General features: G+C 70.1%; 55 protein-coding genes and 1 pseudogene (1 of these 56 running past the window's edge). 32 read left to right on the top strand and 24 right to left on the bottom strand.

The genetic code is table 11. From position 1 onward, the window contains the following. The 10 genes in view from nuoF to DFR69_RS24125 are tightly spaced (at most 12 nt apart) and all read left to right on the top strand, a layout consistent with a single transcriptional unit that may run on beyond the window. Positions 1-970, top strand: the 3' portion of a protein-coding gene (gene nuoF, locus DFR69_RS24170; RefSeq protein ID WP_110039919.1) for an NADH-quinone oxidoreductase subunit NuoF. It extends 356 nt beyond the left edge of the window; 970 of the gene's 1,326 nt are visible here — the last part of the coding sequence; its start codon lies off the left edge, out of view; its stop codon occupies positions 968-970. Further along, complete coding sequence (locus tag DFR69_RS24165) at positions 967-3,426, top strand: NADH-quinone oxidoreductase subunit G (protein WP_110039918.1); 2,460 nt, start codon at positions 967-969, stop codon at positions 3,424-3,426. The genes nuoF and DFR69_RS24165 overlap by 4 nt, the downstream gene beginning before the upstream one ends. Next, positions 3,419-5,170 (top strand): NADH-quinone oxidoreductase subunit NuoH, encoded by a 1,752-nt coding sequence (nuoH, locus tag DFR69_RS24160; protein ID WP_110039917.1) that lies wholly within the window; start codon positions 3,419-3,421, stop codon positions 5,168-5,170. The genes DFR69_RS24165 and nuoH overlap by 8 nt, the downstream gene beginning before the upstream one ends. Continuing rightward, complete coding sequence (locus tag DFR69_RS24155) at positions 5,167-5,982, top strand: NADH-quinone oxidoreductase subunit J (protein ID WP_110039916.1); 816 nt, start codon at positions 5,167-5,169, stop codon at positions 5,980-5,982. Before nuoH ends, DFR69_RS24155 begins: the two co-directional genes overlap by 4 nt. Beyond that, entirely contained in the window at positions 5,979-6,278 is a 300-nt protein-coding gene (gene nuoK, locus DFR69_RS24150) for an NADH-quinone oxidoreductase subunit NuoK (RefSeq protein ID WP_110039915.1), read from the top strand. The genes DFR69_RS24155 and nuoK overlap by 4 nt, the downstream gene beginning before the upstream one ends. Before the next feature lies 1 nt (position 6,279). Continuing rightward, a complete protein-coding gene (gene nuoL, locus DFR69_RS24145) occupies positions 6,280-8,166 on the top strand; it encodes an NADH-quinone oxidoreductase subunit L (protein WP_110039914.1) in 1,887 nt (628 codons plus the stop codon). Beyond that, positions 8,163-9,785 carry an NADH-quinone oxidoreductase subunit M gene (locus DFR69_RS24140; protein ID WP_110039913.1) on the top strand — a complete coding sequence of 541 codons (1,623 nt, stop codon included), beginning with the start codon at positions 8,163-8,165 and terminating at the stop codon, positions 9,783-9,785. The genes nuoL and DFR69_RS24140 overlap by 4 nt, the downstream gene beginning before the upstream one ends. An 11-nt stretch (positions 9,786-9,796) precedes the next feature. Then, positions 9,797-11,404 (top strand): NADH-quinone oxidoreductase subunit NuoN, encoded by a 1,608-nt coding sequence (gene nuoN / locus DFR69_RS24135; protein WP_261774360.1) that lies wholly within the window; start codon positions 9,797-9,799, stop codon positions 11,402-11,404. Between the two features lies 1 nt (position 11,405). Beyond that, positions 11,406-12,050: a class I SAM-dependent methyltransferase gene (locus tag DFR69_RS24130; RefSeq protein WP_110039911.1), complete on the top strand. Its 645-nt coding sequence runs from the start codon at positions 11,406-11,408 to the stop codon at positions 12,048-12,050. Positions 12,051-12,062: 12 nt separating this feature from the next. Beyond that, positions 12,063-12,806: a VWA domain-containing protein gene (locus tag DFR69_RS24125; protein WP_146229413.1), complete on the top strand. Its 744-nt coding sequence runs from the start codon at positions 12,063-12,065 to the stop codon at positions 12,804-12,806. A 41-nt stretch (positions 12,807-12,847) separates the two neighbouring features. On the opposite strand, the gene DFR69_RS24120 is transcribed toward DFR69_RS24125, so the two are convergent. After that, entirely contained in the window at positions 12,848-13,426 is a 579-nt protein-coding gene (locus DFR69_RS24120) for a TetR/AcrR family transcriptional regulator (RefSeq protein ID WP_110039909.1), read from the bottom strand. A gap of 51 nt (positions 13,427-13,477) precedes the next feature. On the opposite strand from DFR69_RS24120, the gene DFR69_RS24115 reads away from it, so the two are divergent. Continuing rightward, positions 13,478-14,332 (top strand): phytanoyl-CoA dioxygenase family protein, encoded by an 855-nt coding sequence (locus DFR69_RS24115; protein ID WP_110040087.1) that lies wholly within the window; start codon positions 13,478-13,480, stop codon positions 14,330-14,332. Positions 14,333-14,341: 9 nt separating this feature from the next. On the opposite strand, the gene DFR69_RS24110 is transcribed toward DFR69_RS24115, so the two are convergent. Both DFR69_RS24110 and DFR69_RS24105 read right to left on the bottom strand, forming a co-directional pair. Further along, entirely contained in the window at positions 14,342-14,998 is a 657-nt protein-coding gene (locus DFR69_RS24110) for a molybdopterin-dependent oxidoreductase (protein ID WP_110039908.1), read from the bottom strand. Beyond that, a complete protein-coding gene (locus DFR69_RS24105) occupies positions 14,995-15,423 on the bottom strand; it encodes a PaaI family thioesterase (protein WP_110040086.1) in 429 nt (142 codons plus the stop codon). Before DFR69_RS24105 ends, DFR69_RS24110 begins: the two co-directional genes overlap by 4 nt. A 60-nt stretch (positions 15,424-15,483) precedes the next feature. Here DFR69_RS24105 and DFR69_RS24100 point away from each other — a divergent pair, with 60 nt between their 5' ends. After that, entirely contained in the window at positions 15,484-16,113 is a 630-nt protein-coding gene (locus DFR69_RS24100; protein ID WP_110039907.1) for a TetR/AcrR family transcriptional regulator, read from the top strand. Positions 16,114-16,149: 36 nt separating this feature from the next. On the opposite strand, the gene DFR69_RS24095 is transcribed toward DFR69_RS24100, so the two are convergent. From DFR69_RS24095 to DFR69_RS24085, 3 genes are all read right to left on the bottom strand, one after another. Next, the gene (locus tag DFR69_RS24095; RefSeq protein WP_146229412.1) at positions 16,150-16,473 is read right to left on the bottom strand and encodes a hypothetical protein; all 324 of its coding nucleotides are present in this window, start codon (positions 16,471-16,473) and stop codon (positions 16,150-16,152) included. Between the two features lie 127 nt (positions 16,474-16,600). Continuing rightward, the gene (locus DFR69_RS24090; protein ID WP_110039905.1) at positions 16,601-17,470 is read right to left on the bottom strand and encodes an alpha/beta fold hydrolase; all 870 of its coding nucleotides are present in this window, start codon (positions 17,468-17,470) and stop codon (positions 16,601-16,603) included. Continuing rightward, positions 17,467-18,126, bottom strand: a complete 660-nt coding sequence (locus tag DFR69_RS24085; protein WP_110040085.1) for a TetR/AcrR family transcriptional regulator — start codon at positions 18,124-18,126, stop codon at positions 17,467-17,469. Before DFR69_RS24085 ends, DFR69_RS24090 begins: the two co-directional genes overlap by 4 nt. An 81-nt stretch (positions 18,127-18,207) precedes the next feature. On the opposite strand from DFR69_RS24085, the gene DFR69_RS24080 reads away from it, so the two are divergent. Further along, positions 18,208-19,197 (top strand): SDR family oxidoreductase, encoded by a 990-nt coding sequence (locus DFR69_RS24080; protein ID WP_110039904.1) that lies wholly within the window; start codon positions 18,208-18,210, stop codon positions 19,195-19,197. 16 nt (positions 19,198-19,213) lie between these two features. Here DFR69_RS24080 and DFR69_RS24075 read toward each other — a convergent pair whose 3' ends face one another. From DFR69_RS24075 to DFR69_RS24055, 5 genes are all read right to left on the bottom strand, one after another. Beyond that, a complete protein-coding gene (locus tag DFR69_RS24075; protein WP_110039903.1) occupies positions 19,214-20,041 on the bottom strand; it encodes an alpha/beta fold hydrolase in 828 nt (275 codons plus the stop codon). Positions 20,042-20,173: 132 nt separating this feature from the next. Next, positions 20,174-21,601, bottom strand: a complete 1,428-nt coding sequence (locus DFR69_RS24070; RefSeq protein ID WP_244198432.1) for a three-helix bundle dimerization domain-containing protein — start codon at positions 21,599-21,601, stop codon at positions 20,174-20,176. A 219-nt stretch (positions 21,602-21,820) separates the two neighbouring features. Further along, positions 21,821-22,426 carry an HdeD family acid-resistance protein gene (locus DFR69_RS24065; RefSeq protein WP_110039901.1) on the bottom strand — a complete coding sequence of 202 codons (606 nt, stop codon included), beginning with the start codon at positions 22,424-22,426 and terminating at the stop codon, positions 21,821-21,823. A 61-nt stretch (positions 22,427-22,487) separates the two neighbouring features. Further along, positions 22,488-24,887 carry an ATP-binding cassette domain-containing protein gene (locus DFR69_RS24060; protein ID WP_244198431.1) on the bottom strand — a complete coding sequence of 800 codons (2,400 nt, stop codon included), beginning with the start codon at positions 24,885-24,887 and terminating at the stop codon, positions 22,488-22,490. A gap of 57 nt (positions 24,888-24,944) precedes the next feature. Next, positions 24,945-26,147 carry a GNAT family N-acetyltransferase gene (locus DFR69_RS24055; RefSeq protein WP_110039900.1) on the bottom strand — a complete coding sequence of 401 codons (1,203 nt, stop codon included), beginning with the start codon at positions 26,145-26,147 and terminating at the stop codon, positions 24,945-24,947. Between the two features lie 152 nt (positions 26,148-26,299). Here DFR69_RS24055 and DFR69_RS24050 point away from each other — a divergent pair, with 152 nt between their 5' ends. Both DFR69_RS24050 and DFR69_RS24045 read left to right on the top strand, forming a co-directional pair. Next, complete coding sequence (locus DFR69_RS24050; RefSeq protein ID WP_110039899.1) at positions 26,300-27,175, top strand: SDR family NAD(P)-dependent oxidoreductase; 876 nt, start codon at positions 26,300-26,302, stop codon at positions 27,173-27,175. A 40-nt stretch (positions 27,176-27,215) separates the two neighbouring features. After that, complete coding sequence (locus DFR69_RS24045; protein ID WP_110040083.1) at positions 27,216-28,067, top strand: LLM class F420-dependent oxidoreductase; 852 nt, start codon at positions 27,216-27,218, stop codon at positions 28,065-28,067. Between the two features lie 7 nt (positions 28,068-28,074). On the opposite strand, the gene DFR69_RS24040 is transcribed toward DFR69_RS24045, so the two are convergent. The 3 genes from DFR69_RS24040 to DFR69_RS24030 form a co-directional block, all read right to left on the bottom strand. Continuing rightward, positions 28,075-29,523: a S8 family peptidase gene (locus DFR69_RS24040; protein ID WP_110039898.1), complete on the bottom strand. Its 1,449-nt coding sequence runs from the start codon at positions 29,521-29,523 to the stop codon at positions 28,075-28,077. Between the two features lie 71 nt (positions 29,524-29,594). Beyond that, on the bottom strand, positions 29,595-30,395 hold the full coding sequence (locus DFR69_RS24035; protein ID WP_110039897.1) for an alpha/beta fold hydrolase: 801 nt from the start codon (positions 30,393-30,395) through the stop codon (positions 29,595-29,597). 102 nt (positions 30,396-30,497) lie between these two features. Beyond that, the gene (locus DFR69_RS24030) at positions 30,498-31,454 is read right to left on the bottom strand and encodes a hypothetical protein (RefSeq protein ID WP_110039896.1); all 957 of its coding nucleotides are present in this window, start codon (positions 31,452-31,454) and stop codon (positions 30,498-30,500) included. A gap of 567 nt (positions 31,455-32,021) precedes the next feature. Here DFR69_RS24030 and DFR69_RS24025 point away from each other — a divergent pair. Further along, on the top strand, positions 32,022-32,291 hold the full coding sequence (locus tag DFR69_RS24025) for a hypothetical protein (protein WP_110039895.1): 270 nt from the start codon (positions 32,022-32,024) through the stop codon (positions 32,289-32,291). Between the two features lie 20 nt (positions 32,292-32,311). On the opposite strand, the gene DFR69_RS24020 is transcribed toward DFR69_RS24025, so the two are convergent. Next, positions 32,312-32,887 carry a CGNR zinc finger domain-containing protein gene (locus DFR69_RS24020; RefSeq protein ID WP_110039894.1) on the bottom strand — a complete coding sequence of 192 codons (576 nt, stop codon included), beginning with the start codon at positions 32,885-32,887 and terminating at the stop codon, positions 32,312-32,314. Positions 32,888-32,969: 82 nt separating this feature from the next. Between DFR69_RS24020 and DFR69_RS24015 the strand changes: the two genes are divergently transcribed. Together DFR69_RS24015 and DFR69_RS24010 are read left to right on the top strand one after the other, a co-directional pair. Continuing rightward, positions 32,970-34,130, top strand: coding sequence for an epoxide hydrolase family protein (locus DFR69_RS24015; protein ID WP_110039893.1), 1,161 nt, complete (start codon positions 32,970-32,972; stop codon positions 34,128-34,130). 23 nt (positions 34,131-34,153) lie between these two features. After that, the gene (locus DFR69_RS24010; RefSeq protein WP_208644045.1) at positions 34,154-34,930 is read left to right on the top strand and encodes a phosphotransferase family protein; all 777 of its coding nucleotides are present in this window, start codon (positions 34,154-34,156) and stop codon (positions 34,928-34,930) included. A gap of 35 nt (positions 34,931-34,965) precedes the next feature. On the opposite strand, the gene DFR69_RS24005 is transcribed toward DFR69_RS24010, so the two are convergent. Next, a complete protein-coding gene (locus DFR69_RS24005; protein ID WP_110039892.1) occupies positions 34,966-36,393 on the bottom strand; it encodes an FAD-dependent monooxygenase in 1,428 nt (475 codons plus the stop codon). Positions 36,394-36,603: 210 nt separating this feature from the next. On the opposite strand from DFR69_RS24005, the gene DFR69_RS24000 reads away from it, so the two are divergent. From DFR69_RS24000 to DFR69_RS23975, 6 genes and pseudogenes are all read left to right on the top strand, one after another. Beyond that, on the top strand, positions 36,604-38,100 hold the full coding sequence (locus DFR69_RS24000) for a SulP family inorganic anion transporter (RefSeq protein ID WP_110039891.1): 1,497 nt from the start codon (positions 36,604-36,606) through the stop codon (positions 38,098-38,100). 1 nt (position 38,101) lies between these two features. After that, entirely contained in the window at positions 38,102-38,491 is a 390-nt protein-coding gene (locus tag DFR69_RS23995; protein WP_110039890.1) for a MerR family transcriptional regulator, read from the top strand. A gap of 65 nt (positions 38,492-38,556) precedes the next feature. Further along, positions 38,557-39,159: pseudogene (locus DFR69_RS35800) on the top strand (DUF6183 family protein); the annotation flags it as partial. Positions 39,160-39,224: 65 nt separating this feature from the next. After that, positions 39,225-39,518, top strand: a complete 294-nt coding sequence (locus tag DFR69_RS23985) for a DUF6183 family protein (protein WP_110039888.1) — start codon at positions 39,225-39,227, stop codon at positions 39,516-39,518. A 64-nt stretch (positions 39,519-39,582) separates the two neighbouring features. Beyond that, positions 39,583-40,338: a phytanoyl-CoA dioxygenase family protein gene (locus DFR69_RS23980; protein ID WP_110039887.1), complete on the top strand. Its 756-nt coding sequence runs from the start codon at positions 39,583-39,585 to the stop codon at positions 40,336-40,338. Between the two features lie 29 nt (positions 40,339-40,367). Beyond that, entirely contained in the window at positions 40,368-41,309 is a 942-nt protein-coding gene (locus tag DFR69_RS23975) for a phosphotransferase family protein (RefSeq protein ID WP_110039886.1), read from the top strand. Here DFR69_RS23975 and DFR69_RS23970 read toward each other — a convergent pair whose 3' ends face one another. Beyond that, entirely contained in the window at positions 41,310-42,440 is a 1,131-nt protein-coding gene (locus DFR69_RS23970) for an acyl-CoA dehydrogenase family protein (RefSeq protein ID WP_110039885.1), read from the bottom strand. Between the two features lie 90 nt (positions 42,441-42,530). On the opposite strand from DFR69_RS23970, the gene DFR69_RS23965 reads away from it, so the two are divergent. The 4 genes from DFR69_RS23965 (at position 42,531) to DFR69_RS23950 (ending at position 45,604) form a co-directional block, all read left to right on the top strand. After that, positions 42,531-43,229: a winged helix-turn-helix transcriptional regulator gene (locus DFR69_RS23965; RefSeq protein ID WP_110040081.1), complete on the top strand. Its 699-nt coding sequence runs from the start codon at positions 42,531-42,533 to the stop codon at positions 43,227-43,229. Positions 43,230-43,349: 120 nt separating this feature from the next. Continuing rightward, complete coding sequence (locus tag DFR69_RS23960; protein ID WP_110039884.1) at positions 43,350-43,553, top strand: hypothetical protein; 204 nt, start codon at positions 43,350-43,352, stop codon at positions 43,551-43,553. A gap of 73 nt (positions 43,554-43,626) precedes the next feature. After that, entirely contained in the window at positions 43,627-44,829 is a 1,203-nt protein-coding gene (locus DFR69_RS23955) for a site-specific integrase (protein ID WP_110039883.1), read from the top strand. Positions 44,830-44,854: 25 nt separating this feature from the next. Next, entirely contained in the window at positions 44,855-45,604 is a 750-nt protein-coding gene (locus tag DFR69_RS23950; protein ID WP_110039882.1) for a GNAT family N-acetyltransferase, read from the top strand. Between the two features lie 14 nt (positions 45,605-45,618). On the opposite strand, the gene DFR69_RS23945 is transcribed toward DFR69_RS23950, so the two are convergent. After that, the gene (locus tag DFR69_RS23945) at positions 45,619-46,104 is read right to left on the bottom strand and encodes a nitroreductase family deazaflavin-dependent oxidoreductase (RefSeq protein WP_167456386.1); all 486 of its coding nucleotides are present in this window, start codon (positions 46,102-46,104) and stop codon (positions 45,619-45,621) included. 322 nt (positions 46,105-46,426) lie between these two features. On the opposite strand from DFR69_RS23945, the gene DFR69_RS23940 reads away from it, so the two are divergent. Beyond that, positions 46,427-47,749, top strand: coding sequence for a family 1 glycosylhydrolase (locus tag DFR69_RS23940; protein WP_244198430.1), 1,323 nt, complete (start codon positions 46,427-46,429; stop codon positions 47,747-47,749). Between the two features lie 38 nt (positions 47,750-47,787). Next, positions 47,788-48,504 (top strand): TetR/AcrR family transcriptional regulator, encoded by a 717-nt coding sequence (locus DFR69_RS23935; RefSeq protein WP_244198429.1) that lies wholly within the window; start codon positions 47,788-47,790, stop codon positions 48,502-48,504. A 2-nt stretch (positions 48,505-48,506) separates the two neighbouring features. Here DFR69_RS23935 and DFR69_RS23930 read toward each other — a convergent pair whose 3' ends face one another. From DFR69_RS23930 to DFR69_RS23915, 4 genes are all read right to left on the bottom strand, one after another. After that, positions 48,507-49,505, bottom strand: a complete 999-nt coding sequence (locus tag DFR69_RS23930; protein WP_110040080.1) for an AurF N-oxygenase family protein — start codon at positions 49,503-49,505, stop codon at positions 48,507-48,509. 139 nt (positions 49,506-49,644) lie between these two features. Continuing rightward, positions 49,645-50,238, bottom strand: a complete 594-nt coding sequence (locus tag DFR69_RS23925) for a hypothetical protein (RefSeq protein WP_110039878.1) — start codon at positions 50,236-50,238, stop codon at positions 49,645-49,647. A gap of 150 nt (positions 50,239-50,388) precedes the next feature. Then, entirely contained in the window at positions 50,389-51,096 is a 708-nt protein-coding gene (locus tag DFR69_RS23920; RefSeq protein ID WP_110039877.1) for a TetR/AcrR family transcriptional regulator, read from the bottom strand. Between the two features lie 7 nt (positions 51,097-51,103). After that, positions 51,104-51,823, bottom strand: coding sequence for a MerR family transcriptional regulator (locus DFR69_RS23915; RefSeq protein ID WP_110039876.1), 720 nt, complete (start codon positions 51,821-51,823; stop codon positions 51,104-51,106). Positions 51,824-51,922: 99 nt separating this feature from the next. Between DFR69_RS23915 and DFR69_RS23910 the strand changes: the two genes are divergently transcribed. Both DFR69_RS23910 and DFR69_RS23905 read left to right on the top strand, forming a co-directional pair. Next, the gene (locus DFR69_RS23910) at positions 51,923-53,647 is read left to right on the top strand and encodes a GMC oxidoreductase (RefSeq protein WP_110039875.1); all 1,725 of its coding nucleotides are present in this window, start codon (positions 51,923-51,925) and stop codon (positions 53,645-53,647) included. Positions 53,648-53,795: 148 nt separating this feature from the next. Continuing rightward, positions 53,796-54,644: an NAD(P)H-binding protein gene (locus tag DFR69_RS23905; protein WP_110039874.1), complete on the top strand. Its 849-nt coding sequence runs from the start codon at positions 53,796-53,798 to the stop codon at positions 54,642-54,644. 32 nt (positions 54,645-54,676) lie between these two features. Here DFR69_RS23905 and ligA read toward each other — a convergent pair whose 3' ends face one another. Together ligA and DFR69_RS23895 are read right to left on the bottom strand one after the other, a co-directional pair. Continuing rightward, positions 54,677-56,668 (bottom strand): NAD-dependent DNA ligase LigA, encoded by a 1,992-nt coding sequence (gene ligA / locus DFR69_RS23900; protein ID WP_110039873.1) that lies wholly within the window; start codon positions 56,666-56,668, stop codon positions 54,677-54,679. A gap of 100 nt (positions 56,669-56,768) precedes the next feature. Next, positions 56,769-56,903, bottom strand: a 135-nt coding sequence (locus DFR69_RS23895) for an enoyl-CoA hydratase-related protein (RefSeq protein WP_244198446.1), incomplete at its 5' end; no start/stop codon positions are given.

Here is a 56,903-nt window from a genome sequence, read left to right as displayed (position 1 = left end):
GATCCGGGCGGCCACGGCGTTCATCTATGTCCGCGGCGAGGTCGTGCCCGTGCTGCGCCGCCTGCAGGCCGCCGTCGCCGAGGCGTACGCGGCCGGCTATCTCGGCACGAACATCCTCGGCTCCGGATTCGACCTGGAACTCATCGTGCACGCGGGCGCGGGCGCCTACATCTGCGGCGAGGAGACCGCGCTGCTCGACTCGCTCGAGGGCAGGCGCGGACAGCCACGCCTGCGGCCGCCGTTCCCGGCCGTGGCCGGTCTGTACGCGTGCCCGACCGTGGTCAACAATGTCGAATCCATCGCCAGCGTGCCGTCGATCCTGCGCCGCGGCACCGAATGGTTCCGCTCGATGGGCAGTGAGAAGTCACCCGGCTTCACCCTGTACTCGCTGTCGGGGCACGTCGCCCGGCCCGGCCAGTACGAGGCGCCCCTTGGCATCACCCTGCGCGAACTGCTCGGCTACGCCGGCGGAATCCGGGCAGGCCACACCCTCAAGTTCTGGACGCCCGGTGGTTCGTCCACGCCGATCTTCACCGACGAACACCTCGACACCGCCCTCGACTACGAAGGTGTCGCCGCCGCCGGATCCATGCTCGGCACCAAGGCACTGCAGATCTTCGACGACACCACCTGCGTCGTGCGGGCCGTGCTGCGCTGGACCGAGTTCTACGCCCACGAATCCTGCGGCAAGTGCACACCCTGCCGCGAAGGCACCTACTGGCTGGTGCAGCTGCTGCGCCGGCTCGAAGCGGGTCAGGGCACCGAGGCCGACCTCGACAAGGTCGCCGACATCGCCGACAACATCAACGGCAAATCCTTCTGCGCGCTCGGTGACGGCGCGGCGAGCCCGATCTTCTCCTCGCTGAAGTACTTCCGTGAGGAATACCTCGAGCATCAGCGTCGCGGCGGCTGCCCGTTCGATCCGAGCCGCGCCACGGTATGGGCCGACGCAGGGAAAGAGGACCGATGACCGCGATAGCGCCTGGCAACAGCAGCGGAGTCGTGCCCGCGGATCTGGTGAGCGTCACCATCGACGACACCACGGTCCAGGTTCCCGCGGGCACCCTGCTCATCCGTGCCGCCGAACTGATCGGCGTGCAGATCCCGCGCTTCTGCGACCACCCCCTGCTCGATCCGGTGGGCGCCTGCCGCCAATGTCTGGTCGAGGTGGAAGGGCAGCGAAAGCCCGTCGCCTCCTGCACGATTCCGGTCACCGACGGCATGGTCGTGCGCACCCAGCTCAGTTCCCCGGTCGCCGAGAAGGCCCAGCGCGGGGTCATGGAACTACTGCTCATCAACCACCCCCTGGACTGCCCGGTCTGTGACAAGGGCGGCGAATGCCCCCTGCAGAACCAGGCGATGTCCACCGGCAGCGCCGAATCCCGCTTCGACGGCGAGAAGCGCACCTACCCGAAGCCGATCCCGCTGTCCTCGGCCGTGCTGCTCGACCGGGAACGCTGCGTGCTGTGCGCGCGGTGCACCCGCTTCTCGCAGCAGGTCGCCGGCGATCCGTTCATCGAACTGATGGATCGTGGTGCGCTGCAACAGGTCGGCACCGCCCAGGCCGAGCCGCTGGACTCCTATTTCTCCGGCAACACCGTGCAGATCTGTCCCGTGGGCGCCCTCACCGGCACCTCCTACCGGTTCCGTGCCCGCCCCTTCGACCTGGTGTCCACGCCGAGCGTGTGCGAGCACTGCGCCTCCGGTTGCGCCCAGCGCACCGACCACCGGCGCGGCAAGGTGCTGCGCCGCTTGGCCGGTGACGACCCGCAGGTCAACGAGGAATGGAATTGCGACAAGGGCCGCTGGGCCTTCGCCTACGCCACCGAACGCGACCGCCTCACCACTCCGCTGGTGCGCGGCTGGGACGGCGTGCTCGCCCCCGCCTCCTGGAACGAAGCTCTCGCCGCCGCAGCGACCGGCCTGCGGGCCGCCATCGGCAACGCGGGCGTGCTCGTCGGCGGCCGCGTCACCGAGGAAGAGGCCTACGCCTACGGCAAGTTCGCGCGCATGGTGCTCGCCACCAACGACATCGACTTCCGCAGCCGCCTCCACTCCGAAGAGGAGGAACGCTTCCTCGCCGCCCGCGTCGCAGGCCACGGCATGCGGGTCGACTATGCCGCGCTCACCGCCGCACCGGTCGTGCTGCTCGTCGGTTTCGAGCCGGAAGAGGAATCGCCGATCGTCTACCTGCGCCTGCGCAAGGCCGTGCGCACCCGTGGCCTGCGAGTCGTCGCGCTGGCACCGTTCGCCTCCCGCGGACTCGAACGCCTCTCGGGCGCGCTCATCCAGACCCCGCCCTGCGGGGAAGCCGATGTCCTCGACGCCATCGCGGCCGAGAACTCCACCGAGGCCACCGAACTCAGGGCGCTGCTGCGCACCCCCGGCGCGGTCGTCCTGGCGGGTGAACGGCTCGCGGGCAGCCCCGGCGCGCTGTCGGCCGTGGCCCGCCTCGCCGACCGCACGGGCGCCGAACTGGCCTGGATCCCGCGGCGCGCGGGCGAACGCGGCGCACTCGAAGCGGGCGCCCTGCCCAGCCTGCTGCCCGGCGGCCGTCCCGTCATCGATCCCGCGGCGCGCCAACAGGTTCGCCACCGCTGGCAATCGGACGAACTGCCCGTCACCCTGGGCCGAGACACCGCGGGCATCCTCGGCAGCGCCGCGCAACTGGGCGCACTCGTGATCGGCGGCGTCGACCCGGACGACCTGCCCGATCCGGCGGCGGCCGTCGCCGCCATCGACGCCGCCCGTTTCGTGGTGAGTCTCGAACTGCGCCACAGCGCCGTCACCGAACGCGCCGACGTCGTGTTCCCGGTCGCGCCGGTCACAGAGAAATCCGGCACCTTCCGCACCTGGGAGGGCAGGCCCCGCCCGTTCGCCGCCGCACCGCTGGACACCACCCGCCGCGTCGCCGCACCCCTGTCGGACCTGCGCGTCCTGCACGCGCTCGCCGCCGAGATGGGCGAACCGATCAACCTGCCCGACGCCGCGGCCGCCCGCGCCGAACTCGACACCCTCGGCGCGTGGACCGGCGAACCGATCTCCACACCCGAACACACCAGCCAGACACGGCCCGTCCCCGGACCTGGCACCGCGGTCCTGGCCGGCTGGCGCATGCTACTCGACGCGGGCCGTATGCAGGACGGCGAACCCCACCTCGCCGGAATCGCGCGCCCGCCGGTGGCCCGGCTCTCGGCCGCGACCGCCGCCGAGATCGAGGCGGGCGAAGCCGACCGCATCGTCGTCTCCACCGACCGCGGCGAGATCACGGTGCCGCTGATGATCACCGACCTGCCCGACCGGGTCGTGTGGCTGCCGCTGTACTCGACCGGCTGCACGGTCGCCGCCACCCTCGGCGTGACGCCCGGCGCCGTGGTGCGCCTGCGCCGGGCCGACGACAGGATGAAGGAACACCGCCATGAGTGAATCCGTATTCGGCACCGATCCGCTCTGGCTGGTGGTGCTCAAGGCGCTCGGTGTGTTCGTGTACCTGATGCTGGTACCGCTCATCGCGGTCTATGCCGAGCGCAAGGTCGTCGCCTGGATGCAGATGCGCGTCGGCCCCAACCGCATCGGCCCCGGCGGCATGTTCCAGTCCATCGCCGACGGCGTGAAGATGGCGCTCAAGGAAGACATCATCCCGGCGATCGTGGACAAGCCGATCTTCGTGCTGGCCCCGATCATCTCGGTGATCCCGGCGTTCATGGCGTTCGCGGTGATCCCGTTCGGTCCCGAGGTGTCGATCCTCGGCCACACCACCGCGCTGCAGCTCACCGACATGCCGGTCGCGGTGCTCTACATCCTCGCCATCACCTCCATCGGCGTCTACGGCATCGTGCTCGCCGGTTGGTCGTCGGGCTCGACCTACCCGCTGCTGGGTGGGCTGCGCTCGACGGCGCAGGTGATCTCGTACGAGATCGCGATGGCCCTGACCTTCGCGACGGTGTTCCTGCTCTCGGGCACCATGGCGACCTCCGGGATCGTCACCGCGCAGGAGGGCACCTGGTACGTCTTCCTGCTGCTGCCCTCGTTCCTCATCTACTGCGTCGCCATGGTGGGCGAGACCAACCGGGCGCCGTTCGACCTGCCCGAAGCCGAAGGCGAACTGGTCGGCGGCTTCCACACCGAGTACTCCTCGCTCAAGTTCGCCATGTTCATGCTCGCCGAATACGTCAACATGGCGACGGTCTCGGCGCTGGCCACGACGCTGTTCCTCGGCGGCTGGCGCGCGCCGTTCCCGATCAGCCTCTGGGCGGGCGCCAATTCCGGCTGGTGGCCCCTGCTGTGGTTCACCCTCAAGGTCTGGACGTTCCTGTTCGTCTTCGTCTGGCTGCGCGGCACCCTGCCGCGACTGCGCTACGACCAGTTCATGAACCTGGGCTGGAAACTGCTGATCCCCACCTCGCTGGTGTGGGTGATGATCGTGGCCACCGCCCGCGTGCTCGACATCGAGGGCATCCCGGGCAAGAACGCGATCCTGGTGGGCGTCGGCCTGGCCATCACCGTGGCGATGATCGCGATGTTCCTGCGCGCCGGCCGGGCGAAGGGCCTGCCGCCGTTGCCGGAGGAACCCACGAAATCGCCGGTGTTCCTGGGCTTCCCGGTGCCGCCGATGCCTGCGCGGACCGACGCCGAACCCGAACCGGGCCTGTTCGACCCGCTCGCCGGATTCGCGGTCACCGCGGCGACCATGTTCAAGAAGCCCAACACCGAGTTCTATCCCGAACAGAAGGTGCCGACCGCGCCCCGCTACCACGGCCGCCACCAACTCAACCGGTACGCCGACGGGCTCGAGAAGTGCATCGGCTGCGAACTGTGCGCCTGGGCCTGCCCCGCCGACGCGATCTTCGTCGAAGGCGCCGACAACACCGAGGACGAACGCTTCTCCCCCGGTGAACGCTACGGCCGCGTCTACCAGATCAACTACCTGCGCTGCATCGGCTGCGGCCTGTGCATCGAGGCGTGCCCGACCCGCGCGCTGACCATGACCAACGACTACGAGCTCACCGACGACAACCGCGCCGACCTCATCTACGAGAAGGACCGCCTGCTCGCCCCGCTCGCCGAGGGCATGACGCCCCCGCCGCACGCCATGGCGCCCGGCACCGACGAGGCCGACTACTACCTGGGCCGCGTCCAGCCCACCACGTCGGAGGAGGTGCTGCGATGACCACCCTGCTCGCCGCCGACATCCCCAGCACCGCCACCGGCGAGGCCGTGCTGTTCTGGGTCCTGGCACCCATCGCGGTCCTCGGCGCCCTCGGGATGGTGACCGCCGCCAAGGCCGTGCACTCGGCACTGTGCCTGGCCGCCACCATGATCGCGCTCGCCGTGTTCTACATCGCCCAGGGCGCGCTGTTCCTCGGTGTCGTCCAGATCGTCGTCTACACCGGCGCGGTCATGATGCTGTTCCTGTTCGTGCTGATGCTCGTCGGCGTCGACTCCGCCGAATCGCTGCGGGAGACGTTGCGCGGCCAGCGCATCGCTGCCGCCGTCGTCGGTGTCGGGTTCGGGCTGCTGCTCATCGGCGGGATCGGCGCGGCCCTGCGCGACAGTGCGACCGCCTACCCCGCCACCGGTTTCGGTGGTCGTGATGTCATCGCCGAACTGGCCGAGCTCATCTTCCTGCGCTACGTCTGGGCCTTCGAGCTGACCGGCGCGCTGCTCATCACCGCCACCATCGGCGCCATGGTGCTGGCCCACCGCGAGCAGTTCACGCCGCGGCGCGGTCAGCGCGAGATGTCGCGCGACCGCTTCCGCACCGCGGGCGAACGCGCCACCCCGCTCCCCACTCCCGGCGTGTACGCCAGGCACAACGCCGTGGACAGCCCCGCCCAACTCCCCGACGGCAGCTTCGCCGAACTGTCGGTGAGCACGATCCTGCGTCACCGCCGCACCCGCGCGCACACCGAAGCCGCCGCGCTCTCGGTCGGCGCGGGCAGCGACGTCACCCCGACGGCCGACGAGGAAGGCACCCGGTGAACCCCGAGAACTATCTGTTCCTGTCCGCGCTGTTGTTCACCATCGGCGCCGCGGGAGTGCTGTTGCGCCGCAACGCCATCGTGGTGTTCATGTGCATCGAGCTGATGCTCAACGCGGTGAACCTGGCCTTCGTCACCTTCGCCCGCCTGCACAGCAACCTCGACGGTCAGGTGATCGCGTTCTTCACCATGGTCGTCGCGGCCGCCGAGGTCGTCGTCGGCCTGGCCATCATCATGACGATCTTCCGTGCCCGCCGCTCGACCTCGGTCGACGACGCCAACCTGCTGAAGTTCTGACATGGGTACCGCGACACTGTGGCTGCTGCCCGCCCTCCCCTTGGCGGGCGCGATCGTGCTGCTCCTGCTCGGGCATCGCGCCGACCGCTGGGGCGCCTACCTCGGCACCGCCGCCGCGCTGGCGTCGTTCGTCGTCGCCGCGATCGCCTTCGCCGGCATGCTCGGCCGCGCCGACGCCGACCGCGCGATCCATCACGAGCTGTTCCGCTGGGTGCCCACCGGTGACCTGCAGGTCGGGTTCGGCCTGCAGCTCGACCAACTCTCGATCTGTTTCGCCCTGCTGATCACCGGCGTCGGCTCGCTGATCCACCTCTATTCGATCGGCTACATGAGCCACGACCCGGGCAGGCGCCGCTTCTTCGGCTACCTCAACCTGTTCCTGGCCGCCATGCTCGTGCTCGTCCTGGCCGACAACTTCCTGGTGCTCTACCTCGGCTGGGAAGGGGTCGGTCTGGCGTCCTACCTGCTGATCGGTTTCTGGTACGAGAAGCCGTCCGCGGCGACGGCTGCCAAGAAGGCGTTCATCGTCAACCGGGTCGGTGACATGGGCTTGGCGATCGCCATGATGACGATGTTCGCCGCCTTCGGCTCCTTCGACTTCCGCACCGTGTTCGCGGCGACGCCGGGCGCGAGCGAGGGCACGCTCACCGCCATCGGCTTGCTGCTGCTGCTCGCGGCCTGCGGTAAGTCCGCGCAGGTGCCGCTGCAGTCCTGGCTCGGCGACGCGATGGAAGGCCCCACCCCGGTCTCGGCGCTCATCCACGCCGCCACCATGGTCACCGCGGGCGTGTACCTGATCGCGCGCGCCAACCCGATCTACGACCTCGCCCCGAACGCGCAGGCCGCGGTGATGGCCGTCGGCGCGGTGACCCTGCTGTTCGGCGCGATCGTCGGCTGCGCCAAGGACGACATCAAGAAGGCCCTCGCCGCCTCGACCATGAGCCAGATCGGCTACATGATCCTGGCCGTCGGCCTCGGCCCCGCCGGCTACGCCTTCGCGATCATGCATCTGCTCACCCACGGCTTCTTCAAGGCCGGCCTGTTCCTGGGCGCGGGGTCGGTGATGCACGCGATGAACGACGAGACCGACATGCGCCGCTACGGCGGTCTGCGCAAGCTGTTGCCGATCACGTTCGTCACCTTCGGTCTCGGTTACCTGGCGATCATCGGCGTTCCGCCCTTCTCCGGCTTCTTCTCCAAGGACAAGATCATCGAGGTCGCCTTCGATCACGGCGGCACGGTCGGCATCCTGCTGGGCGCGGTCACGCTCGTCGGCGCCGCGCTCACCGCCTTCTACATGACCCGCGTCATGCTGATGACGTTCTTCGGCGAGCGACGCTGGCAGCCCGACACCCACCCGCACGAGGCGCCCGCGGTGATGACCGGGCCGATGATCCTGCTCGCGTTCGGTTCGGTGTTCGCCGGTGGCCTGTTCGTCTGGGGCTCGGCGCTGCAGAACTGGCTCGAACCCGTGGTCGGCTCCCATCACGCCGAACCCGTCGTGCCCGCCGGAGTGGTGACCGGGCTGGCGCTGACCGCCGTCGCGATCGGCGTGGCGGTGGCCTACCGCAAGTACGCGGAGAGTCCGGTCCCCGAGTCCGCGCCCGAGCCGGTCACGGTGTTCACCACGGCGGCCCGCAAGGACCTCTACGGCGACGCGATCAACGAGGCCGTGTTCGAACGACCGGGCCGGCACCTCACCCGGGCGCTGGTGTTCCTCGACGCCCGCGGTGTCGACGGCATCGTCAACGGCACGGCCGCCGGGATCGGCGGACTCTCGGCGCGGATCCGGCGGGTACAGACCGGGTTCGTGCGCTCCTATGCCCTGTCCATGTTCACCGGCGCGGCCCTGGTGGCCGCTGCCCTGCTGGCGGTGAGGTTCTGGTGAACTCGTTTCCCTGGCTGACGACGCTCTGGCTCGCCCCCGCGATCGGCGCGGTCGCGGTACTCGCCGTGCCGGCCGCGCGGCGGAATGTGGCGCGCGCGTTGGCGTTCGCGGTGTCGATCGGCGTGCTCGCGCTCGCCGTCACCCTGGCGGTGCGGTTCCAGCCGGGCGGCGCGCAATACCAATTCGTCGAGGAACACGAGTGGATCCCGGCGTTCGGCGTCGGCTACACCCTGGGTCTGGACGGCATCGCCACCGCGCTGGTCCTGTTGACGGCCGTGCTGCTGCCGTTGCTGATCCTGGCGGGCTGGAACGACGACCGCGCCGCGGGCGAGGGCCGCAAGACCGCGCACATCTACCTGGCGCTGATGCTGCTGGTCGAGTCGATGGTGCTGATCTCGTTCCTGGCACTCGACATCCTGCTGTTCTACGTGTTCTTCGAAGCGATGCTCATCCCGATGTACTTCCTCATCGGCGGCTTCGGGCCACGCACCAGCGACGCCGCCGTGCGCGCGCAACGTTCCCGCGCCGCGGTGAAGTTCCTGCTGTACAACCTGTTCGGCGGGCTCATCATGCTGGCCGCGGTGATCGGCCTCTACGTGCTCACCGCGCAGGCCGGGCTCGGCGAGGGCTCGGCGGGCACCTTCGACCTGCGGACCGTGGTCACCGCCGCCAACAACGGGCAACTCGGCGGCAGCACCGCCGTGATCAACGCGCTGTTCCTCGGCTTCCTGTTCGCCTTCGCCGTGAAGGCGCCGCTGTGGCCGCTGCACACCTGGCTGCCCGACGCCGCGGTCTCGGCGACACCGTCGGGCGCGGTGCTGATGATGGCGGTGGTCGACAAGGTCGGCACCTTCGGCATGCTCCGCTACTGTCTGCTGCTGTTCCCGCTCGCCTCGGACACGTTCGCGCCGTTGGTGATCACCCTGGCCGTGATCGGCATCCTCTACGGCGCGCTGCTGGCGATCGGGCAGACCGACGTGATGCGCCTGATCGCCTACACCTCCATCTCGCACTTCGGGTTCATCATCCTGGGCATCTTCGCGATGACCACCCAGGCGCAGTCCGGGGCGACGCTCTACATGGTCAACCACGGCCTGTCCACGGCCGCGCTGTTCCTCATCGCCGGATTCCTCGTCTCGCGCCGCGGCACCAGGATGATCGCCGATTTCGGTGGGGTGCAGAAGGTGGCGCCGGTGCTGGCCGGAACGTTCTTCATCGCAGGCCTGGCGACCCTGTCCCTGCCCGGGCTCGCTCCGTTCGTCAGCGAATTCCTGGTCCTGGTCGGCACTTTCGGCAAGTACAAGGTCGCCGCCGTCCTCGCGACGGGCGCGCTGGTGCTGGCCGCGATCTACGTGCTGTGGATGTACCAGCGGATGATGACCGGCCCACTGAAGCAGGGCAACGAGAACCTGCGCGATCTGGTCCCGCGCGAACTCGCCGTCGTGGTGCCGCTGCTGGTCGCCCTGCTGGTTCTCGGCTTCTACCCGAAACCGGTGCTGGACATGGTCGATCCCGCGGTGGGACACACCCTGTCCACGATCGGTAAGCACGATCCCGCTCCGACGGTCCCCGCTCCCGAAGCGGGCGCGGCCACCCCGCCCGTGGGCGGACACAAATGAGGACGGACACCGTGATCATCAACGAGCTCGCGGCCACCCTGCCCGCGCCGAGCATCGAATACCACCTGCTCGCCCCGATGTTGATCGTGTTCGCGGTCGGCGTCGTCGGCGTGCTGGTCGAGGCGTTCGTGCCGCGGTCCACGCGCTATCTCACGCAGCTGGTTCTCGGCCTGGCCGGGGTGCTCGCGGCGCTGGTGGCTGTGGTCCTGCTGGCGGGGACCGAGGGTACCGCCGTGGTCGGCGCCGTCGCGATCGACGGGGCGGCGCTGTTCCTGCAGGGCACGATCCTGATCGTCGCGCTGCTGGGTTTGCTGCTCATCGCCGAACGCGGTGCGGTTCCCCGCGCGCGCAGCGGCCCCGGCACCTGGAGTCGGGCGGCGGCCGTGCTCGACCGCGGTGTCGACGCGTTCACCCCGCAGGCCTCGGCCGTGCCGGGCAGCGCGCACGAACTGGCGGCGGTGCGCTCGGGGGTGTCGACCACCGAGGTGTTCCCGCTGACCATGCTCGCGCTCGGTGGGCTGCTGCTGTTCCCCGCCGCGAACGATCTGCTGACGCTGTTCGTCGCGCTCGAGGTGCTGTCGCTGCCGCTGTATCTGCTGTGTGGCCTGGCCCGCCGCCGGCGGCTGCTCTCGCAGGAGGCGGCGCTCAAGTACTTCCTGCTCGGCGCGTTCTCCTCGGCGTTCTTCCTCTACGGGGTGGCGCTGCTGTACGGGCAGACCGGCACCGTGTCGCTGCCGGGAATCGGTGCGGCACTGGACAAGCAGCCCGAGAACGCGACCCTCGCGCTGCTCGGCATCGCGATGCTCGCGGTCGGGTTGCTGTTCAAGATCGGCGCCGCGCCTTTCCAGGCGTGGGTGCCCGACGTGTACCAGGGTGCGCCGACCCCGATCACGGCGTTCATGTCGGCGGCCACCAAGATCGCCGCGGTCGGCGCGACCCTGCGTGTGCTCATGGTCGGGGTCGACGCGCTGCGCGACGACTGGCGGCCGGTGCTCGCCGCCGTCGCGGTCGCCACGATGGTGGTCGGCGCGGTCATGGCGATCACCCAGACCGATGTGAAGCGGATGCTGGCGTATTCCTCCATCGCCCATGCCGGGTTCCTGCTCGTCGGCCTGGTCGCCGCCGACGACGCCGGGGTCGCGGCGGTGCTGTTCTATCTGCTGGCCTACGGGCTCGGCACGGTCGGCGCGTTCGCGGTCGTCACCCTGGTGCGCGATTCCTCGGGCGACGAAGCGACCGCGCTGTCGCGATGGGCCGGGCTCGGGCGCCGATCCCCGTGGCTGGCCTCGGTGTTCGCGCTGCTGCTGCTCTCCTTCGCCGGTCTGCCGTTGACGAGTGGGTTCGTCAGCAAGTTCGCGGTGTTCGCCGCCGCGTCGGGCGCCGGATACACGCCGCTGGTCATCGTCGGCGTGGTGTGCAGCGCGATCGCCGCGTTCTTCTACGTGCGGGTGATCGTGCTGATGTTCTTCACCGATCCCCCGGCCGACGCCCCGACCGTGACCGCGCCGTTCGCGACGACCCTGGTGGTGGCGTTCACCGCGGGCGCCACCGTGCTGCTGGGTCTGTTCCCGCAGCCGGTCCTCGACCTGGCCGAGAACGCGGCCACCTTCCTGCACTGACATGCCCGCCGGCGAAGCACCCCGCGGGCGCCCACCGACGAGCCACGAACGGCAGTCCGGGCAGCCCTGGGATGCCTCCTACCGGGACGGGCCCGCGCCGTGGGACATCGACGAGCCCCAACCGGCCGTCGTGCGTTTGGCGGAGGCCGAGGCGTTCGCGGGCCCCGTCCTCGATGCCGGATGCGGGACCGGCGACAACGGGCTCTATCTCGCCGCGCGCGGATTGCCGGTGGTCGGGATCGACGTGGCCGAGACCGCGGTGGCCATCGCGAACCGCCGTGCCGCCGACCACGGCCTCGACGCCACCTTCACCGTCGGCGACGCGCTCGACCTCCGGCCACTGGGGCGGCAGTTCCGAACGGTGCTGGACTGCGGCCTGTTCCACACGTTCGACGCCACCGAACGCCGGGTGTACGTGGCGAGTCTGGCCGGAGTGGTCGAGCCAGGCGCGACGGTCCACATCCTGTGTTTCAGCGACGTCGGCCCCGCCCCGGGGCCGCATCCGGTGAGCCGCGCGGAGTTGGCGCAACCGTTCGCCTCCGACGCGCGCTGGCAGGTCGTGGCGATCGAACCCGAAACTCTGCGTACACGATTCAGCGACGCCTCCCCCGCGTGGTCGGCCACCGTCCGGCGTGCACGCGGCTGATAGCCTGACCGGGTGCCACGACGCCCCAGGACACGCGCCGCCGCCGCGGCGTTCCTGGCAGCCCTCGCACTCGTCGGGACAGGCTGTGCCCGAACGGTTTCCGGGTCGGCGCAACCGGCCACAGACTCCGCGCTGTGCGCCACCGCGGTGGTGTTCGTGCTCGACGTGTCGCTGTCGATGGAAGCCACCGATGTCGCGCCGAACCGGCTCCTCGTCGCGCAGCGGGCCGCGAAGGAATACGCCGTCGGGCTCGGTCCGGAGGTGCAGCTCGGGCTGATCACCTTCGCGGGAACCGCTCAGGTCCAGGTGCATCCGACCACCGATCGCGCGCCGTTCCTCGCCGCGGTGGACGCGGTCGAACTGGCAGAGCGCACCGCCACCGGCGAAGCTCTCTTCTCCGCGCTCGCGACCCTCGCCACGCTCGACACTCTCGCCGGTGTCGACGGCCGACGCCGGATCATCCTGATCTCTGACGGCAAGCAGACCGTGCCCGTCGAACTCGATGCCCCGCGCGGCGCCTACACCGCGGCCGATGCGGCGCGGAGCGCGAACGTCGCTGTCTCGACGATCTCGCTGGGTACCGCACTCGGCGTGGTCGACATCCCGAACGTCACCGGTCCCGCGCACCGGGTCCAGGTGCCCGCCGACCCCGACTCGCTCCGCGAGATCGCGCAGCGCTCCGGTGGCGACTTCTGGTCCGCGACAACGCAACCCGCGCTCTCGGCGGCCCTGTCGGCGATGACCTGCCACCGCTGATCCGAACGGTTGCCACCTACGCGACGATCTCGGGGCACAGTTCAGAGGAGTCCGAGCGCGCCGGCCGTCAGCTGCCACAGGCGTTCGCTGACCCGATCCACGTCGGGGCGCGGGGAGAGACGAAGCTGCTGCACGATGCCGTGGCGCAGGCCGCCGATGACGAAGGCTCCGGCGCTGTCGGCGTCGAGGTCGGCGGGGATCTCGCCCGTGCGCTGACCGGCCCGGATGTTCTCGGCGGCGTCATCGCTCATGGTCTGGATGTAGATGGTCTCCAGATCGGCGAGCTGAGGGTCCGCGGCGACCCGGTTGAGCAGGATCGGCGCCAGCGGATCGGTGAAATGGTAGGTGACGAACAGCTGGGTGCGCGCGCGCTCGCGCGTGGCCCAGTCGGCCCCCGCGGGCAACTCGGCGTCGGCGACCGCATGCCGCAGCGCCTGGTAGAAGCCGTCGTAGATCGCCGCCAGCAGGCCGTTCTTCGACCCGAAGTGATGGTAGAGCGCACCGGTGCTCAACCCCGCACGCCGGGTGAGAGCGGCGAGTTCGATGACGCCGTTGCCGCGGATCAGGTCCTCGCGGGCGGCGTCGAGAAGTTGTTGACGTCCGATCGGGGCGCGTGCCATAGTCGAACCATAACAGAACTCAGTTATGTTATGGATTCCTGGGAGTGCGGTATGAAGCCCGAAGCATCAACCCTGTCGGATCTGGCCGGTGACCTGGCGGGCACCTACCGCCGCACAGCCAGCGGTGGTGACACCGTCGACCCCGCGATCGCCGAGGCCGACCTGGCGGCCGTCGAACGCGACGGGTATGTGATCCTGCCGGATCTACTGACTCCCCAGGAGCTCGACCGCATCCGATCCGAAGTCTCGCCGCTGCTGGACCGGACCGGCCGCAACGGATTCGAAGGCCACACCACCCAGCGGGTGTACAGCGTGCTGAACAAGACCCGCAGCTGCGACCGGATCGCCGATCACCCGCGCGTGCTGGCGCTGCTGGACCGGATGTTCCTGCCGAACTACCTGCTGTCGATGCTGCAGGTGATCAACATCCTGCCCGGCGAGCAGCGTCAGATGCTGCACACCGACGACGGCTTCTACCCGTTGCCGCGGCCGCGAAAGGCGCTGGGCGCGGCCACGATCTGGGCAATCGACGACTTCACCGCCGAGAACGGCGCCACCGACATCATCCCCGGCAGCCACCGGCTGGGCCACGGAACGCCGGCCGAGTCCGAACGGGTGCCGGTGGTGATGTCCGCCGGCTCGTGCGTGTTCTTTCCCGGCACCCTGTGGCACGGCGGCGGCGCCAACCGCTCGACGGCTCCACGGCTGGCCGTGACCGCCCAGTACTGCGAGCCGTGGCTGCGGCCGCAGGAGGCGTTCACGCTGTCCACCACCCGCGACACCGTCCGCGCGGTCTCGGAGGACATCCGCCGCATGCTCGGCTACAGCATCCATCCGCCGTTCATCGGTCAGGTCGACGGCATGCACCCCAAGCGCCTGCTCGAACCCGGCGCGCCCCCGCTCTGATCGCCGCCGCTACCGGGCCTCCGCATATCGGCGCCGGACCAGCGGAACCGCCGCGCGCCAGACCGGCCGCCACACCCGGCCCGGCAGGAATCGGCTGCGCTCCTCGCACGCGACACGCCCTCTCGGGTGTGCCATCCAGCCCGCGGGCCCGGGGCGGTAGTCGGCGAGGTAGTCGATGGACGCGACGTGTTTGACGCTCTTGTAGCCATAGTGGGCGGGCGCGATCAGGCGCAACGGGGCTCCGTGGTCGGGGGTGAGCGGCTGCCCGTCGAGCCGATCGGCCAGCAGGACGTCCGCGGCCACCGCGTCGTCGATCCGCAAGCAGCAGTGGAAGCCGTCCAGCCCACGGAATCGCACCCATCGGGCCGAGAACGGTAGCTCGAAGCGGCCGAGGATCCACTCGTGGACGATCCGGAAGGCCACGCCACTCCAGCGCAGATCGACGGCGCTCCAGGTGGTCACGCAATGCAGATCGCTGACCTGCGTTGCGCGATGGTTCGTCAGCAACTCCGCGACGGGCACCTCGTCCGGCCCGTGCTCGCCGACGAGGACCAGGCGCGGCTCGGCCGGAAGCATCGGCCGACGCGGCGCGAACGCCGGCAAACCGAAGCGCCGCAGCTCGTCTGCCGACTGCCCCGGCGGTAGCCGGTGTTCGCGCACGGTCATGCCGGAGTCTTCGGTTCGGCCAGCCGGGCGGTGCCGGTGGCCAGCGCGCACAGTGTCGCGGTTCCGTCCGCGCCGACGACCTCGATGCGGGCGCTGCACAACGCCTGACGGCGGTCCCCGTGGTCGACGACCGCGGTGGTGCGCAGCGTGCCATGTCGCGCGGCGTGCAGGTATTTGACCGTCACCTCCGTGGTCAGGATGCTCGCGCCGAGCACGGTGCCCGCCGCGAAGGTGAGCGCGTTGTCGGCGCAGTAGGCCAGCACGCCGCCGTGGACCAGTCCGAACTGTTGCCGGTGCCGATCGGCGATGTCGAGTTCGAGCACGGCTTCGCCGTCGCCGAACGCGACGAGTCGCGCGCCCACCATGTCGTTGAACGGCTGAGCCGCCAGCACGCGCTGCGCGGTGTCCAGTTCGATCACCGTCATCGATTCCACCTTTCTAGAGACTTCTCCCTAAAACGAAAGTAGAGCATAATCTCCAGAACTATGGGAAGAACTGCCACGCATTCCGTCGAAGCGCTCCTGGCCGCCGCGGCCGGCCTGTTCGCCTCCGGCGGGGCGCGGGCGCTCACCATGAGCGCGGTGGCTCGCACCGCCGGAGCGCCGAGCGGGTCTGTCTACCACCGGTTTCCCGATCGTCCGGCGCTGCTGGCGGCCGTCTGGGTGCACACGGTGCGGAAATTCCAGGACGAGTACCTGCGGGAGCTCGGTGCGCGACCCACCGCGGACGATGCCGTCCGCGCCGCGGAGTGGATCGTGGATTGGTGCCGCGCGAATCCGGCGTCGGCGGCCGTGCTCCAGGCGGGCGTGCACGCCTTCGAACCCGAGTCCTGGTCGGCGGCGTCGACGAGCACGTTCGAAGCTGTGCGGGAACAGCAGGCGCGCGAAATCAAGGCCCTGGTCGAGACGATCGCCACGCAGACCGGCCTGCCCGCGAATCAGGCGCAGTTCGCCCTGTTCGACCTGCCGCTCGCGGTGGTGCGGCCCTATCTGATCGCCGGGCGGATGCCGCCACCGAAGGCGCGCACCCTCGTGCGAGAGCTCGCCGCCAGGATCCTGGGCGTCACGGAGCCCGGCCGCTCATCGACCGCCGCGGACACCGGCCGCGCCCACTGAAAGCGAGCCACGGCGGCGGGTAGGACCCTGGTCGGGTCAGGGGCGTTCGGTGGGGATCTCGCCGTACAGTTGCCGCGCGCGGGTGGTCAGCAGGGGCAGCAGGATGGTGCGCCAGGTCGCCGGGTGTACCCGGCGACCCTCGATGTCGACCACGCTCGGTGCCGCGGGATCCTCGGCGTCCACGCCGGTCAGTCGGGTGAACTCCTGCCGCAGAACCCGCGCGAACTCGGTGGCGTCCTCGGGGACCGGCAGCGCGCACACCCTGTCCCGCAACGCATCCCACGCGTGGGGGTCGCCGTCCGCGCCCCACTGTTTGGGTCGCCGATCGAACAGTCGCGCTATCTCGGATCTCGCTGGCATTCGCCGGATCCTACCGAGCGCCCACCGGGGCCGCCCCGCCGTACAGCCTGCTCTGTCTGCGCCCAGGGGTGATGCCGGCGCCGACCCCACACGGCACCGGCATCACTCGTGGCGGCTCGACACGGGATCAGGCGTTGCCGTCGAGGACACCGTGCAGGACGCGGGCGAAGGCCTCGGGCTCACCCGGGTAGCCGGATTCGGGTCCGGTGAAGCCGCCGTGGTGGCTGGGAAACAGGACCGGCTCGTGTCCGAGCTGGGCGGCGATCGCCGTGGAGGTGCGTTCGGTGACCGTCCCTCTCGACTCCTCCCCGAATCCCAGGACGATCCGGGTCGGCGCGCCGGTGAGCGCGGCGATGTCGGCACGGTAGGCCAGGACGGGGCGCGACCGCTCCGACAGCAGCGGGTCGTCGCGGGAACCGTCGTCTTCCACGGGCAGACCGAACATCGCGGGGTCCGCGGGGGGCGCGGCGAAGTAGTCGTCGGTGAATACGCCCTCCCAGGAGGTCATCGCGATGAACGCCGCCATGCCTGCGCCGAAACCCTTCGCCGCGTAGGCGGCACGGTAGCCGTCGGCCGCGCGGGCGGCAGCGTCGGCGTCGGGCAGGGCGGTGAGCAGTGGCGGTTCGTGCGCGACCAGGGTCGTCGCGTCCGCGGGATGGGCGGTGACGAGCGCGAGCGCGACGATCGCGCCGCCGCTGCTGGCGAAGAGCTCGACCGGGCCGGCGCCGAGCGCCTCGATGACGGCGTGCACGTCGGCGGCGTGCACGCCGGGGACGTTGTCGACCTCGCCGTCGGTGCGCACGCTGCGGCCCAGACCACGCGGGTCGTAGGTGACCACGGTGCGTTCGGGGAAGTGGGCGGCGAGTGCGGTGAACCCGTCGGCGGCCATCGGGAGACCGGTCATCAGCAGCGGTGGCCGCCCGTCAGCGGTCGGCAGCGGCCCGTGCACGTCGTAGGTGAGCGTCGCGCCGGGGACTTCGAGTTTGTGTGTCGTCATGTCGATTCTGACGTGTCCGGGGCCGAGAACTCATCGGTGCGAGGCCGATCCCGCGCCACGGGTTCAGTGCTGCTCCCCGTCCGCGGTCGCGCCGCCGCGATGATCAGGTCGGTCAGGGCGCCGGTCGCGTCGGCGGCGGTGGTGCCCCGGTTCAGTTCCGCGCCGAGGGTTTCGGCCGCACCGAGCACGGCCACGCAGCGCAACCGCAGGGCGGCGGCGGTGAGACGCGAATGCGGCAGCAAAGTCGTGGCCATCCAGTCGCGGTAGCTGTCGAGCATGTCGCGCTGGATCGCCTGCACGTCGGGGTTGCCCTTCAGGGCAGCCGAAATCGCGTCGAATTCGGGCATGTCGGTGGCGCAGGCGAAGTAGGCGGCGCTCATCACCCGGGCGATCTCGTCGACGGTCGGTTCGGCTTCGCGCACCGCCTGTTCCGCGGCGTGGCGGTGCCGTGCGTCGAGCCCGCGGTAGAGCGCCAGCAGCAGGTCGGGCCGGGTGCCGAAGTGGTCGTAGACGATCGGCCTGCTCACACCCGCGGCTTCGGCGAGGGTCACCAGGGTCAGGCCGTCGGTACCGTGCTCGCGCACCATCGCCAGCGCGGTGTCGAGCAACTGTTCGCGGCGAGCGGCCTTGGACAGCCGGGGTGTTCGCGTGGTCATCATCCTCCCTTGCGTCGGGACTCCAGCTTAGCTACAAAGAGTAGGTTACAAACTGTAGCTTATTCCGGGGAGAGGAAACCCATGGACAACGTCTTGATCCTCGGCGGTACGGGCCAGGCCGGTTCCGACACCGCGGCCCTGCTGCGCCGCTGGCATCCGGCGCTACCGCTGACCATCGCGGGCCGCGACCGGGCCCGCGCACAACGGGTCGCGGACGGACTGGGGAACGCGACCGCCGTGACCATCGATCTGGGCCGCCGCGACCTGGGTCTTCCCTCGGGCGGCGCGTATTCGGCCGTCGTGGCGGCACTCTGGGACGACCGGCTGCACGGTCTCGGCTTCGCCCGCGACCACGGCGTCGCCTACCTGAGCATCTCGAGCGGCCTGCTCGACATCGGTCCCGAGGTCGTGGCGGGCGCCCAATCCGCCCACGCCGCACCGATTCTGGTGGCCAGTCACTTCCTGGCCGGTGTCGCGGTGCTCGCCGCACTGTACGAGGCGCGCGCGTTCGCGCGGGTCGACAGCGTCCGGCTGGGTTTCGTTCTCGACGAAACCGACACCGGTGGGCCGGCCGGTATCGCCGATCTCGAGCGATGGACCGAGGTCACCTCGGCGGGTCTGATCCGCGCCGACGGTGTGTTCCGGTGGCTCGCGGCAGAGGACGCGCGGGCCGTGGTCCCCGCCTCGGACGGCACCGGCCTCGACGGCCAGAGCATCCCGGTCCTGGATGTGCCGAGCCTGGCCATGGCGACCGGCGCGGCCGACGTGCGCGCCGATCTGGCCGTCGGCGTCTCACCGGGACGCCGACGAGGCGGACCCGCGTCGATCGAGATCCGGATCGACCTGCGCGGGATCGACGCCACCGGCGCGCCCCTTGGCACGCACCGCTACCTGCTGCACCCGAAGGGGCAACGGCCGTTGACCGCGCTCGGCGTCGCCCTCGGTGTCGAACGGCTGGTCGGCCTGCGGGGCGCCCCGGTGCCACCGGGTACCTACACGCCGGAGGCGCTGATCGACCCCGCCTATGCCGCGCGGCGGATGACGGAGGTGGGAGCGGTGTTCGCCGCCTGATCCGCCGCAGCACGGCTCACGGTGCGTCCAGCACTTCCTGCAGGTGCGCGGCGAACGCGGCGGGAGCGGCGACGAAGCCGGTGTGGTCGCCGGGGAACAGTACGGGTTCGACGCCGAGGGCCAGGGCCAGTTCCCGTGCGGTGCGGTCACAGAACTGACCGGCCGACTCGGCGCCGATGCCGACGATGACCCGCGTGGGGACCTCCCGCAGCAGGGGCGGGTCGGGGACCCATCCGGTGGTGGCCTGCAGTTCGTGCGCGAACCAGTAGTCCTCGCTGGCGGCGCGGCGCGGCTCACGGTCGCCACCGAACTGCTCGATCAGCACCGGCTCGGGGATCGCGATGTCGGCCTGCGCGAAGAACTTCCGCCACGCGCCGACGGTGTCGCCGAGGGCGTGGGTGGCGACGACGTCGGCGGTGCGGGCGCGCTGCGCGTCGGCGTCGGGCAGCAGTTCGCGCAGCGGCGGCTCATGCGCGACGACGGTGGTGACCAGATCCGGGTTGGTCTGTGCCAGCGCCAGCGCGCCGACCGCACCGCCGCTCGAGCCGAACACCACCGCGGGACCCGCGCCGAGGTGGGTGATGAGCCGGGCGAGGTCGTCGGCCCTGGCGAGGACCGTCGAATCCTGGCGCGGATCGTCGAGGGGGCTGGCGAAGTGGCCGCGTGGATCGGTGGTGAGCACGGTGTTGGTGGCGGCGAGCTGCTCGGCCAGCGGCGCGAACGCGGCGGCGCTCATCGGCGCGCCGACGAGCACGAGCAGCGGGCCCGTCCCCCGCACCTCGTAGTACAGACGGGCATCGGGCACCACGAGGGTGCCGGTGGTGACGGCGGAACTGGCGGTCATGAGACTCTCCCGGATCTCGGCTACAGGTAGCACTCATTGAGACGACGGTCCGATCGAGAACTCATCGCTGCGCCCGAAAACTTTTTTGGGCGCAGCGATTCCGCAGGTCAGCAGGCCGCGCGGCGGCGCGGATCAGTTGTAGGAGTTCGCGACTCCGTCGAGGAGGTGTTCGAGGGTGTCGTAGGCGGGCACGTCGACCACGTCGATCAGGTCGGCGGGCACCGGCACATCACGGTCGGCGGCGATCGCGGTGAACTGGGCGTTGTCGCCGGTGCGGAAACCGTGTTCGGCGGCGAGGCGGCGCAGTTCGGCGTTCTCGGTGAGCAGCTTGCCGATCTTGTCGCCGGTGTCGTCGAGCGGGACCAGGGTGTGGCTCGACAGCACCGTCGGGGTCGGGTAGGTCAGCACCATGTCGGGCTTGATCCGGCCCTCGCCCGCGGCCTCGATGAACTGGGCCTCGTAGATGCACACCAGCGGGGTGGGGCCCATGCCGTTGGTCAGGTACTGGGTGAAGGGCCCCTCGCTGCTGGTGTCGGTGTAGCCCTGGGCGAGGAACAGTTTCGACAGCGCAGGCAGCACGTGCTGTTCGGCGGTGGCGCCGCGCACGATGGTGTGGTCGTTGGCGACGTAGCTCGCGATCGACAGGTACATGGCGGCGGAATTGGAGCTGCGCGGATCGGTGGTCGAGACCAGGATGTTCTTGGCCACCGGGTAGGTGGTGTTGCCGGGCAGGTCGTCCCACTGCACGCCGGTGCCGGTGAGCTCGAGGTAGCGGTTCATGTCGAACGTGGCGACCGGGCCCGGCTTGATCACGCCCGCCGCGGTGAGCAGGTCGGCGATGGGCCGATAGGTGGCGATCGCGATGGGTGAGGCGAACGGGGTGTACTTGACGGTGATGTTGCGCTGACGCTGGATCCGTTCGGCGGCGGGGCTGCTCGACGGGAACGCGAAGTCGTAGCGGTCGAGGTCGACGGTGGTCGCGATCTGGCGGGACCCGGCAGGTTCCACCTCGACCTGCACCCCGTTCTCGGCGAGGATCCGCACGACCGCCTCGTCGCGGAAGAACGGCACCTTCTCCGACCCGACCACGCCACGCACCACCGTCAGCGGCGCGCCCGCGGGCGCCGCCGCCGGGGTCTCGGCGCCACCGGGGAGCAGGATCACGCCGGCCGCCACCGCGGCGACGACGGTCACCGCGCCGATCGACAGCGGCAGCACACCCCGACGGCTGACCATCCGCTTGGCCACCGACGGCTCCTCCGCCGCATGTGCGGGACCGGTGGTGGACGCGCGCACGACCGTGGTCGTGGGTCCGGGCACCCGGATGGTGGGGTCGGAGTCGGCCAGTTCGGTGCGCACGATCCGTTCGACCAGGATCGGCACGAACTCCCGGATCGGCTTGCCCGCGAACCGATCGTGCGCGGCGCCGACCGCCGAGGTCACCTGATCGGCGGGCACGTTCTCGGAGAGGTCCTCGACCAGACTCTCGGTCATGCGCCGCATGGCCAGCTCTTCTCGCTGGACGGTATCGGCGGATTCGCCGGGGGTAACGCGCGACACCACATTTCTCCTGGGCTCACATCGGGCTGCGGACGCGGCGCGCCGACCGGTCCACCCGTGCGCACGCCGCGGGCCACGCTACCGGCGCGAAGCACAGATACCCCAGCGGTGAACGGCCGGGCACGCAGAGTTCAGCACCCGCTCCACCGCCCGCAACGTGACGTTGTCCGGATGTTCGCGTAAACCTCGAATCCCGCACTGCCCGTGTGGGATTGGCTACTACTGTTCGGTCGCGGCCGAGTCCGGCAGCACGGTCGAGGGCGCTCGGGTCCGGCGCGCGGCGCCCTGCACGCTACGTAGCATCCCACCACTGAGCAGTTCCAGCACGCCGATGACGACCAGCGCACAGCCGGCGACATTGGCCAGCCCGGTGACGGTCTGGAACTTCATCGCGATCACGGTCAGCCCGGCCGCGGTCGTGCACAGGCCACAGACTTCGTGCAGCCAGCTGTCGGCGCGATGCTCGTCCCAGGCCGCGACCAGGGCCTGCACGATGCCACGCACCGCCCAACCGATGCCGATCCACAACGCGAGCAGCTCGATGTTGCCGCCGCTGAACGCCAACACCGCCAACACGACCGTCAACCCCGTACCGGCCAGCACCAGCAGCCGCAGCAACATCGCGATGCGCGCCACCGTCGCCAGGTATCCCTGCACCACGGCGCTGAGCAACAACGCCGTCCCGAACAGCATCGCCAGGGTGGCTTCGTCACGCCCCGGCCACAGCAGGGCGGCGATCCCGAGGACGACCGAGCACCCGCCGGCGATCAGCATCGCCTGCCGGGTTCTGTCACCGTCCGCTGTCCCCTCCCCGTCCACGGGCATGGACCCACGATAGGCCCCCACCGGGCGATAGCCGCAGATTTGCCTTGGCGCGCCGCGCCGGTCATCGCCGCGGCCCCGCCAGCCGCTCGCGCAGATAGCGGGCGGTGACGCTGTCCCGGTCGGCCGCGACCTGGTCCGGGGTCCCACACGCCACGATCCGGCCGCCCCGCGCGCCACCGCCGGGACCCATGTCCAGGACGTGGTCGGCGCGCGCGACGACGGTCATGTCGTGTTCGACCACGACCACCGTCGCCCCGGAGTCGACGAGCGAGTCGAGCTGGGTCAGCAGGACATCGGTGTCGGCCGGATGCAATCCGGTGGTCGGCTCGTCGAGCAGATAGACGGTGTCGGCGCGGCGGGCGCGCTGCAGTTCGGTCGCGAGCTTCACCCGCTGCGCCTCGCCGCCGGACAGTTCGGTCGCCGGCTGACCCAGCCGCAGATACCCGAGGCCGACGTCGGCGAGGGTCCGCAGTGCCCGCGCGACCACCGCGACGTCGGCGAGGAACTCAGCCGCCCGGTCGACGGTCAGGTCGAGCACCTCGGCGATGGTGGTGTCGCGGTAGCGGATCCCGAGGGTCTCCGGGTTGTAGCGGGCGCCGTGACCGTCCGGGCACGGGCTGTAAGTGCTGGGCAGGAACAGCAGTTCCACGGTGAGGTAGCCCTCGCCCTGGCAGGTGGGGCAGCGCCCCTCGGCCACATTGAACGAGAACCGGCCGACGCCGTACCCGCGCGCTCGGGCCGCGTCGGTGTCGGCGAACAGTTTCCGCACGGTGTCGAACAGGCCCGTGTAGGTGGCCAGGTTCGAGCGTGGGGTGCGCCCGATCGGCGCCTGATCGACCTCGACCACCCGCAGGACCCGCGGATCGTCCATCGCCGTCGTCGAGATCGCGTGCAGCAGTGTCGATTTCCCCGAACCCGACACCCCGGTGATGGCGGTGAACACCCCGAGCGGGATGTCGGCGTCCAGGTCCCGCAGGTTGTGGCTGGTGACGCCACGCACGGCGAGGGTGCCGCGCGGAGTGCGTCCGGCGCGCGGCGGCCGGGTGACCTCGCCGAAAAGGTACGGGCGGGTGACCGATTCGGCGACATCGCGCAGCCCCTCGACCTCGCCGCAGTAGAGCACCCGGCCACCGTGCACGCCTGCGCCGGGCCCGATGTCGATCAGCCAGTCGGCGTGGCGCACCACATCGAGGTCGTGTTCCACCAGGAACACACTGTTGCCCGAGTCCTTCAACCTGCCGAGCACCGTGGTCAGTGCGGCGGTGTCGGCGGGATGCAGGCCGGCCGAGGGCTCGTCGAGGATGTAGACCACACCGAACAGTCCCGAGCGCAGCTGCCCGGCCAGCCGGAGTCGTTGCAGCTCACCGCCGGACAGGGTCGGGCTCTCCCGGTCGACACTCAGATAGCCCAGCCCCAGCTCGATCAGCACCTCGATCCGGGAGACCAGATCCTGGGTCAGCACCGCCGCCGCGCCGCTGCCCTCGGTGTGCGGGCGCAGCACCTCGGCCAGTTCGCTGAGCGGCAGTGCGGCCAGCTCGGTGATGTTGCGTCCCGCGAAGGTCACCGCCAGCGCCTCGGGCTTGAGACGGCGCCCGGCACACAGCGGGCAGGTCGCGGTGTGCAGGAACCGCGCCGCCCGCTCGCGGGTCGCCGCGCTCTTGGATTCGGCGTGCGCGCGCAGCAGCAGCCGTGCGGCGCTGGTGTAGGTGCCCTGGTACGGGCGGTGGATCCGATGCGGTTCCCGCTCGGGTTCGACGGTGACCACCGGCTTGTCGTCGGTGAACAGGATCCATTCGCGCGCGGCGGGTGCCAGTTCGCGCCACGGCCGGTCGATGTCGTAGCCCAGCGCGGCCAGGACATCGCGCAGGTTCTTGCCCTGCCACGCGCCCGGCCAGGACGCGATCGCGCCCTCGCGGATGCTCAGCGACGGGTCGGGCACCATCGACGCCTCGGTGGCCTCGTGCACGACGCCCTGCCCGTGACAGCGCGGACAGGCGCCTTCGACCGTATTGGGCGAGAACGCGTCGGAATACAGACGATTCGTCCCGGCCGGATAGTGACCGGGCCCGGTCCTGGCCGGACCGGCGGGATAGTCGCCCTCCCGCGACATCAACAGCCGCAGCGAGTTCGAGATCGCGGTGACCGTGCCGACCGTCGACCGGGAGGACGGCGAGGACCGCCGCTGCGCCAGCGCCACCGTCGGCGGCAGCCCGGTGACATCGTCGACATCGGGCGCCTCGACCTGGTGCAGCAATCGCCGGGCATAGGGGGCGACCGACTCCAGGTAGCGGCGTTGCGACTCGGCGTAGAGGGTGCCGAACGCCAGCGACGACTTGCCCGACCCCGACACCCCGGTGAACGCGACCAGCGCGTTCCTGGGCATGGCGGCGTCGACGTCACACAGATTGTGGACCCGGGCGCCCCGCACCCGAACCAGATGGTCGACCTCGTGCGAATCCACAGCTACCGAGACTACGCGGCCCTGGTCCGCGCCGAAGCCGCCCGGCACCCGGGTCCGCTAGAAGAACCAGCCGAGTTCGGGCGCCCGCTCGGTACTGAACGCGTGGTCGAAGTCGCGCAGCGTACCGGCGTCCTCGACGCGGATCCGGTTCGCCACGGCCAGGCTCTTCGCGCGTTGCGCACCGAAGTAGAGCGCGCCCAGCACCGTCAGGTCGAAGGCCAGTTCCGCCGGTCGCGTGGTCGGTTCGCATTCGGCGATCCCGTCCCGGACCCGCAGCGCGAACGTGCCGCCCGCCGACCGGAACGGGTCGTGCACGGCGAGCACGGTGTCGACATCGCGCTGATAGGTGCGTGCGGTCAGCGCCGCGGGCACGTCCATCACCCGCGCCCACAGGGTGTCGTAGCGTTCGGTGACGCGGGCCGCCCGCGGATCGGCGAGCAGATACGGCAGCGGATCGTCGTCGGCGATCTCGACCTCGACCGTATCGACGAGGTCCATGCCGAGCAGCACCCGCCACAACGCGGCATGCGCGTCGGGCGTCACCGCGTGGATCTCGGAGACGATCGCGACCGAGCGATCGTCCCAGCGGCGCCGGTAGAGGACGTAACCGTCGGCGTGGATCAGCGCGAACAGCGAGGTGGCGCCGCGGCGGTGCCGTTCGACGTCGGCGAACACCAGATCCCAGCGGACGTCGGGGCGCGCCTGCGCACCCGGCACGCTGCGCTGCCACCGCGCGTACACCTCCCGGATGTGGGAGGCGCCCTCGGCGGGCGTCACCATGGTCACGCCACCGGGATCCGGTGTGGTCGGCCGGAATTCGGCCCGCCGCCGATCGATGGAGAGCATGGTCGCCATGATCGCCTGGTCGTAGCCGAAGCGGCCGTAGATCGTGCCCTCGCTGGCGGTGAGGATCGCCAGCGGCAGGCCTTCGGCCTCGGCGCGTTCGTGCTGCGCGGCGTAGAGCTCGCGCAGGATCCCGCGGCGGCGATGGGTCGGCGCGACCGCCACCCCGGAGATGCCGCACGCGCGCACCGTCCGCTCCCCCGGCACCGTGACCGTCATCGTCCGGTCGACGGTGTGCCCGACGATCCGGTCACCGTCGACCGCGACCAGCGACCGGCGCACCGGGAACAGGTCCCGGGCGATCTCCTTCTCGTCCTCCCCGTACCGCATCCCGAACCCGGATTCCTTCAAGCCGATGATCGCGGCCTCGTCCGCGTCCGTCGCCGACCGAACCGTCACGCTCTTCGTCGATGCCATGCCCGTACGATCCCACGGCCCCACCCCGGCGCACACCCCAATTTCGGTCCCGCCCATGTTCCATCCAGCGGGAAGCGGCCTCCAGCGGTGCGGTCCCGGTTGATTCAGTGGACGTGACGCAGGCCACGCCCGAGGCGTGGTTCCGACGAGGGATGGAGTGGACCGTGGGTCTGAGTTCGGATCGAATCGTGGTGGTCACCGGCGCGAGCCGCGGCGCGGGCAAGGGCATCGCGCTGGCGCTCGGCGACACCGGGGCCACGGTGTATGTCACCGGACGCACCCGCACCGAGGGCGACGCGCCCCTGCCCGGCACCGTGTTCGCCACCGCCGACGAGATCAGCCGCCGGGGCGGCACCGGCATCCCCGTGGTGCTCGACCACGGCGACGACAGCCAGGTCGCGGCGTTCTTCGCCGAGCTCGCCGAAAAGCACGGCCGCCTCGACATTCTCGTCAACAACGCCCTCACGATCCCCGACGGCCTCACCGACAAGGGCCCGTTCTGGGAGAAGCCGCTGACGCTGCTCGACCTGCTCGACGTCGGGATGCGCTCGAGCTACGTGTCGAGCTATTACGCGGCGCCGCTGCTGGCCGCCAACGGCTCGGGACTGGTGGTGAACACCTCCTCGTTCGGCGGCGCCTGCTACATGCACGGCCCGGCCTACGGTTCCGGCAAAGCGGCCGTGGACAAGATGGCCCACGACATGGCCGTCGACTTCCGTCCGTACAACGTCGCGGTCGTCTCGATCTGGATGGGTCTGCTCAAGACCGAACGCACCCTCGCCGGGCTGGCCGCCAACCCCGACGCCTACGCCGACCTGACCGCGACCGCCGAATCCCCCGAATTCACCGGCCGGGTCATCGACGCCCTGGCGAAGGATCCGGAACTGATGCGGCGCAGCGGAAAGGTCCTCATCGGCGCCGAGGTGGCCGAGGAACTCGGCGTGAAGGACATCGACGACCGTCAGCCGCCCTCGCATCGCCCGTTCCTCGGTGACCCGCCGGTGTTCTCCGCCGCGGTCATCGACTGAGGCGGCCATGGATTCCACCCAGCCCGCCCGTGGATCGAGGCTGAAGTTCGGCCTCTCACTGTTCACCAGCGACCGCGGCATCAGCCCCGCCGATGCGGCGAAGGCCGCAGAGGACCGCGGTTTCGACACCTTCTACGTGCCCGAGCACACCCACATCCCGGTCGTGCGCAGCTCGGATCATCCCGCCACCGGCGATGAGACCCTGCCCGACGACCGCTACCTGCGCACCCTCGACCCCTGGGTCGCCCTCGGCACCGCCGCCGCGGTGACCACCCGCATCGGCCTGGGCACCTCGGTCGCGCTCCCGGCCGCGCACGACCCGATCGCCCTCGCCAAGACCATCGCCACCGCCGACCACCTGTGCGGCGGCCGGATCGTCTTCGGCGTCGGATACGGCTGGAACCTCGAAGAACTCGCCGATCACGGGGTGCCCGCGAACCGGCGCCGCACCGTGCTGCGCGAGTACCTCGAGGCGATGACCGCGCTGTGGACCCAGGAGGAAGCCGCCTACGAGGGCACCTATGTCCAGTTCGGTGCCAGCTGGGCCTGGCCCAAACCGATCCAGCAGCCCCGCCCGCCGATCCTGGTCGGCGCGGGCGGTACCGAGAAGAACTTCGCGTGGATCGTGCGCTCGGCCGACGGTTGGATCACCACGCCGATCGAAACGAACATCGACGGCGGCGTCGAACAGCTGCGCGAGATGTGGCGTGAGGCCGGGCGCGCGGGTGAGCCGCAGGTCGTGGTCCTGGCCAAGGACCCCGACCGCGAAACCCTGGCGCACTGGGCCGACATCGGCGTCACCGAGGTGGTCTACTCGCTGCCCGACGCCGACACCGCCGAGGTCCGCGCCTTCATCGAACGGCTCGGTGACCGGCTCGCGCTGCCCCGCTGAACCGCTGCTACGGGTGCGCCTCGAGCATCGCCCGCAGATCGGGCAGTGCGCCGATCCGTTCGCTCACCGGACGCCCCGGCGCCGCGGTCTGCGGCGAACCCGTGGTCCGCAACAACGTCCTGATCTGGTCCGGTGTCGCTCGGCGCGCGCCACGGATGCCCTGGTAGGCGGCGACGGCACCGACCACGATCGGTGACGCGCTCGAGGTGCCGCTGAACTCGTCGGTGTACCAGAGGTCCTCGTCGGGGCCGCCCTGCAGATCGCCGTAGCCGGTCGTGGTCACCTCCCGGCCCCAGCCCTGGACGTCCAGGCGCGCACCGTGATTGGAGAACGGCAACCGCGAGCGGGCCGGACCGTGGTCTCGCCCGTGCAGCCCCGGCGGCGGGGCACCCGCGCCGACGAGCACCGCGCCGGAATCGCTGTCGCCGCCGCGGAACGGGTTGTGCCACGTCGTCGGAAAGTCACCGGGACGCGCGTCGTAGACCGGGTCGTCGAGGTTCTCGTTGCCGTTGCCCGCCGCCTCGACGACGACGACACCACGACCCACCGCGTACCGAATGGCGGCGAAATCGTCGGGCCACCATTCGACCGCGATGTAGCCGCGCTGATCGGACTGTGCCCGGTAGTCGAATCGCGGTCCGGGCCGGTGCAGTTCGATCAGCAGCACGTCGCCGGGGTCGAGCGCGTCGGCCGCGGACCGGATCGCCGTCGCCGACCCGATCCCGAACACCGAGACCGCCCGGATGTGGGCTTCGGGGGCGATCCCGGTGACACCGACCGCGTTGAGGTCACCGCTGATCTCCCCCGCCACCGCCGTGCCGTGATTGCGCCAGCCAAGGTCGGGCGAGGCCGTGCCGCCGATCATCCCGCCCTGATTCTGGCGCAGGTCCTCATGGGTGAACCGCCACGCGCCCTCCACATCGATCACCCGCACGCCGGTACCGAGTCCACCCGGTCGGGTGTGCGCGAAGACCGCGTCGATCCCGGTGGGGGCGGCGTCGAGATACCCCTGCCTGGCCCGGAAATCGGGTGTCGCCGCGGGCGCGTCGGGCACGGCGACGGGGTGCGCGAGCGGCGCCAGGGGCAGCTCGGCCGCCGGCTTCACGTAGGCGGCGGCGACCGTGTCGTCCTGCCGCAGCCGTTCCGCGAGTTCCCCGAGGTCACCGACGGCGCCCCGTACGGCGTAATAGCTCAGGTACTCGCCGGCCACGGGGGCCTGCGGGGTCCGCGCCAGTCGCGCGGCCAGCCGGTTGTCGGGCCCGAAGATCGGCACCAGGTGCGCGTCGACCGGTAGCAGGTCGTCGATGTGGGAGCGGACGGAACGGTTCTCCCGCAACGCGATCGGCGTGATCTCCGGCCCCGTCGTGGCGGTGACGACCACCAGTTCGGCGGGTGCGGCCGAGGGCCCGGGTACCGCCGGCCGTCGCTGCCTACTCGATCGAGCGCTGGAAGCCATGGCTACCAGTGAACCGCGTGCCGGGCGTGCTCGCCAGCTTTGCGCCACAACCGGATTCGCGACACGCCGGATCAGCGTGTCGCCGCGTCGGCGGTCGCGCGGACGGCCGCGGCGACGGCGCGGAAGTCCTTGCGCAGGATGTGGGAATGGTTGCTCGCGACCTTGGCGCTCACGGTGACCTCCGGGTTCGCGGCCAGCACCGGGTCGAGGGCGGCACGTGCCTTCTCCATCTCACCGTCCTCGCTGCCGAGGCTGTTGCCGGTGGCCAGCACGAACCGTACCGGGCAGGTGAGCCTGCTCAGCACCGGCACGCTGGCGGCGGCGATCTCGTTGAGCTCGATGTTGGTCTCGGCGTGCTGGGCGGCGCTCATCCGCGCGGCCAGACCGAACGGGCGGGTCAGCGGCAGCAGCAACCGCATCTTGTGGAACAGCGCCCGGATCCGCTCGGCGCCTTCCTCGCCGGTCAGCCCGTACGGCGAGGAGTCGACCGTCACCAGCCCGAGCGGGCGCCCGGGATTCCGGTCGGCCCAATGCCAGCCCAGCACTCCGCCGTAGGACCACCCGACCACGATCGGCTGGTCCGTCACACCCCGCGCCGCGAGCACGGCGTCGATGTCACGCAGGCAGGCTTCGAAGGAGTAGTCCGCTGACCGGCCCGAGCGACCCCGGGCCCGCTCGTCGAAGGTGATGTGCCGGAACCCGGGCCCCAGCTCAGCGATCACTCGGCGCCAGTGCTTCTGGTCGGCGTAGGCGCCGTTGAGGTAGAGCACGGTCCGGCCGGTGCCGCCGGTGTCGGTGACGGCCAGTGCGGTGTCGTCGACGGGCACCATGCCGGTCCAGGTGGTCGAGGCGATGTTCGTGTTCTTCGTCATGACAACTACTCTCGGCGGCTGCCCTGACACCGACCTGACACCCCGCTGACGTCACCACTGACACCGACGCCGTGCACGCGGGGCGTCGAGTCGCGCTGTGGGTCATGGCGTCGAATCGGCGATCCGGGACGAGCGGGCGGCCAGGTGTTCGTCCAGTTGGCGTTCCGCGCGTTCGGCGCGGGCCAGGGTTTGGCGGCGGGCGTCGTCGAGAGCGGCGAGGCGTTCGGCGGCCTCAGCGCGGACCTGTTCCAGGGCGGTCGCGGCGTCCGCGCGTTGCTGATCGGCCGCGGCCGCCGTGGTGCGGCGTAGTTCGGCCAGTTCGGCGCGGGCCTGGTCGAGTTCTGTTCGGGTGGCGTCGAGTTCGGTTCGTGCCCGTCGCCATTCCGCCCGGGCCTCGGCGGCGGCTTCCACCCGTTCGGCGGTGGCCTGTTCGGCGCGTTCGGTGGCGCGGTCGGCGTCGGCGGCGCGCTGGATGGCGAGGTCGCGCTCGGCGGTGGCGGCGGCGATCCGCGCATCGGCGTCGCGGCGGTGGTGGGCGATGTCGGCTTCGGCCCGCTGGTGCGCTCGGTCGATCGACTCGCCGGCTTCGGTCTGTGCCGCCGCGATGGCCTCGGCGGCTTTGCGTTCCGCCGCACGGACTTCGGCCTCGGCCGCGCTGCGCGCGGCGAAGACGTCGTCGGCGGCCTGTTTGGTCAGCTGTTCCACGGAGGCCAGCGCTTCGTCGCGGGCGGCGCGCGCCTCGGATACCGCCTTCTCCGCCTCCTCGGCCGCAGCGACAGCGTCCTGAGCCACCGATTCGGCCAGCGCTCGTGCTTCCTCGGCCTCACGCCGCGCCTGTTCGGCGACGACAGTGGCCATCTCGGCTTCGGCGATCCGGCGCGCGGCATCGGCCTGCACGGCCTGGACCTGGGCTTCGGCGACCGACGGATCACCGAGTGTCTGCAATTCGGCCACGGCCGCGGTGAGCGTCGTCCCCAATTGTTCGGCCAGTCCACGGAACTGGCCGAGCAGCTCATCGGCCCGCAAGCGCGCCACGGTCACCGGCCCCTGTGTCGTCACAGTGACGGTTTCCCCGCCACTGTCCGACTCCTGCTGTTGCCGTTGCCTTTCCCGCCACGCCCGCCACCGCGTGTGGTCCGGATGATCGCAGTACTCGGAGGGACGGCCGGGTCCACCACCGCGGGTGATGGGGCGGGCACATCCGGGGAAGTTGCAGACGCTCGACACTGGAGAATCGTAACGTTTGTTTCGTCATTCGGTTACGTATCCGACGAAACGAAAACCGTGTCGCCGCTTCACGACCCCTTCGCCGACCACGGGCGCCTGACCGCCGATAAGTGAACATTATCGGCGGTCAGGGTTCCCGAGAGCGTCAACTGACCTCCTAAGAATTGCGTTTCCGTTGCGTTGTAGCCAACGCTACGAAAGTGCGACACAACCATTGGAAAACTGTGCTCCCCTGTACGTCCGTGCCAAAGAGGTGAGACACCACTCCCGCGACGAACCAGCGCCCGCACGCCGATCTGGTCAGGCCCTCTCCAATTTGAAGCAGTTGCACTTCACAGTTGATGCGCGTGAACTATCGTGCTGGCACAGCAACCACAGTCCTGCCAAGGAGGACCAAAAGTGAACATCGTCAAGCGTTTCGGTGCGGCAACCATCGTCTCGGTCGCACTCGCGACCGCCGGCACGGCAGCGGCCGCACCCGCCTCCGCGCAACCCGCCGTCGCGACTCCGGTGGCCACCACCGGATCAGCTCTCACCGACATCCTGGTCGCACCGGTGCTGTTTCCCATGGGCTTCCTGGTCCTCGCCCTGTGCGGACCCACTCCTCAGCCCGACTGTCTCATGGCGCAGATCTACGGCAGCGCCGCGTCCGGCTCGGGCGTCCACTGAACTGAACCCGGGTAGACGGATCAGCGCGCGGTGGTCGCGTTCTTGCGCTGGTTCGCCTGAAAGCGCGCCTTCTTCTGCCGATTTCCGCATGTGTTCATGTCGCACCACTTGCGGGTTCGACTCTGGCTGGTGTCGAAGAAGGCGGCGCGACAGGTGGGCGACGCGCACAGGGCCAGGCGGCCGTCGCGTTCGCCGGCGATGATGCTGATCGCGTCGGCGGCGATCACGCCCAGCGCGTCGGCCACGCTGTCGGTCGCGCCGAGGCGCCACTGCCGTGTGCCGTCGGGTGCCAGCACCGCAGCGGCCCGGCCCCGGATGCTGCGGTCGTTGATGACCTCGATGGCCGAAGACGGTAGAGGCTCGCCGACCGCCGCCGCGGTGGCGGCGGCGTGAACGGATTCCCTGAGTTCGCGTGCCGATTCGAGCTGGGCGGCCGTGCACGACGACACGGCCAGACCGTTGATCGCCAGCCAGTCGACGAGGCGCTGGGGTGTCGGAATGCGTTCCACGGACTCACCGCGACGCTCGGTCAGCGTGGCCGTGAAGCTCGTCGCCAGGACGCTACCGAGCCGGAAGTCAGGGAACTCAGCGGGCATGGAACCACCTTAGCCGGTTGCGGCGCCCCCGCGTCCGATGTTAGAACCGTCTCAGCCGGTTCGCGTCAGCCAGGAGGTTCACATGACCCGTTCGACCACCGACGTCCGAGAATTCCGAGCCGTCGCCGACGACAGCGCACTCGACGACCTGCGGGCACGCCTGGCATCGGCACGACTCCCGGAACCCGAGACGGTGACCCACCCCCGCCGCTGGGAACAGGGGGTGCCCCTCGCCGATCTCATCGACCTCGTGAACTACTGGCGCACCGGCTACGACTGGCGCGCATTCGAAGAACGCCTCGACCGGATCGGCCAGTTCCGCACGACCATCGACGGTCTGGGGATCCATTTCCTGCACCGCCGATCACCGCGCGCCGACGCCGTTCCGCTGATCATGACGCACGGCTGGCCCGGCAGCGTCGCCGAATTCGTCGACGTCATCGACGAATTGGCGGAACCGAACAGTGCGGCGGCGCCGGCCTTCCACGTCGTCGCCCCGTCACTCCCCGGCTTCGGCTACAGCGACAAGCCCTCGACCACCGGGTGGGGAACCGAGAAGATCGCGGCCGCCTGGGTGGAACTGATGGGACGCCTCGGCTACGACAGGTTCCTCGCCCACGGCGGCGACTGGGGCGGCAACATCACCACCGTGCTCGGCGGCAGGTTCCCCGCGCACGTACTCGGCATCCACACGCTGTTCGCCGAGGCCCCGCCCGGCCTGTCGACCGACGGGCTGAGCGCCACCGAGCGCCGGTGGACCGAGGAAACCCGCCATTTCTGGCGACACCGCGCCGCCTACGCCAAACAGCAGGCGACCCGACCGCAGACCATCGGCTACTCCCTCGTCGACTCACCGGTCGGGCTCCTCGCCTGGATCCTCGACAAGTTCGCCGACTGGAGCGACACCGAGGACAGCCCGTTCGAGCGGATTTCCCGGGACCGCGTCCTCGACGACGTCACCCTGTACTGGCTCACCCGCTCCGGCGCCTCGGCCGCCCGCATCTACTACGAAAGCCACAACTCGCTCGACCCCGCCCTGCGCGTCGACGTCCCGGCGGCGATCACCATGTATCCCCGCGACATCGAGAAGTGCCCGCGCCCGTGGGCCGAGCAGCGATACCGGCGCATCGTCCGCTGGCGCACACCGGAAGCCGGCGGCCACTTCCCGTCCCTCGAGGTCCCCCGGTTCTTCGTCGAGGACCTGCGCGAAGGGCTGGCGGCAGTGCTGACGAAAACCGTGTGACGCGGCAGCGCGCGTCCGAGACAATGGCCGGTGTGGACGGAGTCGAGGTCGTCGTCGCACATCACGAGCGCGCGACTGTGCGTGTCGGCGGGGTGTTCTTGAAGATCGATGCCGATCAGCGCAACGCCGATGTCGAGGTCGCGGCGATGGAGTCGGCGCCCGTTCCGACGCCGGACGTGCTGTGGCGCGAGCCGCCCGTCCTGGCGCTCGCGGCCCTTCCCGGGACCGCGTTGGGCCGCCTGGGTGAGCCGTCCTCGGCGTCGCGGGCAGCGTGGGTCGCGACGGGTGCGGTTGTCCGGGCGCTCCACGATGCCCCACTGCCGCCCGGACAGGGGCGCGGCATCGACGACATCGCCCGGGAACTCGACAGGGAATGCGCGTGGCTTCTCGCCGAGCGTGTACTGCCGGCCGAGCTGATCACCCACAACCGGCGTCTCGCCGAAGCGGCGCTGCGCCCATGGGAACCGGTGTTCACCCACGGCGACCTGCAAGTCGCCCATGTCTTCGTCGACGGCGACGAGGTCACCGGAGTCATCGACTGGTCCGAAGCAGGGCAGGGCGACCCGATGTACGACCTGGCCACCCTGACCCTCGGCCACCCGGAGCATCTCGAGGATGTCATCGCGGGCTACGGAGCCGAAGTCGACCGCGCCGTGATCCGCGCATGGTGGTCGCTACGCAGCCTGCGCGGAGTTCGCTGGCTGCTCGAGCACGGATTCGACCCGAACGCTCCCGGCTGCGAGGTCGACGTCCTGAGGAACCAGATGTTGCGCGATCGAACTGAAAGCGGCACAGACTGATTCGACACCACGGCGAAGACGCGCGCCCACCGAGCTCAGGCGCCGGGTGCGCCGAACCAGTCGCGGAGCCGATCGGTGAGAGCGTCCTGCTCGTCACCGATCCACGCGACGTGGCCGTCGGGGCGTAGCAGCAACGCCCGAACATCCAGTGCCGCGGCGGGATCGGTCACCAAGTCGACGCGGTCGGCCCATCCGTCGACCGAGAGGCCGCCGGTGCGGTCGAGGACCAGGCCACGGCCGCCGCGGAGACGCTCGTACACGCGGCCGTCGGCGAGATCGATGTCGCGGAGCCGGCGGCCGAGCAGATCAGGGCCGGGCCCGAAGTCGTAGCGGATGTCGGTCGCGGCGATCTTCTCGATCAGACGGCGATTCACGACGTCGAATTCCAGGAGTTCGGTGAGCAGCCCGCGCAGCGCCCGCCCGCCGGGCTCGGTCGAGAACAACGCGATCTGGGCGCGCGTGTTGTCCAGGACGTCCGCGGCGACAGGATGGCGTTCGGTCTGATAGGTGTCGAGCAGGTTCTCCGGCGCCCACCCGTTGATCCGCGCGGCCAGCTTCCAGCCGAGGTTCACCGCATCCTGCACACCGAGATTGAGACCTTGCCCGCCGGCGGGCGGATGGATGTGCGCGGCATCGCCCGCGAGCAGGACACGCCCGACCCGATACCGCTCGACAAGACGGGTGGCGTCACCGAAGCGTGACATCCATCGCGGGGAATGCACCCCGAAATCCGTTCCGGCGACGGCGCGCAGCGCTCGCTGGAAATCCTCGAGCGTGGGCGGCGCGGCGCGGTCGTCGCTGACCTCCACGGCGGGCACCACGACCCGGCAACTGTCCGCACCGAACGGCATCATGCTGAATGCCCTGTGCGTGCCCTGGATTTCGCGAACTCTCGCGGCGATCTCCTCCGCCGGCACACCGATCGCCATCTCGCCCATGAGGGTGTCGTTGCGTGCGGGCTCCCCAGGAAAGGCGACGCCCAACGACCTGCGGACCGTACTGCGCGCGCCGTCACAGCCGACGAGATAGCGCGACCGCAGCCGCTGCCCGTCCGCGAGCTCGACGGTCACCCCGTCGGCATCCTGCTCGAATCCGGTGACCGCGCACCCCCGCCACACCTGCGTGCCCGTCTCGACGGCGTGCGCCTCCAGCACCTGCTCGAGCACCGGCTGCGGAATACCCAGCTGATAGGGGTGTGTGGAATCGAGGCCGTCGGGCACGGAGGTCGGGATCCCGGCGAAGATGCCGCCCACCGGACGCTGCCGCCCCCGTTCCAGCAGGGGATCCAGCAGCCCGCGCATCGCCATCAACTCGAGGCTGCGCATGTGCAGGCTGACGATCCGCACCACGGACGTGGGTGCGGTCTCTCGTTCGACGACGAGAACCCGGACATCGTGCAACCGCAGTTCGGCGGCAAGCATGGCGCCGGTCGGCCCGCATCCGGCAATGATCACATCGAACATGAACCACCCGTTCCCCGCCTGCTTCCCGGGCCGGTGGGCCAGGCGAATTCCGCAGGTTGATCGGCTGCTCATTGTCAGCACCCGCCACCAGCGCCGCAAGCGATTTTCCGCGCTCAGCGCCACCCGATCGGCAACACTACCCTCCCGTAAAGGTAGAGTTCTCGCCCGCGAGCGGGCTGCCGTTCGCATCACCCAGGGATCGGAGCACCTATCGTGTCCGCGACACGTCGACCGACCGACGACGGCTCGGTGGCCGCCGCCCTGCGGAGCCCGCGACGGCTGCGGACCGAAGTCCTCGGCGGTCTGGTGGTGGCCCTGGCGCTGATCCCGGAGGCGATCTCGTTCTCGATCATCGCCGGCGTCGATCCGCGGGTGGGCTTGTTCGCCTCGTTCACCATGGCCGTCACCATCGCGATCGTCGGCGGTCGCCGCGCCATGATGTCCGCGGCCACCGGCGCGGTCGCCCTGGTCATCGCGCCGGTGATGGCGCAACACGGGCTCGACTACCTCATCGCGACGGTCATCCTGGCCGGAGTGCTGCAGATCGTGCTCAGCATGATCGGCGTGGCGCGGCTGCTGCGCTTCATTCCACGCAGCGTGATGGTCGGGTTCGTCAACGCCCTGTCGATTCTCGTCTTCCTCGCGCAGATCCCGCATCTGATCGGGGTGCCGTGGCTGGTGTACCCGATGGTCGCGATCGGCCTCGTGATCGTCGCGTTCCTGCCGAAACTCACCACGGCCGTACCCGCGCCGCTGGTGGCGATCGTGCTGCTGACCTCGGCGACCATCGTCTTCTCACTGGACGTCCCGAACGTCGGCGACGAAGGCGAACTGCCGTCGAGCCTGCCCACGCCGCTCCTGCCGGACGTACCGTTCACCCTCGACACACTGAAGATCATCGCCCCCTACGCGCTGGCGGTGGCACTGGTGGGCCTGCTCGAGTCGCTGATGACCGCCAAGCTCGTCGACGACATCACCGACACCCACTCGGACAAGACCCGCGAGGGCTGGGGTCAGGGCGTGGCCAACATCGTGACCGGGTTCTTCGGCGGGATGGGCGGCTGCGCGATGATCGGCCAGACCATGATCAACGTGAAGTCCTCCGGCGCCCGCACCCGCATCTCGACGTTCCTGGCCGGTGTGTTCCTGCTGATCCTGGTCGTCGGGCTCGGCGACGTGGTCGCGTTGATCCCGATGGCGGCACTGGTCGCGGTGATGATCATGGTCTCGGTGGGCACCATGGACTGGCATTCGATCGCACCGAAGACCTTGCGGCGCATGCCGATCGCCGAAACCATCGTCATGCTGGTCACCGTCGCGGTCACCGTGGCCACCCACAACCTCGCCTACGGCGTCATCACCGGCGTGCTCAGCGCGATGGTCGCCTTCGCGCACCGCGTCGCGCACTTCACCGCCGTCGACCAGGTCGCCGAATCCGACGACACCCGCACCTACATGGTGCGCGGCGAGTTGTTCTTCGCCTCCAGCAACGATCTCGTCTACCAGTTCGACTACGCCGGCGACCCGGCCAATATCGTGATCGACATGTCGGACGCGCACATCTGGGATGCCTCGACGGTGGCCACCCTCGACGCCATCACCACCAAATACGCCGCCAAGGGCAAGAACGTGCGGATCGTGGGGTTGAACCCGGCCTCGGAGGCCCGCCACGACCGGTTGTCCGGGCACCTCGCGGGTGGTCACTGAGATGGGCGGCGACTACCTGCAGATCGGGCAGGTCGCCGAACGAACCGAGCTGTCGCTCAAGACGATCCGCCACTACGACGAGGTCGGCCTGGTGCAGCCGTCGGCGCGCTCGGCGGGCGGGTTCCGCCTCTACACCGACGACGACGTCGACCGGCTGCTCGTCATCCGGCGGATGAAACCGCTGGGCTTCACTCTCGCGGAGATGAAAGACCTGCTCCACGCCCTCGACATCCTCGACGACGACAGGGCCGACCCCGCCCAGCGGGCGACAGCCCGAGCCGGACTACGCACATTCCGCGACAAGACCGCCGACAGCGCCGACCGATTGCGCCGCCACCTCGCCTACGCCGAGGAATTCGCCGACCTCCTCGCGGCACGCACCGGACACTGAGCACGAGAGCCATTGCGGCACAAGGCCGCCCATCGATGCGACGGCTCGGTCCGTAGGCTGGACCGGTGGACGACGCCATCACCCGGATCGTCCGGGAACTCCCCGGTGCGACCTCCTTCCTCGACCGCAACCGGATCATCGACGACCGGATCGCCGCGGGCGACCTCGATTTCGTCGTCAGCCTCGCCCGCGCCGCCGCCACCGCCCACGACCCCGCACACAGCCGCGACTGCCACCTCCTGCTCGACCAGCTCTTCCGCTCGACACTCGCGGCACGTAACCAGGGAGCCGCACGTACGGCGCTGCGGGTCGTCGCGGCGTGGCGACCCGCGAAGCGTCATGCCGCGCGCCTGGCCGCCCTGATCGCCGGACTGCTGGACGAGATCGCCGCGGTGGACGCCTTCGCCGAAGCCGGTCTCGCCGGACCGATCTCGGAAGAACTGCGCGCCTGCCTGCTGCACGAACTCATCCTGCGTGGCGTCACGATGACCGAACACGGCCAGCTGCACCGATGGGCCACCTCGGCGCACTGGGCCGGACATCCCCTCCGGCCGCTGCCATGTCAACGGACCGCCTTCGAAGCCGACATCCCGCTGCGGCAATACCCGAAGAACGGGTCGAGCGCAGCCATGCCGTTCGGCCCGGACACACCGGCGACCGCGGCCCCTGCGCTGCGCAGGCACACCCGCCTCGCCGTCCCGTCCGTCCGCGAGGTGACGACCGCGCACCCACCATGCCCGCCGACGTGTGGGCCGTCCTGTTCGCCGCCGCGGCCAACGGCGGCGCCTACAACGGCGGCGAGCACGGCGCGTACGGACGGCTGGCCGCCTGGCGAACGCTCGGCGCGCTCTGTGACGCCTCCGAATTCGACTCGATCGAGCGCATCGAACGCCGTGCCGGCGACTGCGCCTGGTTCAGCTTCTCCGCCGACACGGACTGGTTCGAGCGGGTCGCCTGGGACCTCGGCATCGTGACCCTCACCCCCGAACCCGCCCTCGTCGTACTCGCCGCGACCGACACCGACTGACCCGCACGCGCAACAACCGAAATTCGGTTGCCTCGGACCGTCGTGGGCGGCGAGCCTGGGGGGCGTGCTCGATGACACCAGCCTCGACGAATTCGTCGCCACCGGCTTCGTCCATCTTCGGGCGGCTTTCCCGTCGGCCACAGCCGCGCGATGCCGCGACATCCTCTTGCGCGACATCGTCGGCCGGGACGGACCCGCGATCGGGCTCGGTGACTATTCGGACCCGCCGTTCGTCGCAGCCGTCAACACTCCCGCACTGCACGCCGCGTACGACCGGCTCGTCGGCAAAGGCCGGTGGGTACAGCGAAAAGGCATCGGCGGCTTCGTGATCCGAACTCCCAGCGACCAACCCGCGCGCGCCGACGGATGGCACGTCGACGTCAGCTTCCCCGGCGACCGGTCCACCAGCACCGACTACCTGACCTGGCGCGCCAACGGCGTCTCCCGCGGGCGCGCGCTGCTGATGCTGTTCCTGTTCACCGACGTCGGACCCGACGACGCGCCGACGCGTCTGCGCATCGGCTCCCATCGCACCGTCGCCCGGATCCTCGCCCCCGAAGGCCCGGCGGGACTCGATGCCCGAGAACTCGCCCGGCGCGCCGACGACGCGACCGCCGACTGCGAGGTGGCCTACGCGACCGGCGGCGCGGGCGACGTGTACCTGTGCCACCCCTTCCTCGTCCACGCCGGCCAACCCCACCGCGGTCACGGTCACCGCGTGCTGGGGCAGCCGAACCTCCCGCCCGCCGTACCGCTGGACCCCGACCGCCCCGAGCCGGCACCGGTCGAACGCGCGATCCGAGACGCCTTGCGGCAGTGAATCCCCCCGCCATGGCACCATCGGTACCCATGTCCCCCGCCATGAGTGCCGCCGAACTCACCGACCGCACCACGCGGGCCGTCCAGGCCGCCGTCGCCGCGGGCCGCGCGCACGGGCTCACCGTCACCGACCCCGTCGTCCTGCACGACGTGTTCTCCGTCGTCGTGCATCTCGCCCCCGCGCCGGTCGTGGTGCGGGTCCCGACCGTGGTGACCCTTCCCCTCGCCGAGCAGTCCGCACGCCAGCGCGTCGAACTCGACGTGGTGGCGTGGCTGGACTCCCAGCAGGTCCCCGTGATCCCGCCGAGCCCGCTGGTTCCGGCCGAACCCGTACGCCGCGACGGCTTCTCGATGACGTTCTGGCAGTACGTCGACCAGGACCACGCCGAACCCGACTACGTCGGCAACTCCGCCCGCGTCGCCGACCTGCACCTCGCGCTGCGCGACTATCCCGGCGACCTGCCGTTCCTCGCGGCGGCCGAACCGGAAACCGTCACCGCGAGCCTCACCGCGCTCGCCCAGCGGCCCGATCTCCTCGCACCGGCCGATCTCGACCGAATCCACCGCGAATGGGCCCTGCTGGAACCGCTCGTCGCCACGCGCAGCGCCTTCGACGCCGAATTCCCCGGTATCGCGCCACAACCCATCCACGGCGACGCGCCCGCGGTCAATATCGTCACCACCCGCACGGGACACCTCTACGCCGACTTCGAGCTCGCCTGCCTCGGTCCCGTCGAATGGGATCTGGCCGCCATGGGACCCGAGGCGGCCGCCGCCTACGACGCCGCGGCCAGGGAGAACGGAACCCGGCCCCTCGACCCGCGCGTCGCACGGTTCGCCGAGGCGGTCGGTATGGCCCGGGCCATCACCTGCCTCACCCTGGTCGACCAGCAGCCGATACTCGCCGACGCGCTCGCGCCCGCCCTCGACGCCTGGCGGGCACAACCGTTCGCGAACGGGCTGTTCGACTGATCAACCCACCGGAGAGTGCCCGAGCTGCACCAAGCCGCTGAACCGAATCTGCTTCGCGCGCGGCAACGGATGGAAATGGCAGCCGTGCACATCCCGGTAGAGGCGCTCGAGATCGCAGGAACGCGAATAGCCGAGGCCGCCGGTCGCCTCGATCGCCAGCCGCACCGTGGCGATCAGCGCGTCGGTGGCCACCGTCTTGCGGCTCAGCGTGCGTGCCGCATAGGCATCGGTGGCCTCGAAGCTCAGATCCGCCGAATCGAGGAACATGGCCGCGATCAGGTCGGCGGCCGTCGTGTACGCGTTGAGCATCTCGCCGACCGACTGCACCACATGGGCCTCGTCCCGTCCGGCCAGCAGGGACGTCGCGCGCGCCACCGCCGTGTCCGCGATGCCGAGATAGGCGGCCAGCACCAACGGAAGAGCTGCGCCGACAACGACATTGAGCACCGTCGGCCACTCGCCGGCGGGACGGATCAACGACACCGCCGCATCGGGCACGAACACCTCCTCCAGCACCACCGTGTGCGAGCCGCTCGCGCGCAGTCCCAGCGTGTCCCACGTCGGTTCGATCCGGACACCCGGCGCGCTCAACGGGATCGCGCAGTGCATCACCTTCGCGCCCGCGTCCTCGAACGCCACGCTGGTGACCAGGATGTCGCCGACCTCGCAGCCACTCGCCGGCGCCTTGCGGGCATTCACCACATACCCACCGTCGACCCGGACCGCGGACCCGTTGGAATCCACCCAGTCCGAAGCCCCGGTGCTCACCAGGATCGCCCCGGCCACCACCTTGGCGAACACCCCCGAGGCATCGATGCCGTGACGGTGCCGCCAGACCTGCGCGGCGAGCAGATGCGAGTGCATGGCGAACGCGACCGCGGTCGACGGATCGTGGCGGCCCAGCTCGCGCAGGATCTCCCCCATCTCCTGATGGGACGCACCGCCACCGCCGAACTCGACCGGCACCAGCGCGGCGCTGAGCCCGTCGGCACGCAACCGGTCGAAGGCGGCGACGGAAATCTCGCCGGTGCGGTCCCGCTCGGGGACCTCCGAACGCAGGGATTCACCGAGGGCGCGGGCCAGCGCGACCCGATCGGTGCGGACTGTGGTGTCGGAAATTGTCTGAGTCATGTTTCGAAGGTAGGAATCGCCGCGATAACCGGATAGTCCAGAAAGTGGACTCCCCCGGTCCAGAAAGTGGACCCCGTCGGCGAGGTGACCATGACGAACACGACAGCGGCCTACGGCCAGTACTGCCCGATCTCGCGCGCGCTCGACCTGCTCGGCGAACGCTGGTCGCTGCTGATCCTGCGTGACCTCTCGCTCGGCACCACCCGATTCAACGACCTCGCCCGCGGCCTGCCTGGCCTGTCCCGCAGCCTGCTCGCCAAGCGGCTGCGCCAGTTCGAACGCGCCGGACTGATCGAGAAGATCGGCGCCGACCACCTGCTCACCGACGCGGGCACCCACCTGCGGCCGATCCTGTTCGGCCTCGGCGAATGGGGCGCGCGCTGGACCTTCGGCGAACCGCGCGAGGACGAACTCGACCCGGCCCTGCTCGTCTGGTGGATGCACACCCGTGTCGACACCTCCGGCTTCCCCGGGCGGCGCCATGTCCTGCACGTCCGGTTCACCGACGACGTGCGGCGCTTCTGGATGGTCGTCGAACGCGGGACACCCTCGGTCTGCGACTCCGATCCCGGTTACCCGGTCGACGTCACCATCGTGGCCGAGGTCGCGGCGCTCTACGAGGTCTGGCTGGGCCGGATGCCCCTGGCCCACGCCCAGCGGACCGGGCGCGTGAGCTTCCTCGGCCAGCCCGCACTCACCCGCCGGATGCCCGCGGTCCTGCGCCTGAGCCCTGTCGCCGGCTATGTCCGGGAATCGGCCACGGCCGAGGAGCCCGCTCGCGCGTCGTGACGGCCCAATCAGAAAACGTGGCGGTTATCACTACCGGGCCCAACGTGTTGGCAACGGCCGTAATCAAAACGTTAAGGTTCAGGAATGGTACGTCACGCAGCACCGATCGCAGAACCGGACGTGCCGAATGTTCCTCTCCCCCAGCAACATCCGGCACCCCTCACACTCGCCGACCCACCCGGCGACGCCACCGACACCTCGTCGGAACCCGTCGACGACCACTTCCCACGTCTCGGCGACACGAGTTTCCTCACCACCGCCTCGCGGCACCGGCTCGCCGCCTACATCCACACCAAGCTCGCCGAGCTGGCGGAGATGCCGTGATCGCGCGCCGATGACCTAGGCTCCGAAGCCAGAGGTCATCGGCGACAGAACGATTCACGCGAGGAGGAACGCGGTGCCCGACACGGCGGTCGTCCTTCCCGAACAGGTACGCACCGAACTCCGGCGCGGTGTCCGCAGCGTGCTCGTCGACACCGCGGCCCTGCGGATGGTCCGCGAACGCTTCGACGACGGCCAGGCCGACGCCCTGCGCCGCTACCTCGAGGCCTCCCAGTCCGCCAACACGCTGCGCGCCTACCGCACCGACTGGATCGCCTGGGCCGGGTGGTGCGCCACCGAACAGCGCCAGGCCCTGCCCGCCGACCCCCTCGACGTGGCCGTCTACCTGGCCGCCTCCGCCGACGCGCGCCGCGACAACGGCACCTGGGCATTCAGTCCCGCGACGCTGGAGCGCAAGTCCGCGGCGATCGCGGCCGTCCATGCCGCCAACGGGCTGCCCTCGCCCACCCGCTCCGACGTCGTGCGGCTGACGCTGCGCGGCATTCGGCGCACCCGGCGTACCCCACCGACGCGGAAGCGGCCGGTCCTGCTGCACACTCTCGATCAATTGCTGGCCGAGCTTCCCGCCCCCGGCTGGCCGACCGAGCCGGCCCGGCGCCGCGATGCGCTCGCCCTGCTCGTCGGTTTCGCCGGCGCGCTGCGCCGCAGCGAACTCGCCGCACTGCGTGTCGCCGACGTGCACGTGCGCACCGACCACAGCACGGGCGAACCGCTGCTCGTCGTGCATCTGCCCACGACCAAGACCGACCCGACCGGAGTCGCCGAACAGCGCATCGCCCTGCCCCGCGGCAAACATCCACGCACCTGCCCGATCTGCGCGTATGCCGACTGGATCCGTCTGCTCGAGGTCCACGCCGACATCGGCGACGCCGGCACCCGCGAGTGGGTGACCGAGCATCCGATCTCCGACGCCACGATCCACCGCTGCCACGGATTCTCCGGAACCCCCCTCAGCGCCCAGACCGACCGTCCCCTGTTCCCCACCGTCAATCGGCACGGATCCATCGGCGCCAACGCCCTGTCCGGCCGCGCGGTCGCCGAACTCGTCAAACGCTACGCCGCCCGCGCGGGCCTCGACCCCGACCTCTTCTCCGGCCATTCCCTGCGCGCGGGATTCGCCACCCAGGCCGCCCTCGGTGGCGCGAGCGACCGCGAGATCATGCGCCAGGGCCGCTGGGCCAACCCGCGCACCGTCCACGGCTACATCCGCACGGCGAACCCGCTCGAGGACAACGCGGTCACCAAGCTCGGCCTCTGACGGCATCCGCCGAGAAGGGACAACCATGATTCGACCGGACATCCGCCACAGCTGTGTCGACGCGGTGACCACCTATGTCGCAACCCATCTGCTGCGCGCGCGGGAATCCAGCGCGAGCGAAGCGTCGAGCTGGTTCCGCACCGACGCTCCCAGCGACGAACTGAACGCGGTGCTGCGGCTCGGCGGCGAGCTGCACCGCGAGATCGAGCGGATGCGCGACCACTTCGACGGCGTCCCCACCTGCTGGCATTTCTGGCGAGAGATCGACCCTCCGGACCTTCCCGAACTGCTGGCGCGGCAGAACCTCACGCTGTTCGAAACCGAACCGCTCATGGTGTTCGCTGACGGCGACTCGACCTCGCCCAAGGCCGTCGATCGCCGTGCGCTCGCCCGGATCGAGGAAGTCTCGGGCGAAATCGGTCTCGCGGAATGGGCGGCCCTCTGGTCGGGCGCCGACGCGACGGCAGCCCTCGTGGCGGGCTTGCGGCAAGGCTGGGAACTCGGCTCGACGCGCTACCTGCTGTGGCGCGAGCAAGGCGAGGTACTGGGCTGCGCCGCTGTCGTGACCAGCGCCGCGGGCGCATCGATCGAGCACATCGTCACGCGAGCCGATCACCGCGGGCGAGGAATCGGCACCGCGCTCACCCAGCGCGCCCTCGAGCTCGCGCTCGACACCGATCCCGTGCGGGTAGTGCTCACCGCCTCGCCCCAAGGAGCAGGGATCTACCGGCGACTCGGGTTCGTCACCGTCGGACACGTCGACCGCTACGCGTGACACCCACCGCGCCGTCAGGATTCGATGCGGTCCAGGCGGAAGATGCGGAACTCGCGGCCACCCGAGAGCTCGAACTCCATCTCGTAACCGGGCCAGAACTCGACGACCAGATCCCACACGCGCTTGCGCTCCACGCCGGTGATCTCGGCGACCGACACCGGGAACGGCGCGCTGCTGTTGTACCGGACCGACGCGGTCCGCGCCGCGCGGAGGTTGGCCGACCACGCGGGGTGCTGCGGCTTACCCCAATTGGACCCGACGAGATAGAAGCCGTCACCGTCGGGGACACACAGCAGCGAGGTGGTGCGCGGCTGACCGGACTTCCGGCCCACCACGGTGACCTCGATCGATGGCAGGCCCGCCAGATCCAGCACGCCCCACCGCCCACCGCTGAGCCTGCGCACCAGACGTTCGGCAGGCAGCACGACGCCCGCACCGCGCATCACCCAGGGATGCGTGGCGAAGTCGCGAGCGAGGGCTGGTAAGGGGTTCCGCGCCATCCTCGAATCCTGGCTCGAGCCGAACCGATTCACCGCCTCCGAACGGCTCCCTGAGAGGCAATTCACTCGTCTCCGCCAGCGTTCGCGGCTTCGGGGACCTCCCCTCCTTGTGCTGAGGGGGCGGGAAGGAGAGGACATGTCGTGAAGTTGTGGCGTGGGGTGAGGTCTTGGGGAGCTTCCTATTAGTAGATGCGCATATCTACGTATCAGTATGTTGTATTCGATACCAGTGGCACTCCGAGCCGGTTCACCGATTTCACAAGATCCATGTCGCACACTGGATCCCAACTCCCCCCACCCCGACGTTCCAGGAGTCAGTGCCATGCCCTCCCCCACCGGTCGCCGATTCCTCGTGACGATGGCCCTGACCGCTGTCACCCTGCTCCCGTGCAGCCTCTCCCCCGCTGTCGCACGACCACCCGCGCCCGTCGAGCTCGCGCCCATGAGTCCCGAATTCCTCTGGGGCGTAGCCGCTTCCGGCTTCCAGGCCGAAGGCGACGCTCCGGACAGCAACTGGCGGCGGTATGCCGAGTCCGGGTCGACGAAGGATCCCTATCTCAACTCGGTGGACTTCCGCGGGCGGTTCCGGTCCGACATCGCGCTGGCCGCGGACCTCGGCGTGCGGGTGTACCGCATCGGGATCGAATGGGCCAGGGTGCAGCCGCGGCCCGGCGTCTGGGACGAGAACGGCCTCGCCTTCTACGACGAGGTCATCGCTGCCATCACCGACGCGGGCATGCGCCCGATGCTGACCCTCGATCACTGGGTCTACCCGGGCTGGGCGGCGGATCGCGGCGGCTGGCGCGATCCCGAGATGGTGACGAACTGGCTGGCCAACGCCCGCCGCGTCGTCGACCGCTACGCCGGCGCCGACCCACTGTGGGTCACCTTCAACGAGCCGACGGTCTACCTGCTGAACGAGGTGCGCCACGGCGGCATCCCGGCGACGGACGTGCCGACGATGGCGGGCCGGATCACCCAGGCACACAACGAGATCTACGACTACATCCATACCGGGCACCCCGGGGCCCAGGTCACCAGCAACGTCGCCTTCATCCCCGCCGTCGACGACGCGATCAGCGGACCGCTGCTCGACCGTATCGCGGCCCGGCTCGACTACGTCGGCATCGACTACTACTACGGCCTGTCCCCCACCGAACTCTCGGTGCCGGATCCCGACAAGCTCTGGACGCTGCCCCTGCAGGCCGAAGGCATCTACTACGCGCTCGACCACTTCGCGCGGCGTTTTCCCGGCAAGCCGCTCTACATCGTCGAGAACGGCATCCCCACCGAGAACGGGCTCCCCCGCGCGGACGGCTACACCCGCGCCGACGCGCTCCGCGACACCACCTACTGGTTGCAGCGCGCCGTCGCCGACGGTATCCCGGTCATCGGCTACAACTACTGGAGCCTTACCGACAACTACGAATGGGGTTCCTACGCAGCACGTTTCGGGCTCTACACAGTCGACGTCCTGACCGACCCGACGCTGACCCGCAAGCCCACCGACGCCGTCGCGGCCTATCGGGCCATCACCGCCGAAGGCGGCGTCCCGGCCGGCTATCGGCCCACCAGGGGCCCGGCGCCGTGTTCGCTGGTCGACCTGCCCACCAGCTGCACCGATCCGGTGACGGTGCCTCGGTAGCGGATTCGACGCCCGCCCGGTGCTCTACACTCGGGCGGGTGTCGAGCACAACGTCACGCCCCGTGAGCGGCAGACAGGCCCGATGGCAGCCGCACAACGACAGCCGTCGGGAGCGGATCGTGCTGTCGGCGGTCGAACTGCTCGAGGAATCACCGGCCGGGGTCGAGGTGCCGATCGTGCAGATCGCCGAGCACGCCGGTCTGGCGAAATCGGTGGTGTACCGGCAGTTCGCCGGCCGTGACGAACTCGACCGCCGGATCAGGACGGAGATCACCGACCGGTTCGTCGCCGACATCGAGGACGCGCTCGACATCGGGGTCGGATCGATCAACGAGATACTGGTGCGCACCGTCGGCGGCGTGGTCACCTGGATCGAGGACCATCCGCGCCTGCACGAATTCCTGCGGACCGGACCCCCCGACGACGGCTCCGACATCGATGCGATGAGCGCGCTCATCGCCACCATCGCCGCGTCGACGCGCATGCTCGTCACCGGGCTGGCGGGTGCGGTCGGCGTCGCCGACGACGGTTCGGCCGACACCATGACCTTCGCCATCGTCTCGATGACGGAGGCCACGGTCACCCGCTGGGCCAACGATCCGGACCGGGTTCTCACCAGAGACCAGCTGATCGCGGAGGTCGCCTCCTACGCCTGGCACGTCGTCGACGGGGTCGCCCGCAGGCACGGGCTGACCCTCGACCCCGACCAGCAGCTGGTCGAGATCATCACCCAGCTCGCGACACCCGGCGCCTGACCTCAGGCCACCCGGCGCAGACCACGCTCCGGCTCGCTGCGGTACCGCGACGCGGGACCGTCGACGCCCAGCGCCCGCCACAGCCGGCGCGCGACCGGATTCATCAGCCCGAGATCGTCGGCCAGCTTGCGCATGTCACCGAAGTAGCCGGACAGGATCTTCTGGGAGTGCTCCGACTTCCAGAACGCCTGCTCGATCACCTCGTGGGGAATGTCGAACTCCCGCTCGAACGAGCGCGGGGGCGCCATGATCTCCCCCGCGAGCCAGCGCATGGCGATCGGGAACGCCACCGAGCACGCACCGCGGTTGAACTTGCCCATCCGGCCGATGTGCGCGGCGAGGAACTCGCCCGCGAAGGAGATGTGGCGCGCCTCCTCGGCGATGTGGATCTCCATGGTGCGCAACACCATCGGCGGCATCGAGGAGCCCTCGCGGATGACCGCCTTCTGGTAGTGGTCGATCGGTTCCTCGCCGCCGAGGATGCCGATGAACAGGATCGCGTGGGCGTAGCCGCCCGCGACGCCGATCAGCGGGGACAGCGCCTTGAACATCGGCCGCATGCCGGGCACGTCGACGCCGATGCGATTCACCAGTTCCTGGAACATCTGGATGTGGTTGCACTCTTCGGTCATCTCGTGCAAGCAGTACCGGAACTCGGGCGACCCGTTGGGCAGCTTCATGATGTACTGCATCATTCCGCGGATCAGGATGCTCTCGAACGCCGCGCCGACCTTGACGACATTGGCGGTACGCCACTTGCCGATCGCGATCTGCTTGTCGAGCGGTTGGTCGCGGTACCACTGGGTCGCGCCCAGCGGGTCCACCTCGGGTGAGAGCACCCAGCGCACGTCGTCGGGATCAAGGGCGAGCTCGGGCGAATCCCAGTCGATGTCGAGGTACGGATCGAAATGCCGGTCGACGGAACCCTGGGACAGGGTCGCCAACGCCTCTCGGTACTCCTCGGTGATGAGTTCGCCACGGCTCGATTCGGTCAGCGTCATCGGTGCCTCCTCGGTTCGCATCCGGTGATCGCCCTGTAAGCGCGGTCACACCGGTTGATCCGAGAATAACTGAGACCGCAAGTCCCACACAACCCACCACGCCGACTTGTGACCGGCGTGCGAACCCATCGGGCGGCGGCTACTCGACGAGCAGAACGACGAGCTGCCGGGCCAGGTCGACGTCCCCGGGGCCGCCGAGCCAGACCAGCGGACGACGCGGGTCGAGCCGGTCCAGCGCGTCGGGCAGCGAGCCGAACACCCGGTCCGCGCGCACGACACAGAGCTGCGGAACGACCTCGGAGACCACGGGACCACCGTCGACGTCGAGGGCCAGCGAACCGGTCGAGGCATCGCCGGCGACGGCGTCACGGACGACCGCCTCACCCGTCGCCGTCGTCCCCGCACCGCCGTGCACGACCTCGTGGCCCGGTGCGCTCGCCCAGTGGTCCAGCCAGGCCGGGCCGGGCTCGACCGCGGCCAGGACCGAGCGCACGCTCATGCCGTACAGCACCTCGGCCACCGCGGCGGGCAGATCCGCGAGATCGACCGTGCGGACCAGTGAACCCTGCGCGCGCAACCGCTCGGCGAACCGGGCGAGCATGTCCGCCCGCTCGGCCGGATCCACGTCGACGCCGGCGCCCCCGGAACGACGCATGGGTACCCGACGCTCGTCGTCGGGCAGGTCGAGCAGCCCGTCACGGACTCGGCGCAAGATCTCCTCGCGAGAATTCACTCGGGCACTCCCGTTCGTTGACGACGCCGCCCGGCATCGCCGTTCACACTTCTCTCACCCCACATACCGCGGGAAACACCTCGATCGCTACGGTACCGACCGGTCCACCGTATCCGGTCGACCACGCCGAGCCCAATGGCTACTTTCCGGCTATTCGGCGAATCCGAGCATGCGCAACATCTGGTCGATCTGCAGCTCGAAGATCTCCGCCCGATCGCTGAAGGTGTCGCGGCCGTACATGTCGAAGACGTCGAAGTTCACCGCGCCGAACAGCGTCGTCCACGTGGTGAGCGCGGCGGCGAGCAACCAGTCGGGCGCGACGAGATCGAATTGCGTGCGGATTGCCGAGAGGTCGGCGACTGTGGGCGCGGACACGGCTGGGCTCCGGCCCGCGTCGGTGAGGCGTTCGGCACGGTAGGCGCCGTCGATGATGCCGAGCAGAGTCGCGATCACCCGGATGCCCGGCGTCTCGGTGACCTCGGCGGGGGCCGCGTAGCCGGGCACGGGCGTGCCGAACAGCAGTCCGTACCACGCGGGTTCGGCCAGCGCCCATGCCCGCACCGCGCGCGCCACCACCCGGAAGCGGGTCGCCGGGTCGGCGGGCGCCTGGGCCAGTGCGGCGTCGACGGCGTCGCCCAGGGCGTTGTAGCCGTCGACCACGAGCAGGGTCAGCAACTCGTCGCGGCTGCGCACATAGCGGTACACCGCCGAGGAGACCACGCCGAGATCGCGGGCGACCGCGCGCAGCGACAGCGCGGCGGCGCCCTGGGAGGCGAGATGCTCGCGGCCGATCCGTTTGATGTCGGCGAGCGTCTGGGCGCGGGCCAGCGCCCGCGGTCCGGGTCGGTCGGTGCTCATCGACCGATCATCGCGCACTCGCCGCGCCGCGCATCCGGGCCGGTGCCGTGTCGTCGGCCGCGCCCGCGGCGCGCTGGATCTCCGCAGCGAAGGTCGCTCCGCCGACCTCCCAGGCCATCGCGAGGAACTGGTCGCGGAAGCGGCTCAGGTCGACGCCGATGTCCTCGCCGCCGTATCCCGTCCCGGCGGCGGCGCGCACGGTGTGCACGACCTCGTCCGCGAGTGCGGCGATCCGTTCCCGGATCAGGGTGCGCAACACGCCGCTGAGGGTGATGTCGGTGCCGGTGTCGTAGAGCACCAGCGCGCCCTTGAGCATGGGCCGGTCCGGCACGAACCAGCACTCGTCGCGCCGTTCGAGGTAGCCCGCGCCGATCAGTTCGGCGAGCACGTCGGCGCCGCGATCACCGAGCAGGGTCGCCAGTTCGGCGTCGTCGAGCAGGACCGCGCGCTCACCGGACTGGGCCGCGCGCGGATCGAACAGCGTCCGCCAGTCCCCCGCGCCGGACGCCGGTTCGGCGTCGAACACCTCGCGGATCGCGTCCAGGCGCAGCCCGCGCGCCTGCATGGCGACGATGTCGCGCAGCCGGTCCAGATGCGCGTCGGTGTACACCACCTCTTTGCCCGCGCGGCCGGGCTTCGGCAGCACGCCGAGCGAGTGGTAGTAGCGGATCGTGCGCGCCGCGACGCCACTGACGTCGGCGAGCTCCGCGCGGGTGTATCGGGGCACCGGACCAGCATAGGACGCCTGGCGCCGAACTTTGACAGTACCGACTGTCGACGTTAGCGTTACCCAGGTCACTGTCGACACCCATCCAGGAGTCCTCGTATGTCCGAACGCAACACCGACTTCGACGTCTTGATCGTCGGCTCCGGCTTCGGTGGCAGTGTCACCGCGCTGCGCCTGGTGGAGAAGGGGTACCGGGTCGGCATCCTCGAGGCCGGTCGCCGGTTCGCCGACGACGAGTTGCCCAAGACCAGCTGGGACCTGCGCAAATTCCTGTGGGCGCCCAAGCTAGGCTGCTTCGGCATCCAGCGCATCCACCCGCTGCGCGATGTGCTGATCCTGGGCGGCGCCGGGGTCGGCGGTGGCTCCCTGAACTACGCGAACACGCTGTACGTGCCGCCGGAGCCGTTCTTCCAGGACCCGCAGTGGCGCGACATCACCGACTGGCGCGACGAGCTCACCCCGTACTACGAGCGTGCGAAGAAGATGCTCGGCGTGGTGCAGAACCCGCACATGACGCCCGCCGACGAGATCTTCAAGTCCGTCGCCGAGGACATGGGCGTCGGCGACACGTTCGTGCAGACACCGGTCGGCGTCTTCTTCGGCGAGCCGGGCAAGACCGTGGCCGACCCGTACTTCGGTGGCGCCGGTCCCGAGCGCACGGGCTGCGTCGAGTGCGGCGACTGCATGGTCGGCTGCAAGTTCGGCGCCAAGAACACCCTCGTGAAGAACTACCTGTACCTGGCCGAAAAGGCCGGGGCGCAGGTCGTTCCGATGACCACCGTCACGGCGCTGCGCCCGCTGCCCGACGGCAGCTGGGACGTCGCGACCGAGCGCACCGGCGCCTGGGTCCGCAAGCAGCCCAAGACCTACACCGCCGGGCAGGTCGTGCTGGCCGCGGGGACGCTCGGCACCCAGAAGCTGCTGCATTCGATGCGCGATCAGGGTGTGCTGCCGAATCTGTCGGACAAGCTGGGCCTGCTGACCCGTACCAACTCCGAGTCCATCGTCGGCGCGGCGACGAAGAAGCTGGCGCCCGGCCAGGACTTCACCAAGGGTGTCGCGATCACGTCCTCGATCCACCCGACGCCCGACACCCACATCGAACCGGTCCGCTACGGCAAGGGGTCCAACTCGATGGGTCTGCTGCAGACCCTCATGGTCGACGGTGGCGGCAAGATCCCGCGCTGGCTGCGGTTCCTCGGCATCGCGATCATGCATCCGCTGCTGCTGCTCGGCTTCCTGAGCGTGAAGAACTGGAGCGAGCGCACCATCATCTCGCTCGTGATGCAGCACCTCGACAACTCCATCACGACCTACACCAAGCGCGGCCTGTTCGGTCGCAAGCTGACGTCGAAACAGGGCCACGGGCAACCGAATCCGACCTGGATCCCCGCCGGCAACGACGTGACCCGCCGGGTCGCGGACAAGATCGGTGGCGTCGCGGGCGGTACCTGGGGCGAGGTGTTCAACATCCCGCTCACCGCGCACTTCCTCGGCGGTGCCGCGATCGGCGCCGACAGCGCACACGGCGTGATCGACCCGTACCACCGGGTGTTCGGCTATCCGACCCTGAGCGTGGTCGACGGCGCCGCCGTGTCGGCGAACCTCGGCGTGAACCCGTCGCTCACCATCACCGCGCAGGCCGAGCGCGCCGCCGCGTACTGGCCGAACAAGGGCGAGGTCGACCACCGTCCCGAGCAGGCGGCCGGGTACACCCGTATCGAGCCGATCGCGCCCCGGCAGCCCGCCGTGCCCGCCGGCGCGCCCGCGGCACTGGTGCTGCCGATCGTGGAGATCCGCGCCACCGAGCAGACCGCAGGCTGAGTCCCGCTCGTATTCCGGCCCCGGGCAGACGGTTTCGTACGTTCACCCGGGGCCGTTCTCGTCGTCGGGCAACGATGCGGGCCGATCCGCGCGCACACGCGGCGCAAGGTGGCAGCGATTCGCCGGTTGGGTGGCCTAGCCTGGGACGATGCCGGACACCATCGCGATCTCTGGGGCCAGTGGACACATCGGCGGACGCGTGGCGCGGGCGCTCGCGGGCACGGGGGCGAGCCTGCGGTTGCTCGGACGCGACCCCGGTCGTCTTCCCGCGCTGCCCGGCGCCGCCACCGCCGTCGCCGATTTCGCCGACCCGGGCACCGTCGCGACGGCCCTGCGCGGGGTGACGACGTTCTTCTTCGTCTCGGCCACCGAGACCGCGGACCGGGCCGAGCAGCAGGCGGCGGTCGTGCGGGCCGCGGTCGACGCCGGAGTAGCGCGAATCGTGTACCTGTCGTTCGTCGGGGCCGCGCCGGACTGCACGTTCACCTTCGGTCGCGACCACTGGCACACCGAGCAGGCCATTCGCGCCTCCGGAGCGGATTTCACGTTCCTGCGGGACAACGAATACCAGGACATCATCCCGCATTTCGCCGATGCCGACGGGGTGATCCGCGGCCCGGCGGGCGAGGGCAAGGTGGCGGCGGTGACCCGTGCCGACGTGGCCGACTGCGCGGCGGCCGTCCTGGCCTCGTCGGACCACAGCGGCCAGACCTTCGACCTCACCGGACCACGCGCGTTCACCCTGTCCGACGCGGCCGCCGACATGACCAGAATCCTCGGCCGCCCTTTCCGTTTCGTCGACGAGACGGTCGACGAGGCATACGCCAGCAGAGCGACCTACCAGGCGCCGCGATGGGAGGTCGACGGCTGGGTCAGCACCTACACCGCGATCGCCCAGGGCGACCTGGAGACCGTCACCGACGCGGTGGCGACGCTCACCGGCCATCCCGCCACCGATTTCACCGACTACCTCGCGACGCTGCCCGGACAACCCTGAGCCGCGTCGAGCGCGGCGCGCCCGGCCGTGGCCTAGACGATCTTGGCCGCGATGAGCATCGTCCAGATCTCGCCCTGGTCGACGACCTCGACGCCGAGCTTCTCGGCTTTGGCCAGCTTGCTGTCGCCGACGCCGGCGCCGGTGATGAGCAGGTCGGTGTTCGCCGACACCGAGGAGGCCGCGGTCGCGCCCGCCTGTTCGCAGAGGCGCTGGAAGGTCGGGCGGGCGACCTTCTCCCCGGAGCGCGGGTCGCTGATGGCGCCGGTGATGACCACCGTCTTGTCGGCCAGCGGCGCCCCGGCCGCGATCACCGGTGGGAGATCTTCGGCGCGCACGTCGAGGTCGACGCCTGCTGCGCGCAGGCGCTCGAGTTCCGGGCGCAGGCGGGTGAGGTGCTCGACCAGGGATGCTGCGACCTTCGGGCCGATGTCGTCCACGGCGACGAGGCGTTCCTCGCCCGCGTCGGCGACCTCTTCCAGCGAGCCGAAGCCCGCGCGGGCCAGGCGGGCGGCGGTGCCCTCGGACGCCATCGGGATGGCGAGACCGATCAGCGCGCGACGCAGGCCCACCTTCCGGCTGGCGTCGATCGACTCGATCATGCGAGCGGCGGAGATCTCACCGATGCGGTCGAACTCGAGCAGGCGTTCCTTGGTGAGCGTGTAGAAGTCCGACGGGCGTTCCAGGATGCCCGCCTCGGCGAGGCGTTCGATCCACACCTGCCCGATGGCGTCGATGTCGGCGGCCGGTCGCGACGCCCAGTGGATGAGCCTGCGCACGGTCTGGGCGGGACAGGACACGTTGGTGCAGAACAGTTCCCGGCTGTTGCCCTGTTCGGTCACCGGTTGCGCGCACGACGGGCAGACCGTGGGTGCGACGATCTCCTGCTCGGCGCCCGTGCGGGCGGCGGCGTCGAGCACGCCGGCGACGAAGGGGATCACGTCGCCCGCGCGCCGCACCAGGACGGTGTCGCCGACCTTGATGTCGCGGGCGCGGATCACCTCCTGGTTGGCCAGCGTGGCCCTGGTGACCGTGGTGCCGCCGACGAAGACCGGCTCGAGCCAGGCGACGGGGACGATCTTGCCGGTCTTGCCGACGTCCCAGATCACCTCGACGAGCACGGTCGTCTTCTCCTCGGCGGCGAACTTGAACGCCAGCGCGCCACGTGGGGAGTTCGATCGGGTCCCGGCGGCCGCGTAGGCCTCGCGATCGGCCAGCCGCAGGACCGCGCCGTCGAGGTCGTAGTCGAGATCGTTGCGGCCCTGCTCGATCTCGGTGATCGCGGCCTGGGCCTGTTCGGCGTCGGCGCACACTCGCATGCGCGCGCCTTCCACGCCGAGCCCGCGCAGGCCCTCCCCCAGGTCGACGGCGGCGCCGCCCTCGGAGGTGTCCAGGTCGAAGCCGAAGAACTGCAGGCGACGTTCGGCGACGGTAACCGGGTCCTTCGCCCGCAACGTGCCCGCGGCGGCGTTGCGCGGGTTGATCAGCGGCTTGTCCGGATGGGCGGTGTTGTAGGCGACGAAGGTCGAGCGCAGCATGACCGCTTCGCCGCGGACCTCGACCCGGCCCGGGGCCTGGATCCGGTCGGGGACGCCGTCGACCAGCGCGCGGACCAGCATCGTGACATCGTCGCCGGTGGTGCCGTCGCCGCGGGTGACAGCCCGGACGAGCCGCCCGTCCTCGTAGACCAGCGACAGCGACAACCCGTCGAGTTTGGGCATGACCACGACGGATTGGCCGGGGAAGCGGGCGAAGAACGCGGCGACCTGCTCGGGCGTAGTCGCTTTCTCCAGCGAGAGCATCGGCCGCGCGTGCCGCACGGGCGCGTGCAAGACGGTCGGCGCCCCGACCTGTTCCAACGGGTTCGGGTCAGGGGTGAGGTCGGGGTGCGCGGTCAGCAGGCCGCGCAGTTCGTCCTCGACGGCGTCGTACTCGGCGTCGGCGACCAGTGGCGAGCCGTCATAGTAGGCGCCGCGCAGCTCCGTGATCTGGCGCGCGAGCTCTTGGATGCGTTCTCCGATGTCCACGGGTCCCGACGCTACCGATACCCACCGACATTCAGGTATCGGCGGGCCGTCACGTCACCCGCGGACCGGGCGACCGGTCCGCGGGTGGTCGACGAGCGGCTCAGCGGTGCGCGAAGTTCGCGGGCCGCTTCTCGATGAAGGCCGCCATGCCTTCCTTCTGATCATCGGTCGCGAACAACGAATGGAACACCCGACGCTCGAACAACAACCCCTCCGACAACGTCGTCTCGAACGA

The sequence above is a fragment of the Nocardia neocaledoniensis genome (genome assembly GCF_003182135.1).
Lineage (GTDB): Bacteria > Actinomycetota > Actinomycetes > Mycobacteriales > Mycobacteriaceae > Nocardia > Nocardia neocaledoniensis.
The sequence above is the reverse complement of the archived record's forward strand: the minus strand, read 5'-3'. Positions and strand labels throughout refer to the sequence as shown.

Coding starts and splice junctions, on each gene's coding strand:
- DFR69_RS24095 (WP_146229412.1), bottom strand. CDS start 16,473: ATGCCAGCGAGATCCGAGATAGCGCGACTGTTCGATCGGCGACCCAAA.
- DFR69_RS24055 (WP_110039900.1), bottom strand. CDS start 26,147: ATGGCATCGACGAAGAGCGTGACGGTTCGGTCGGCGACGGACGCGGAC.
- DFR69_RS24130 (WP_110039911.1), top strand. CDS start 11,406: ATGCCCGCCGGCGAAGCACCCCGCGGGCGCCCACCGACGAGCCACGAA.
- DFR69_RS24110 (WP_110039908.1), bottom strand. CDS start 14,998: ATGACCGTGCGCGAACACCGGCTACCGCCGGGGCAGTCGGCAGACGAG.
- DFR69_RS24040 (WP_110039898.1), bottom strand. CDS start 29,523: ATGGCTTCCAGCGCTCGATCGAGTAGGCAGCGACGGCCGGCGGTACCC.
- DFR69_RS23975 (WP_110039886.1), top strand. CDS start 40,368: ATGTCCCCCGCCATGAGTGCCGCCGAACTCACCGACCGCACCACGCGG.
- DFR69_RS24100 (WP_110039907.1), top strand. CDS start 15,484: ATGGGAAGAACTGCCACGCATTCCGTCGAAGCGCTCCTGGCCGCCGCG.
- DFR69_RS23945 (WP_167456386.1), bottom strand. CDS start 46,104: ATGGCGCGGAACCCCTTACCAGCCCTCGCTCGCGACTTCGCCACGCAT.
- DFR69_RS24015 (WP_110039893.1), top strand. CDS start 32,970: ATGACCCGTTCGACCACCGACGTCCGAGAATTCCGAGCCGTCGCCGAC.
- DFR69_RS24020 (WP_110039894.1), bottom strand. CDS start 32,887: ATGCCCGCTGAGTTCCCTGACTTCCGGCTCGGTAGCGTCCTGGCGACG.
- DFR69_RS24155 (WP_110039916.1), top strand. CDS start 5,167: ATGACCACCCTGCTCGCCGCCGACATCCCCAGCACCGCCACCGGCGAG.
- DFR69_RS24115 (WP_110040087.1), top strand. CDS start 13,478: ATGAAGCCCGAAGCATCAACCCTGTCGGATCTGGCCGGTGACCTGGCG.
- DFR69_RS23920 (WP_110039877.1), bottom strand. CDS start 51,096: ATGAGCACCGACCGACCCGGACCGCGGGCGCTGGCCCGCGCCCAGACG.
- DFR69_RS23930 (WP_110040080.1), bottom strand. CDS start 49,505: ATGACGCTGACCGAATCGAGCCGTGGCGAACTCATCACCGAGGAGTAC.
- DFR69_RS23940 (WP_244198430.1), top strand. CDS start 46,427: ATGCCCTCCCCCACCGGTCGCCGATTCCTCGTGACGATGGCCCTGACC.
- DFR69_RS23965 (WP_110040081.1), top strand. CDS start 42,531: ATGACGAACACGACAGCGGCCTACGGCCAGTACTGCCCGATCTCGCGC.
- DFR69_RS24005 (WP_110039892.1), bottom strand. CDS start 36,393: ATGTTCGATGTGATCATTGCCGGATGCGGGCCGACCGGCGCCATGCTT.
- DFR69_RS24080 (WP_110039904.1), top strand. CDS start 18,208: ATGGACAACGTCTTGATCCTCGGCGGTACGGGCCAGGCCGGTTCCGAC.
- DFR69_RS24050 (WP_110039899.1), top strand. CDS start 26,300: ATGGAGTGGACCGTGGGTCTGAGTTCGGATCGAATCGTGGTGGTCACC.
- DFR69_RS24085 (WP_110040085.1), bottom strand. CDS start 18,126: ATGACCACGCGAACACCCCGGCTGTCCAAGGCCGCTCGCCGCGAACAG.
- DFR69_RS23910 (WP_110039875.1), top strand. CDS start 51,923: ATGTCCGAACGCAACACCGACTTCGACGTCTTGATCGTCGGCTCCGGC.
- DFR69_RS24105 (WP_110040086.1), bottom strand. CDS start 15,423: ATGACGGTGATCGAACTGGACACCGCGCAGCGCGTGCTGGCGGCTCAG.
- DFR69_RS24065 (WP_110039901.1), bottom strand. CDS start 22,426: ATGCCCGTGGACGGGGAGGGGACAGCGGACGGTGACAGAACCCGGCAG.
- DFR69_RS23985 (WP_110039888.1), top strand. CDS start 39,225: ATGCCCGCCGACGTGTGGGCCGTCCTGTTCGCCGCCGCGGCCAACGGC.
- DFR69_RS24010 (WP_208644045.1), top strand. CDS start 34,154: ATGGCCGGTGTGGACGGAGTCGAGGTCGTCGTCGCACATCACGAGCGC.
- DFR69_RS24075 (WP_110039903.1), bottom strand. CDS start 20,041: ATGACCGCCAGTTCCGCCGTCACCACCGGCACCCTCGTGGTGCCCGAT.
- DFR69_RS24090 (WP_110039905.1), bottom strand. CDS start 17,470: ATGACGACACACAAACTCGAAGTCCCCGGCGCGACGCTCACCTACGAC.
- DFR69_RS23950 (WP_110039882.1), top strand. CDS start 44,855: ATGATTCGACCGGACATCCGCCACAGCTGTGTCGACGCGGTGACCACC.
- DFR69_RS24120 (WP_110039909.1), bottom strand. CDS start 13,426: ATGGCACGCGCCCCGATCGGACGTCAACAACTTCTCGACGCCGCCCGC.
- DFR69_RS24165 (WP_110039918.1), top strand. CDS start 967: ATGACCGCGATAGCGCCTGGCAACAGCAGCGGAGTCGTGCCCGCGGAT.
- DFR69_RS23995 (WP_110039890.1), top strand. CDS start 38,102: ATGGGCGGCGACTACCTGCAGATCGGGCAGGTCGCCGAACGAACCGAG.
- DFR69_RS23905 (WP_110039874.1), top strand. CDS start 53,796: ATGCCGGACACCATCGCGATCTCTGGGGCCAGTGGACACATCGGCGGA.
- nuoH (WP_110039917.1), top strand. CDS start 3,419: ATGAGTGAATCCGTATTCGGCACCGATCCGCTCTGGCTGGTGGTGCTC.
- nuoL (WP_110039914.1), top strand. CDS start 6,280: ATGGGTACCGCGACACTGTGGCTGCTGCCCGCCCTCCCCTTGGCGGGC.
- DFR69_RS23970 (WP_110039885.1), bottom strand. CDS start 42,440: ATGACTCAGACAATTTCCGACACCACAGTCCGCACCGATCGGGTCGCG.
- DFR69_RS24035 (WP_110039897.1), bottom strand. CDS start 30,395: ATGACGAAGAACACGAACATCGCCTCGACCACCTGGACCGGCATGGTG.